A 55,660-nucleotide genomic window follows, 5' to 3' on the forward strand; every position below is an offset into this window, starting at 1 on the left:
GCTGCGCCGTGCTGAAGTGGTGGCCTCGGATAAGACCGGTGTGCGGATCGAGGGCTGCTCCGGCTACCATTGGGTGTTCCGCTGCCAGGACGCCGTGGTGCACCAGGCCGCGCCGACCCGCGCCGCCTCCGTCGTGCGCGCCATGGATGGACGGGCACCGCCCCGCGGTCTGGCTTTCGGATCGCTACGCGGCGCAGCAAGGCCATGGCTTGGCCCAGCAGACCTGCCTGGCACATCTGGCGCGCGACGTGGCGTACGCCCTCGAGGCCAGCGACGACCCAGTGCCGTTCCGGCTCAAGCTCTGGCTGAACTCAGCCTTCGACTTGGCCGACACCGCCGCCGGCCTGGCCGCCTCCACCCTGGCTGCCAAGCGGCGCGCCCTCGAACGCAGGCTGGACGTGATCCTGGCAACCCTCAGCGGCTGCGAGCTGACGCGGGCGCTGCAAGCGAAGCTGCGGCGAGCGCGTGACCAGCTCCTGACCTTTGTCGACTGGCCTGGCCAGGTCGGGGCGACGAACAACGCCTGCGAGCGCGACCTCCGCCCCGCCGTGGTCCAGCGCAAGGTCACCAACGGCTATCGCGCGATGTGGGCCGCTCAGGGCGAGGCGGACGTCCGCACCGTGGTCGCCACCGCCCGCCTCGCGCCGAACACCAGCGTCTTTGGCGCCATCCTGACGACCGTCACGGCCTGACCGCTCCGCCGCAGAAGTCAGAGGGGGTGGGTAATTACGGAGCCGTGGTCCTTGGCGTCCAAAGATTCTCAAAACTGCAGAGCCTGTTGCTGAATGGCTGGGCGCTGCCGTTTGAAGCGGTTGAGGGTCGCGGGTAGACGCCCTTGGCGTGGTTTCGGCGGCTTGCTGCTCGGTCCGCTAGCCGTTGGGATGCCGCGCGGCGGCCGATCTGGCGCGGCGGACAGACTCCCGGTGTAGCTTGCGCAAGTTGTGGGTGGCGGCCTGCAGGTGCCATTCGCCGTGACAGGCGGCAAGGCCGCGCATGCTGAAGCAGCCGGCATCCTGGCACTCCTTCATCTGGCCGAACACCGGCTCCACCGAGGCACCGCGCTGACGGTAGATGGCGCGGCCGCGCTTGGTGCGCAGCTTGCGCTGCATACGCTCGCGGGCCGACAGCCCCTTCGGCATGCGCCCGCGAGGTGGCGCCGCTTCGCGCAACTCGGCACGCTGCTGGCGGTCCTGGCGGGTGGCGATGAACAGTTCGCATTCCGCGGTCTGGCTGGCGGCGTTGTCCTCCGACCAGTAGCCCGCGTCGGCCGCCGCGGCGCCGAGCACGGCGTCCTCGCCCATCACCATCTCGACCACGGCCTGGACGCGATCGAACATCGGCTTGAGCTGCTGGACGTCGTTGGCCTCGGTGGTGACCTCGGCGGCGAGGATGATCTGCTGCGGCGTCGCGGCATCCGCGTCGATGTCTCTCGCCGCGCCATCCTGCCGACCGCATTCCTCCGGCAGATGCGGCCTGCCGAGATTCAGGTACTAGAGGCCGCGCTCAAAGCGTTCCAGGGCTGGATCGCCCGCTACTATGCCCGGATCGCGCTGCCCGACGAACTGGACCGCCGCCTGCACAAGCGGCAGTTCCACAAGAAGGTCGAGAAGGCATTCGGAAGGACGCTGCTTGACGGCACCGAGGATTACAAGGTGCACACCGACATCGAAAAGGTCTACATCGCCTGGAGCCCCGACAGGGTGAGATGGTCCCCGGATTTCGGACAGGCGGGTAAGCTCGGTTCGCCTGTGAGAAGGACGGACCCGGATGACGGGCAAGCGGACGCGGTATTCAGCGGATTTCAAGGCGAAGGTGGCGCTGGAGGCGCTGCGGGGTGAGCTGACGACAGCGCAGCTGGCGGCCAAGCACGGCATTCACCAGACGATGGTCGGCGAATGGAAGCGACAGGCCATGGAAGGGCTGACGGCAGTGTTCTCCGGTAAGGCAGCGGCGCCGGAAAGCGCCAAGGCGGCCGAGGCGGAGGTCGACAAGCTGCACGCGAAGATTGGGCAGCTGCTGGTGGAACGGGATTTTTTGGCGAAAGCGTCCGGTCGATGAGTCTGGACCGGCGACGCCAGATGATTGAGCCGGCGCATCCCCATCTGTCGGTGGTGCGACAGTGCGAGCTGGTCTCGATCAGCCGATCGGGGTTCTACCACCGGCCTGCGGGCGAGACGGCGCTGAACCTCGAGCTGATGCGGCTGATCGACGCGCAGTTCCTGGAGACGCCCTGGTACGGCTCGCGGCAGATGGCGCGGCACCTGCGGCGCGAGGGTTATGTGGTCGGCCGCAAGCGCATCCGGCGTCTGATGGCGAAGATGGGCCTGGCGCCAATCTACCAGCGGCCGCGGACGACGGTGCCGAACCCTGAGCACCGGGTCTTTCCCTACCTGCTGCGGGATCTGGTGATCGACCACCCCAACCGGGTCTGGTGCGCCGACATTACGTACCTGCCGATGCGGCGCGGCTTCCTCTACCTGGTCGCGGTGATGGACTGGGCGACGCGCAAGGTGCTGTCCTGGCGGGTGTCGAACACCATGGAGGTGGAGTTCTGCCTGGAGGTGCTGGAAGAGGCCTTGGCGCGGTTCGGGCGGCCGGAGATCTTCAATACCGACCAGGGCAGCCAGTTCACCTCGCCGCGGTTCACGGGCCTGCTGCAGCAGGCCGGGGTGCGGATCTCCATGGATGGCCGGGGTCGCTGGATGGACAACGTGTTCATCGAGCGGCTGTGGCGCAGCCTGAAGTACGAGTGCGTCTACCTGCATGCCTTCGAGACCGGCTCGGAACTGCGGGCTGGGCTGTCGAAGTGGATCGATTACTACAATACCAGACGCCCACATTCTGGCCTGGACGGCAGTACCCCGGACGAGGCGTATGGGGCCAATGCGGTGACGAAACTGGCGGCCTGACGGAAACCAGGACCGAGCTTATCCAGGCCGCCAAGCTGTCCGATGAATGGGGACCATCTCAGGGAGCTTCAAGGCGACGAGGTCTACGGGGTCAAGGTGCTGATCGTGTGCCGACGGCCTGCCACCAGGGATTACCTGCTGCAGGAGCTGTCGGGCTTGGCCAGTGGGGTGAAGAAGGCACCGCTCGTGAACGGGGTGCGCATGGACGACCCTGACGTGATGCTCGCCAGGGACGTTACCCTCGAGCACACGTCCAAGATGACGAGGTTCACCGCCTTCGACGAGTTCAGCGCGTTGGCGGAAATCGCCAGGGCCATGGGTGACGACTAGCCAAGCCTTCCGCATCGATTGCCTTGAAGCTCACAGTCAACTTGTTGCCTTCGGGCCGATCGAATTGGCATGCCGAGGACGAGGCTGGCGCGGAGGGCACCGTCTGCTTAGCAAGCTGACTTTGGTCGGGAGGGCGTCCGGAATGACCTCGCCAGCCGCCAAGCCCCCCCAATGCCGACCATCGATTTCCAGTAGAGGTCATCAGCTAGCTAGGCGGTTTGGCTCTACTTCCGCTTCCCGCTCGGCTTGCGCATGATCGAGGAGATGCTGGTAGCGAGCGGCATCCTGGTCAGCAACGAAACCGCACGGCAATTGGTATTTGAGTCTAGCCGTCATCGTGTGCCTTGTATCATTGATCAGCAAATCTCCGACACAAATTTATTAGAAATATATAATAAATATAGGTTATCTCCAGCTATTTTTTATGAAGAACATTATACATATAATTTATGCAAGCGGAATTTGCGACGAAAATCCGGATTGGGGAGCGATGCTTACTGTAGATCCTGTTTGTGATCACATGAAAGGCCGGAGTGTTGTGCCAGGAGCTGCTCGGCCCGGTGCAACACGGCCGCGGGCAAACCCGCCAGGGCCGCCACCTTCAGGCCATAGGACCGCCCCGCGCGTCCGGGGACAACGCGGTAGCTGAACACAGCGCCACGCCGCCCGGCGGAGGCTTCCATCGCCATGCAGACCGCGTGCGGCATCGCCTCGGCCGCATCCGCCAGTTCATGGTAGTGGGTCGAGAACAGGGTGCGGCATCCCAAGTCGTGCAGGTGCTCCATCGCGGCCTGCGCGATGGCCAGTCCATCGTGCGTCGAGGTGCCGCGCCCAACCTCGTCCAGAATGACCAGGGAGCGCGGCGTCGCCTGGTTCAGGATCGCCGCCGTCTCGAGCATCTCCACCATGAAGGTGCTGCGCCCCGCCGCGAGGTCGTCCGAGGCGCCGATCCGGCTGAAGAGCTTGTCGACAATGCCGATCCGGGCGCGCCGGGCCGGCACGAACGAGCCGATCTGGGCCATGAGCACGATCAGCGCCACCTGGCGCAGGAAGGTGCTCTTGCCCGCCATGTTCGGGCCGGTGAGCAGCCAGAGGCGGCTGCCCTCGCCGAGGTGGCAGCCGTTCGGCTCAAAGGTGCGGCCCTGCGCCTCCAGGAGCGGCTCCGCCACCGGGTGGCGGCCGTCCTCGATGTCGAGCCCGGTGCTCTCGTCGAGCTCGGGTTCAGACCACAGGTACTCCGCCGCCGCCTGGGCCAGCCCACAGACGAGATCGAGCGCGGCTGCGGCGTGGCAGACCCGCGCCATCTCGGCCCGCACGGCGAGTGTCCGGCGGCGCAGCTCCTCGAAGGCGGCACGCTCGAGGTGGAGCGCCCGCTCCCGGGCAGTCTCCAGCGCCGAGGCCTGACGGTCGAGCTCCGCGGTCGTGAAGCGCGTCGTCGAGGCCAGCCCCTGGCGCAGGACGAAGCCGCTGCCGAGCGCCGCCGCCTGCCCTGCCGGCACCTCGACGTGCCAGCCAATGGCGTTGTTGGCCCGGATCCGCAGGGCTTTGACGCCCGTCTCGGCGGCGTAGCGCGGCTGCAATGCCTCGATCTCGGCCATGAGCGAGGTGACCACACGGCGCACCTCGTCGAGGTCGCGGCTGTGCCCCTCGGCGACGTAGCCGCCCGCCTCAGCCGAGGCCGGCAGCACGGGGACAAGGGCACGCGTCAGCACGGCGGCGAGGTCGCCACAGGCCCCCTGCCCCGCCGCAGCGAGCTCGCGGGCGGTGGCTGCGAGCGGGGCCGGCGTGTCTGGCGTGCCCGTCAGGACCGCCGCGGCGGCCGTGGCCTGGCGCAGTGCGTCCCGGGCTGCGGCGAGGTCACGAGGCCCACCGCTGCCCATGGCGAGCCGGCCGCAGGCACGCAGCGCGTCCGGCATGCCGGACAGCTCGTCGCGGCAGGCGACACGCACCGGCGGCGTCCCGACCAGGAAGCGCACCATGGCCAAGCGGCGGCGGATCGTCTCGGGGCTGGTCAGTGGGGCCGCCAGCTGGCGCGTGAGCAGGCGGGCGCCAGCGGCGGTGACGGTGCGGTCAATGACGGCGAGCAGCGCCCCCTCTGGTCCAGAGGCGGACGAGAGCACCTCCAGGCCGCGCAGGGTCGGGGCATCGATCTCCATGGTGTCACCGAACGGCGCCCGGCGCGGCGGCAGCGGCGCCTCGGGTAGCCGGCCGGTCGTCGACCGGATGTGCAGCAGCAGGGCGGCGAGGGCGGCCAGCTCCGGAGGCGAGAAGCCCTGCAGCGTCTCCTGCCACCGCTCGCCGTAGGCCGCAGCAAGCGCCCCGGCTGTAGCCGCGGCATCCGGTGGGTCGGCCGGTAGATCGGCGAAGGGCGCGCCCTGGCTGCGCACTGCCATCGCGAGGGCCTCCGAGCCTTCCGGCCAGCGGGCAATCAGCACTTCGGCTGGACCGATGCGGGCGAGCGCCGGGCCGGAGCCGTCGAGCGAGGCCAGCAGGGTGCCGGTCTCGCCGGTCGAGAGGTCGATGAAGGCGAAACCCACCGCCTGTCCCGCCGCGAGTGCGACAGCGAGGGCGTTGGGGCGCCCTGCGGCGAGCACGGCGTCATCGACCGTGGTGCCTGGGGTGAGCAGGCGCAGGGGCCGCGCGCCGCCAGGCTCAGGCGGCTGCTCGGAGATGGCGACCTTGTGGCCGGCCGCGAGAAGCCGGGCGACCATGCCCTCGGCCGAGCCAGCCGGGATGCCGCACATCGGCACATCGGGCGCGTCCTTCTGCCGCCGACGCGTGAGCTGCAGGCCGAGCGCCCGCGAGACCAAGGGCGCATCCTCGCCGAGCACCTCATAGAACTCGCCCACCCGGTACAGGACGAGGTGACCTCGCGCAGTCGCACGGACGGCAGCGTGGGCCAGCATCATCGGGCTCGGTCCCGAGGCGACCGCGACGTTCATCTTGCGCAGGAGATCATATGGCTGCGTGAGACACGCCAGGAGCAGAGCAGACCGCAGGTGATTGCCAGACGCCAGACCGCCAAGTCCGGCACATTGGCCCTTGGCATAGGGTTGACTTCAGCCGCCATCGCCGGCCACCTCGCTCACTTGACTCCAGAAGCCGGTTTTCCGGCCGTGTCTGGCGCGCAGGCGGCCGACAAACGCCTCGTGCGTCTCAAATGCCCCAGAGTCCCGGATGCCAGCTGCAAGTGACCGGCATTCGCGGAGGTGCCGCGCGGCGTGCTTGTAGCGAGTGGACTTCACGCCATCGAGGGTATCGTCGATCATCGCGCGCCGGAGCAGGGTCGCCGCCAGCGGGTGCTTGCCCTCGATCAGCCGCGCTGCCGGCTCGAGCAACTCATACAGGTTACCGTTGATCTCGGAGGCCCGCGTGAGCACGAGCTGGGCAGCCCGGGCCTGATCCGGCCAGCTCATGAGGAAGCCAAGCGCGGCGGAGAAGCTCCTGAAGCCGAGGGCGTGTTGCATGGCCCGCTCCTCGGCCTCGACATCCTCGAAGTCTGGCAGCCGCTTCAGGTAGGCGCGCAGCTGGTCGGCCGAAAGCCGCTGCTCGAACGCTGCCCAGCGGAGCCGTTGCGCCTCGTCCTTCTTCGCCGTGACCTCTAGCGCCTCAATGTAGGTCTCCTCCCAGGCATTGTCGGCGGGAAATCCAATGAGGAACAGGTCGTCGTCGCGCCCGCCCCTGGTCGCGCTCCGCTTCGGTCTCGCCCCTTCCAGCATGGCAAGCGCTTCGCTCGCCCGGCCGGCGGCGAGCAGGCGGCGGCCAATCTCCGCGCCCTGGTGCGGCATACGCCGCTCCTCGGGCGGCACCAATGCAATGTAGGCGTCCACGTCCGCCTGGCCGTCCGCCAGTGTCTGGAGCGCAGAACGCAGCACAAGCGCGTGGTAGTCCCGCTCGCCCGGCTTCCTGGACCGATCAGCCAGCGCCCGCGTCAGCCGGTCCTTCAGATGGGCTGCACCCACATCACCGAGCGCCGGGAGCATGATCCTCACCAGGCCATCGAAAACGCCGTAGTCATTGTCGGTCACGGCAGCGAAGACGCGATCTGCGAGACTCACCGGGTCGGGCTTGGCCTTGGCTGCGATCGCACCGAGGTCCTCGCATGCGGTCCTGAACACATCCCCGACCGAGCCATTGCTATCATCGACGCGGTTCAGCACCGGCTCGGCCAGGTCCATGAACCGCCACATCAGGTCGAGCGCCAGGTCAGCGCGGCTCTGGGCCACCCGGTCGACAATCATCGCCCGCTGCAAGTCGAGATCCTTGACGAAGTCACGGCGCTTCTGCCAGTCGATAAAGGACCGCGCGGACCTCAGGGTAGTGATGCGCTTGCCGATCTCGGCAGCAATGGTATCGCCGCCGGACTGCGCGGCCAGTTCCAGGCGCAGGCGCCGCTTGACCTCGGCATCACCCTCCGCGAGTTCCATGAGGATTGCGGCGAGACGCTCCACGCCGAGCACCGTCAGGTTGTCCAAGGTGACGGTCTTCCTCGACGCCATGCTCTCAGTGTCCCCAGAGCCCTTCAATGCCAGTCTGCGAAGGGTGCAGAGGCCGAACGCAGCAACCAGGCGCGATGCGCGCCGTCGATATCGCTCCCGAGGTCAAAGGGAGAGGCCGCATCACTCTCGTGGCCCTCAGAAGTCGTCTGCCGCGAAGGCATACAGGTCGACCTGCTGGATGGAAAACCAGATCGGCTCGGAACTGCGCGCGGCGGAGCGGAGGATCGGCTTGGAGGCCGACAGCAATTCCTCGAGCGAGCGGAAGGGATGGGCGGTCTCCTCACCGTCGGAGGTCCGCATCAAGAGCGCGACCCCTGTCCCCTTCCCGCTCCTCGATCCAGGTCGCGAGGTGCTGGAGGTGGGCGGGGCTTCCCGGTCGACCCGACGGGACGGCGCTCTCGCCGGGGCGGGTGCCGGCGCCGTTACCATCTGTTCCTGCTTCCTGGTCTCCGATGGTGGCGCCGCAGCCACTGGGCCAGGCTCGGCGGCGGTGGTCGGCCCCCACGACGCCGGACCGTCTTTGGTTGCCGCGGGGCCTGTCTGTCTCGGTGCAGTCTGCTCAGGCAGATCGGCGAACAGATCGGCAGCAAGAGCCGGGGGTGAAGCTGGATCCGTGGTCGGTGACGATTCTGCCGGCGCTTCAGCCTCAGCAAGAACCGGTGTGCCGGGTGGCGTCGGGTCAGACTGCGGGCTTGCCTCAGCCGTCAGCCGACGGACCTTGCCGAGAATGGCGTAGATGTTCGCCGGCGTGCAGCCATAGCTGGCGGCCACCTCGGCCACCTTCTTGCCCTCGACGTCCACCAGGTGCTGGATCGTCGGGTACTCGTCGCGAGCGATTCGGGCCATGTCCCCTGCCTTGTGGGCTGATAGGGAACATTATAAGAACTCATCTTCAATTTTGAAGCCACTTTGGCGGGTTCAAATTTGAGGGCCGAACCGGAGCAGGACCATATGGAAAGCGCCCGTGGTGCGGCTCAGCAGAGCAGCCTCATGACCCGGCTTGCGCGTGGCCTGCTGCTTCAGGCGGAGCGCTGCGCCGGTGTCCCAAGGAGAATGGCCCCACTTTGAGGGACTAAAACGCCGAGCAGCGGGACGCTGTGACGGCAGAAGCCCCTCGCCTCGTCCTGGCTGGCGACTGGCGCAGGTTTCTTCACGGTCGGCAACGACGGGCAGGCGATCTATGGCTGGCCCGTTGCCGAGGCGCGCCATATCCGCCGCTTCCGGCAGGACTAACCCTCCCCCGAGCGGGTCAAGCTCGAGACGAACTACCGCTCGACGCCAACGATCCTCTTCGCGGCGAACCACGTGATCGCCAAGGACCCGGAGACGCTGGGCTCGGTGCGGCCGGCGGCGGAAGCCGGCACGCAGATCGTCCTCCGGGAGACGCTCACGCTAGAAGACGAAGGCGCCTAAGTGGTCGCCTGAGTCACCGGCCTGCGGCGCCGCGAGCCCGACACGGCCTGACGTGACTTCGCCCCACTCGTACGCGCGGGCTTCGTCGCGGCCTCGGTCCTTGCAGCGTCAAGGAGTGCCGGCGTGCCCGCACAACAGGTAGCCGACCGCGAGCCGGAAGCCCCGCGTGAGGTCCTCGCCACAAACGCCTGGCTGCGCATCGCCGGGAGCCGTTCGGTGGATCCGCGCAGTGGCGCCGAGAGTTGGGACTCTGCTGCCGACGATGCCTTCCGACGAGCTTGCGCCTTCCCGCCGCGGGACATCAGCAGGACCGCCTTCGGCAAGCTCCGGGCCCTGGCCGGCTACCCTGGAAGGCCATTAATGAAGAGCGCGCCGTGGTCTGCGCCTTGCCGCAGCCGAAGCCGCCCGTGCAGGTATTGGCCGTCAACGAATGGGCATGGCGCCGCGGTCGGCGCTCAAGATAGGCCGGCTGCTCAATATCAAGGTGCTCACCGGGATCGACTTCTCGTTCCAACGCTCGCTCGACCGCAACCGCATCCTTACCCTGGCCGGGCTCGACTTCATTAGCCGCCACGAGGTCGCCCACTTCCCCGGCGAGCCCGCCCGCGGCAAGACCGGCTCGGCCGATGCAGAAGCGATCTGCGAAGCGGTGACCCGGCCCACGATGCGTTTCGTGCCGGTGAAAACAGCAGAGCAGCAGGCAGTGCTGGTGTTGCATTGGACCCGGGATCTCCTGGTTCGGCAGCCCACTGCGCTTGTAAATGCGCTCCGCGGGCACTTGGCAGGCATCGTGGCGCCACCAGGCATGAGCCACGTCGCAGACCTGCTGGCGGTTCTGCTCGGCGAGGATGAGACCACCGTGCCGCCTTTGGCTCGGCAGGCGTTGCGCGGCTTGGCGGCGGAGCTGGAGGCGCTCGGGAAGCGAGTGGAGGAGATCGAGACGGCGATCCTTGTCGGGCACAAGGAGAGCGACGCCAGTCGGCGCCTCGCGGCGGTCCCCGGCATCGGTCCGATCACGGCGTCGGCAATCGTCGCCACCGTCGGCGACGTCTCGAACTTCGCCTCGGCGCGGCACTTCGAGGCTTGGATTGGCCTCATGCCGAAGCGGAACAGCACTGCCGGGAAGCCGCGGCAGAGCGGCATTTCCAAAACCGGCGACCGCTACCTGCGCAGCCTCCTGGTGCTCGGGGCGAGCGCGGTCATCCGCCATACCCGCATCAGGGCACGGAAGGGCTGGCTCGTGGAGCCCATCGAGCGCCGCTCGACGATGGTCGCAATAGTCGTGGAGGCCGAACCTCGTCTAATTCGGACGAGGAGAAGACTATCTGCTTTCGACATAGGGTCCCGTGGTAACGCCCCGAGTCTGGGGCGTCCGGCATTGAGGATGATCCTAGCAGAGGAGCGCCGGCGCCGAGATTTGGCTGCCCGAGCCGCTATGCGCAAGCTAAGGGGCCGTCCGAGGATAACCTCTCGACGCCGCTTCGGCAGGACGCTTGAATTTGCTAGCGGAAGTGGGTCCAGCCGATGCGGTTATCGGCGGACGACTCCTAAGAAAGGCAGAGCTGAGCTGGCCGACTTCCAGACGGAGTAGATCGCCCGGTGGCGTGGCGTAGTGCGGGCTGCAGAACTACGTCTCGGGTGCTATCCCTTTGCCGGCGCGGGCCGTTTCAAATCTTGTGCTGCCGCCCGGGAGCGTGGTCCTCTTTCACCGTGAAAGATCTGCCAGCTTCCGTTTGGCAGCTGTTTCCCACTTTCTAATCGTTCCATGGGTAGCTACTCTCCCGAGGCGTCGTACAGCTGGGGGAGCTCAGATGCAGAAGGGGAATGCACGTACCTGCAAGCGCGTGATGCTGTTTGCGAGTAAAGGGGGAATGGGTAAGACGACCGTCGCTTCGAACCTCCTCGTCTCTGCCGCACAGGACGGCTTCAAGGTGATTGGCGTCGACTTCGATGGGCAGAAGAGCCTGACAACTTGGTTCGAGGCGCGAGCGCAGCATCCATCCATGGCTGACATGGCGCAAGTCGATGTCGGCCCGGCACCCCTGGACGAATGGGAAGCGGTCCTCGACCAGACTGAGCGGGACTACGAGTTGGCGGTTTTCGATATGCCGCCTGGCATTGACCCGAACTTACAGGCAGTGCTGGCGTCACTGGTGCCTCGGATGGACCTAATCATCATCCCGACACCGCCCGAGCGACCAAGCTATGGCAAGGTTATCGACTTCATGGGGCAGTTCCGAAAGAGCGGCCTCAAGTCGATTTGGCTTCTTAACAAAGTTGTTAAGAATCGCACCAGCCTCCGGGAGGCTAGGGCGGAGCTCGCAGAGTACGGGCCACTCTGCCCAGTCGAAATTACGATGCGCGATGAGGTTTGGCGGGCCTTCGATGCCGGCTCGGCTGTCGCGGAACTCGGGGATGCTGCCGGTTTGGCCGAGATAAATGGCGTCTGGAAGTTCACGCGAGGGTGCTTGTCATGCTGAAAGCCCGCCAGACCATTGCCCTTGGCTCGCGTCGGCAGCCAGCGCCTTTCACCGTGAAAGATAATGTGCCCGCAGCGGTTGCCACTCCCGTCGCCGATGACAGGGTTGAGGGGTATGAGAGCGCTGCCCGAACCGCCACTGAGATCGAGGATGCAGTCCGATCCAGCCTGCGCAGTGCACAGATCGAACTTCCTGAGGAGGCCTTCACCCGCATAACGAGCGTTGTCCGTGACGTTAGCCGTCACTTTGGAAACATGCGCGACGAGGCCGTCAAGGTCGGCCGGAGGCTATTGCGCCTCCGCGAGGAGCATCCCCCGGTTTACGCGGCGCTTTTCCGGATCGTTGACGGACGTTGCGCAATGCCATTCTCGCCCGCGACTGCCAGCCGGATGTGTGCAGTCGCACGGTTCGTGGATGAAGGCAAAGTGCCCCAGGACCGCCTGCCACTTGCGTATTCAGCAGCTTACGAGATTGTTCGGCTAGACGAGGAGGGATTGCTGCCTGAGGCCGAAAAAGACGGACTGGTTTCACCGCGAACGAGCCGTAGTGCTGTTCTCACATGGAAGCGAGGCAGGCGGCCAGTTCTGGATGACCCTCGGCGTGTGCTACTCGATGAGAAAACCCGGCTGCTTGAGCGGCTCGCGCGTATCGACGAGGAGTTGCGCCAGTTGGGGACAGAGGCCTGAGCTGTAATAGCCGAACTGCAAAATTAGGCGCGGTGGACAATAGCTGGACTCTTGCGATTCGAGGCAGCGTCTCCGGTCTCAGACCCCGTTTTTGAAGGGGTGATGGTGTCGGCCTGACGGCCTGATCCTGACGCTTTGGAGGGCGTTGCGGGCGGTTTCCGACTGGGATGCCGCCATGTGGACGCCGGCTGATCGCGCTTTGGTTGGGGATTTCGGGTCCGGCCAGGCCCTGACCGATGAGCAGTTCCGGCTGCTCGAGCCGCTGATCCCACCCGCCAAGCCCGGCGGTCGGCCACGCTCGACGGATCCCCGCAACCTGCTGGACGGGTTGTTCTACCTGGTCCGCACCGGGTGCCAGTGGCGGCATCTGCCACCACCACCGGCGTTCCCACCATGGCAGACGGTCTATGGCTACCTGCGCGCGTTCCTGCGGGATGGCGTGTGGGAGACTATCCGCCACCACCTCATGGTCGTGCTGCGCCAAGGCGCTGGCCGGGAAGCCAGCCCCACGGCAGCGGTGGTCGACACCCAAAGCGTCAAGACCACGGAGGCTGGCGGCCCGCGCGGCTGGGATGGTGCCAAGCGCCTGAAGGGGCGCAAGCGTCATGTTGCAGTGGATGTGGACGGGCTGCTGCTCGGCGTCGTCGTGCATGCAGCCGACATCCAGGACGCCGACGGCCTCGGAGACCTGCTGAGGCGCGTGAAGCCGCTCTATGCCTGGCTGCGCGTCATCTTCGCCGACAGCATCTACAACCGGCTCGCCGCCCTGCTCGCCTGCTTCCTGGCCGGCCTGGCGCTGATCATCGTCCGGCGCCCCGCCGGTACCACCGGCTTCGTCGTGCAGCCCCGGCGCTGGGTCGTCGAAAGAACGCTCGGCTGGTTCGGCCGCTGGCGCAGGCTCTCCCGCGACTACGAGGGCCTGCCCGAGGTCTCGGAGACGATGGTCACCCTGGCCGCCATCCGCCTCATGCTCCACCGCCTCGCACATCCCAACCGCATGCGGCTGCCAGCGCCGTGACTTCGAAAACGGGCAGTCAAACCGTAGCCGGCTGGACTCTTGTGATCGGACTACCGGTGGCAGAGATGATTTTTGGCGCAATCGGTGGGCGCGAGGGCTTCAGTACGAGTCCCTTGCTCTCGAGTTCAACCTCAGCTTCTCGGTAAACAGCCGTGGCGACCTTTAGCGAATCAACGAACCGCATTTTGAAATGCGCTAACTTCTTGTACGAACTACCGAACTGAGCATAAAGCGCTGGCCAGCTGACAGTCCGCGCTTGAGGTAGAACATGGAGCCGGTATGCCAGCCAGCAATAAATGTCGAGTGCTTGGCTGTTGTTGCTGATAGCCCGGATCGCTGCTTCCTCGAGCGGGACGGGGTGCTTTCTTAGTTGCTCGAAAAAGGTCTCTGAAAGTCGTGCTGTCTCGACGAATAGGCTGCCCTGCGCGCTGTCGTCGTCTACGAACATGGCTGCATCAACGATATTTTGGTTCATCAGGCCGGCGCGACCTCCCTGCTGCACATGAAAAGTGAGCCGGCAACGTGAGAGGCGATCAGCCTGCTCACGGACGTCTTTGAAGCTCTTGCCTCCGATTGGGATGCCGAGACGCCCGAGCCAAGCGTGCAGAGAGCGGCCGAGTTCGATATCTCGGGAGTTGGTGCGCAGAGCTTCCGACTGTAGGTAGAGCAGGATCAGGCGCGCCCTCGATCCAAACGGGACTCCACAGAATGATGTGTCGTCGCCAGCAAGGTTTCGACGGCCTGGCTCGACGACAAGTGTGACGCGCTCGGTCTGCACCTTCCAAACTGCATCGTCGGCCAGCCGCTTGTGGGGAAGTGCAGCTTGGCACCAGCCGCTATAGAGGAAGCCGATCCCAGCTTCCTCGTCGCTCATATACGCGATTGCGGCTTCGACAGCGCGACGGTCGGCATCTGTCTCGGCTGCCTTCAGAGCCCCCTGTCGACCCAGCTCCTCAATGAGCTTGTGCACCGCGGCCACAATGCCACTCCTCCAGAGCCATCCGATTCCGCACTGACCAGCACGTTGCCGGGTAAGCCCATGTCACGTCCACTTGGACTCCTGTGATCGGAGAATACTAGGAAAGATATTTGTTATCTCTATTAGTATGCTCACAACAGTCCAGGGGATAACCTGCTAACCTATTGATGGTCGGCGATCTCCATCGCAGGAGTCCAAGGCTTCTATCACAAGAGTTCAGCTTAGCAGCGGTGGGCAACTCCGGGACGTCACGGTGCGCCTTAGCCTTACGCCCACCGCGACTCGGGACCGCGTGAGTCACAAGAGTCCAGCACGCTGTCGCACGGCGCCGGGGCGGATTGGCAGCGGGTCACCCAGGGCATGTGGTCGGCGGCGGCATTCGCAGGGATCACGATCTACAGCGCCGAGCGGGGGGGGGGCGCCTCTCGATGTGGCATGAAACGCCAAATAGCTTCTGGGTCCGGGCGGTCAGTAGAGCAAAAATCACAAGAGTCCAGTCTGCGCTCTCCTCGGAGCAGCGTCACAAGAGTCCAGCCGGGGCAGGGGCGGGCACCACTGGCAAGCTCCTGGGCTGCCAATCCATGAACAGTCCCGACCATCCCCTGGTATGCTGAGAACAACGCCGTCATGATGAGGTCAGGGAGATAGATACTGCACGAGGTCAGCGGCGGCGCGTGGAGGCGTGAGCCGCGCTCCTCTTGCCGATGCGCCCGAGTATGCCCTCGCGCTTCTTGTCGCCACGGTGGGAGCCAGCTAGCCGAGATGGCGAAACTTCGCTTGGCGCTCGACCTCGAACCGACAGGTGGTCAGGACGCGGTACCGTTGGTAAACTCCGTTCCGCGCCCGCCAGACCCGTGGTGACCTGCGACGGCCCAGCTGTTTGCCATCCAAGTCTACTGTGGGAGGGTGCTGGCCGTCGCCGTGGCGAGGCGGTAGGGTAGGGGCATGCGCGACCCCATCCGGCAGGCCGAGCGGCTGATGGCCATCCGCCTGCGCTACACGATTAACACCCACCTGGAGGACCAGGGCGTCACCACGCCGGCGGCGATCGGTGCCGCAGTCGGCCTGCCCACGACCGAGGCGGTGAGCCTGCTGGGCTGCCGGCAGTGGCGCGCCGGCGACGTAGCGGCCCTGCAGGCCGTGGCCAAGCGGCTTGGGCTGGAGGTTGTGCCGCTGGACATCAGCGGCCCGCGGCACAAGACGGAGGCCTGAAGAGCGCGCCTGTCGCGCCTGCCCTCGACGGCTCCAGAGGCGGCGCTGTCTGCCCCATGCTCCCGGCCTCCTCTCGGCGCAGACCGCCACGGCGGGTGGCGGGCGATCAGGCTCCCCGCGCGAGGTGCTTCCGGAGCAGCGCCATGTTGCGCAGGTTGGCCCGGAAGAAGACGTCACCGACCGAACCTGCCACCGGGACCGCGCTGATCACCGCGTCCAGCCCCAAATCGCCGACCGTGCGCAGCGCCGTCCTGGCCGAGACCCTCAGTCGGCGCGACGCCCAGATCAGGGTGGCCGAAGCGCGGTGGACACGACCGGTCTCAGGCCAGGCAGCAGGCTCAGGAGCGCGTCCGCCCCGAAGCGGATCCCGGTGCCGGGGATGCGCCAGCGGCTGTCGAGCAGGTCGGCGATGGCCTCCAGCCGGGCGTGCGAGCGCGCGTCCGTCGTTGCGTGTGGCGCTGCGAAGTGGGCGAGTGTTGCGTTTCCGGATTCGTGTCGTCGCGTAGTGAATCGGGGCATTCGCCCAATATTCGCCCAATATACGTGCCCTGATCGCTGTCGTCGGCTGACCTGGCGACGGTGCGGGGTGTCGTGGTCAGCGTGGCCGCTTGCTGCCGGCCACTCCAGCCCTGGGGCCCCTGGGCTTGCCCCGGACCGGTGCTGCGGAGCGCTGCTTGGTTGGGGCCGGGCTGACGGCGCCGCCTGCCATTCCGTCCTCGCCGGTGTCGACCGCGACGGCAAGGTCGAGCTCCGGGTAGCGCTGCCGGAGATTGCGCGGGGGGGGGGACCTCGCCGCCGAGCTTCAGGATCTCCCAGGGGACGCGGACCAGGTTGTGCAGGTCGAAGGGTATGGCGGGCAACTTCAGCCGCGCGCGGGGCCTTGCAGATCCCAGAGCAGGCCTAAGCCCTGCCCGTGCGATCCTGTGCGAGAAGGAGGTTCGGAGCCGAACCTCCAGGGGTCAGGAGCCCGCCTCGGGATGGTGCCTGAACGGCACCGCCGTTCCCCCTCATGCGCTAGGTGTTCCACGCGGCCGGCGTGCCTCCGGGGACGTCGTGCGCTGCCGCCTCTGGCCGTGGCCCTCCCCGAGTAGGCCGGCTCCGCGGGCGCGGTCGAGCAGGGCCTTGACTGAGGAGGCGGCCCAGGGGCCGCCACTCCGCGGCTGCACGCCCATGCGCGCCAGCTCCGCCCCGACCTCGGCCAGGGTTGCCTTCGGCCGCCCGCGCAGGAAGGAGGCGGCCAGTTCCATGGCGCGCCGCGCCCGCGGATCGCGGCGCGGGCGGCGGGCGGCCCCCTCCAGCAGCGCCGGCTCGGCCAGCTCCTCCTGGACGAAGAGCCGGACGGCGCGCACCAGCCGGTCCCGCGTGAAGCGCCGCCGATCCGGCGGCAGCGCCGCGTTGACGGCCTGGGTGACGTCCTCCCAGGACGTCGCGGGCCGCAGCCGCCGCACCGTGCCGAGCCATTCGTCGGCCCCGGGCAGCAGGTCGGCGAGGCGGGTCCGCTCGCGCGCGGTGGCGAGCTTGCCCAGCACCGCGGGATCGCGCGCCCGCAGGCCGGGATTGCCGCCCACCCGGCCGCTCGCCCGGGCGGCGGCGAGCCCTGCCTTGGTGCGCTCGACGATGAGGGCGCGCTCGAACTGGGCGATGGCGCCCATGATCTGCAGCACCAGCATCCCGCTCGGGCCGGCGGTGTCGATCGGGTCGCCGAGGGAGCGGAAGTGGGCGCCGGCCTCGCGGATGCGCTCGATCACCTGCAGTAGATGGGCGAGGGAGCGGGCGAGCCGGTCGATGCGGACCACCACCAGGGTATCGCCGCGGCGCAGGCGGTCGAGGAGCCGCGCCAGTTCGGGGCGGGCCCGGCTGGTGCCCGAGGCCTTCTCCTCGAAGATCGCGGTGCACCCCGCCGCGCGCAGCGCCCGCAGCTGCGGCTCGAGGTCCTGGCCCTGGGTTGAGACCCGCGCGTAACCCAGCAGCGCCATCGTGTGTCCGTGCCGTTCGGGCGGCTGTTATGCAGCGCAGGGAAGTGGCTGGCAAACGAACGTTTGTGCCGCGCGGAAAACCGGAATTTCAGGGAAAAGGTGCGCCGTCTACCTGCCCCAGGCGCCTTCGGCGGCCTTGTGCTGGCCGAGAAGGATGGGACAGCAGTCAAAAGGCCAGTTGGCACTCAGCACGTGGCGCCAAAGGGTCCTTTGATCGCGCATCAAGAGCCCGCGCCAGTGCCCGGCCACCCGCCCCACCCTGCTGCCGAAGCGCCCGGGGCGGGCGCCGGGGCGCCGTCGTGGGACCACGCTCAAACCCTTGTCGCACCAGCATTCTGCCGCGTCCGGGGCGTCGTGCCGGGGCGTTCGTGACGCGCTGCACAGCGCCTGTCCGGCCGCATTTCCAGCCCTGACAGCAGCCTCGCTGTGATGCCGCGGGTCTTGCCAGGAACCGTGACGCCCTGCGACGAGACACCCAGACGGGGGCTGATTTTGAAAAAAGGATTATTTGAAGTGAAAGCCTGTTCAAGGTAAATCAGCGTGGATTGGGGGAGGGGAGCCACCGGTGTCGCTGCTGTCGAGCAAACGGCCTGACACGCCCCCACACCTCGGAGACCCGGCCCTGCTGGCGGCGCTGTCCGCGGCCAGCGCCGCGCTCGCGCGGCTCGACGCGGCCACCGCCCTGCATCCATTGCGGCCGGCCCTGCTGCACCGGACCCGGCTCGACGCGGCCCGGCGCCAGGCCGCCGCGGACGGGCACCTGATCGATCCCTGGCATCTCGCCGCCACGCTGGAAGGCCTGCCGCTGCGGGCAATGCGGGACAGCGAGTGGGTGAGGGACGCGGGTGCGCTGCAGGACGCTGCGCGCCTTGCCCTCGACTATCACCGCTGGCTCGCCGCACCCGACGCCGACGCGGAGGAGCAGGTCCTGGCTGCCCTGGCCGCGCTCGACGGGCAGCGCCCCTACGGCGTCCCGCTGCTTGATGCCGCCTGGGGCGCCTGGCTCTGGCTCGAGCGCGGCGGGACGCGCCCGCCGCTGCGCGCGGCCCTGGTGCGGCGCTGGGGCAGGGTGGGCGTGCTCCGCGCCCCGCTGCCGATCACCGGGGCGGCCGCGCTCGGGCCTGACCAGTCCTGGGATCCGGCGCTCTGGGTCCGTAGCTTCCTGCGGGCGGTCGTCGCGGAGGCGGGGGCGGCGCTCGACCTGCTCGTCGAGATGGAGCGGCGATGGCTCGCCGCGCGGGCGGTGGTGGCCGCTGGGCGGCGCCGGACCTCGCGTGCGCCCGCGGCGGTGGACCTGCTTGCTGCCATCCCGCTCGTCTCGGCCACGACGCTGGCGGCTGCGCTGGAGATGTCGGTGAAGGCGGCCTGCGCCATTCTCGACGAGCTCGTCCGGCTAGAGGTCGCGGTGGAGGTGACGCACCGCCACAGCCGCCGCCTCTTCGGCCTCGCGGGCCTTGCGCCCCTGCGACAGGCGGCGGCGCCGCCGCGCCGGCCGCTGCCCGGGCGGGGGAGGGGCCGGCCACGCGAGGTGCCGGCCGTGATGGAGGAGCCTCCCGAGGTCCTGCCGTCGCTGCCGCGCGCCGGGCCGCTCGAGCGGCGGGCCTTCGACTACGGCGACCTGGAGGCGGCAATGCAGGCCATGGACGAGGCGATCCGGAGGGCGCGGGCCGGGCTCGCGCGGGTGGCCGGGACCGGGCGGGCCGACGACGACGCTGCGGGGTAAGGGGCCTCGCGTGGCGGTCCGAAGTGACTGAGGTGACGACTGGGATGATGAGGCCAGGCGGCCGCGGACCAGGAGTGGTCCGGCGTTTCCAGAGGAGGTGGCCGGTCGGCGAGAGGCTGAGCCATAGGCAACGCCCTCAGCGATGCGCCGGCCCGATCCTGCGACCAGCGACACAGAGGTGCGGCGACGACTGCGTGATCCGCCTTCGATCCGGACCGCCGGATGGATCCATCACCGCGAGAGTGGCCCAGGCGTGCAGAGTCGCATGAATGAGGACCCGGTCGCGCGATGCAGGCGCCAGTCTCACCATATCGGCGCCCGCAAGCACCTGACCCAACGCGCTTTCTCGTCGCATGAACTCGGAACCGCGAGACTGCGCGAGGGCAGGGGTGTCGTCGGGCGGGTTGTCATTGGACGGATCAGCGGCCTCCAGCGCGGCATACGCGGCGGTGGCTAGCGTACCTGGTGGCGGATCAAGCGGGGTCAGCCGCTGACAGGTGACTGCCAGCCTCTAGTGGACACTCACCCCCAGCCAATCCAATCCTGCTAGGCCTCAGTAACACAGAATGTGATCGGGTTTTCCATATTCCACGCATAAAGAGCGTTTTGTCGGATTGACTTAAAACTAACTCGGATCGCTATATATACCGGTGTTGACGGCGCATTCCGCGCCGAAGCCGCGGGATATGAAGGATGCAGCTTGCACCGCGTCATCAAGCGCTAAAGCGCCATCTTCCGGCCAAGAAGCGGCGTGCCGTTGCCTGTCCGGGGATGCGCTGTCGGCGCTGAGCCTCTCGGGCGCGCAGCGCCCCTCGCTTCATCACAGCCCTTGCTGACCGACGCGTCCGCGCGCCCGGGAGACAGACACATGCATAATTCCCGCCCCATCGAGGTGCAGGGACGCTTCGTCGGCGTCGCTGTTACCCATGCCGCCGGCGCATTTGGCCCCCTTTGGCGCTTCGTAGCCACGGACCCCGTGGTCGAAGACCTCGACGGCGCCACATTCCCGAGCCCGTCAGAAGCCCAGCGCGTGGCAGGACTCGTGCTGGCCCGCAGCAGCGGTCAACCTACCGGAGGAGCGCGGCGATGAACGCCCAGGCCACACCGCTTACGGCCCTGCCCGCGCTGCTGCCGGACATTGCAGCCGCCGCTGTGCGGCACGACCGCGAAGGCTCCTTCCCGCACGACAGCCTCGCTTTGTTGCGCAACGCAGGGCTTCCGGGGTTGACCGTGCCTGCCGCGCTGGGCGGCAGCGGTGCCGGTCTGCGGCTGGCGGCCGAGGCGGTGGCGCAGATCGGCGCCGCCTGCCCCGCGACGGCGCTGGTCCTGGCCATGCAGTATATCAAGCACGCCGCCCTCGCGCGCAGCCCGGCCTGGCCGGCGGCGCTGCGCCAGAGGGTGCAACGTGACGCGGTCACCAGGGGCGCGCTGATCAACGCGCTGAGGGTCGAGCCAGAGCTCGGCTCACCCACGCGCGGCGGCCTGCCCGCGACCGTCGCGCGCCGCACTGCCGAGGGTTGGCTCGTCTCCGGCCACAAGCGCTACAGCACCGGTATCCCCGGCCTCCACTGGCTCGAGGTGCATGGCCGCACCGACGAGGCCGAACCGCGCATCGGCACCTTTTTGGTGTCAGCCGAGGCGCCGGGCATCGAGATCGTCGAAACCTGGGACCATCTCGGCCTGCGTGCCTCCTGCAGCCACGACGTGCTGTTCCGCGACGTGCCGATCCCGGCGGAGCACGCCATCGGCTTGGCCGCGCCCGGCGTGGGCGCCGGGCCGGACGCGACGCAGATGGTCTGGAACACGGTGCTGGTGACCGCGGTCTATACCGGCGTCGCCCGCGCCGCGCGGGACTGGACCATCGGCTTTCTGCACGCCCGCAAGCCGAGCAACCTCGGTGCGTCGCTAGCCACACTGGGGCGCGTCCAGGAATCGATCGGCCAGGTCGAGGGGCTGATTGCCGCGAATGCGCGCATCGCTGAAGCGCTGGCCTTGGCGACCGATGCCGGCCAGCCGCCTTCCACCGCCGAATCCGGCGCGCTGAAGGTGGTGCTAGCGGACAATGCCGTGCGCGCGGTGGAGCTCTGCACGGTGCTGGCCGGCAATCACGCACATGACCGGGCCAACCCGCTGGAGCGGCACTGGCGGGACGTGCAATGCGCCCGCATGCACGCACCGGCCGCGGATGCAGCGCATCTGGCAGCCGGCCGCGCGGCGCTGGCGGAGCGCGCGCCATGATCGCCCGCCGCCTGCTGCTGGGCGCCAGCCTCGCCGCGCCCTTCGTCACCCGGGCGCAGGGCTTCCCTGACCGACCGATCCGCTACGTCTCGCCCTTCCCGCCGGGGGCGACGAACGACAACGTCTCCCGCGTCATGACCCGGGCGCTCGGGCCGCGGCTGGGCGTGCCGGTGGTGGTGGAGAACAAGGCGGGCGCCGGCGGCGCGGTGGGTGCCCGGCTGGTCGCGGAGGCGAAGCCGGATGGCCATACGCTGCTGAACGCCTCGGCCGGCAACCTGACCATCGCGCCGCATCTCTCGGCGGTCGGCTACGACCCACTGCGCGACCTGGCACCCATCGCCTCGGCCGGCGAGGCCTACAGCCTGGTCGCGGTGCATCCCTCGGTCCCGGTGCAGACGCTGCCGGAGCTGATCGCCCTTGGCCGCCGGCGGCCCGGATTCCTGAACTACAGCTCCGCCGGCATCGGCTCGGCCGGCCACCTGCGGGGGGCTCTGCTGGCTGACGAGGGCCGGTTCGAGGCGGTGCACGTGCCCTTTCCCGGCAGCGCGCCGGCGGCCAACAGCGTCGTCGCCGGCGATTGCCACCTCATCATCGACCCGATCGCCGCGCCGCATGTGCAGTCCGGCCGACTGCGGGCCTTGGCGACGCTCGGCCCGGACCGCTGGGACGCCTTCCCGGACCTGCCGACCGCGGGCGAGCTCGGCATCGGCCGCGAATGGCCGGGCAGCGGATGGTTCGGCCTTTTCGCGCCGGGAGGCACGCCGGAGCCGGTGATCGCCCGGCTGAACCGCGACTTCAACGACAGCCTGGAGGAGGCGGAGGTGGCTGCCGCGCTGCGCCGCTTCGGCCTGAAGCCGGAGCCGATCAGCCCCGCGGAGCTCGGCCGGCGCGTCGCCGCCGATCACGCCGCCATCGGTGCCGCGCTGCGCCGCCTCCGCATCGCCTGAACGAGGAGACCTGTCCCATGACCCATCCGCTGCAGTTCATCGGCATGATCGCGCATCGCGCGCAGTCCGAACTTCATCCACCCGCCGGCGCTGTGGTCGATCCCGATTACATCCAGCGCTTCGCCCAGGCGCATGAGGCGGCCGGCTTCGACCGCATCCTGGTCGCCTGGGGCAGCACCGCGCCTGATGCGTTGCTCGTCGCCTCGCACGCCGCTGCCGCGACAAGCCGGATCGGCTTCATGGTCGCGCACCGTCCCGGCTTCATCGCACCGACGCTCGCGGCCCGGCAATTCGCCACCTTCGACCAGCTTTCGGGCGGCCGTGCCGCGGTGCATATCATCTCCGGCGGCAGCTCCGCCGAGCAGCGCAAGGATGGCGACTGGCTCGACCACGCCGAGCGCTATGCCCGGTCGGAGGAATATGTCGCGCTGCTAAAGCGGCTCTGGACCAGCGACACGCCCTTCAGCCATGCCGGCACCTACTACCGCTTTGAGGAGGGTTTCGCCGAGGTGAAGCCGCTCCAGCAGCCGCATATCCCAGTCTTCTTCGGCGGGTCGTCGGATGTCGCCATCGACATCGCCGGCCGCATCGCCGATGTCTACGCCTTCTGGGGCGAGACCCTCGACCAGGCACGGGAGACGATCTCGCGCGTGCGGTCGAGCGTGGCCAAGGCCGGCCGCGACCCGGCGGCAATCCGCTTCAGCATGTCCTTCCGCCCCGTCCTGGCGGCGACCGAGGACGCCGCCTGGGCCCGCGCCGATCGCATCATCGCCCGCATCCGCGAATTGCGTGCGGACGCGGTTGGCTCTGGCGGGCGGAAGCCGGAGAGCATCGGCTCGAAGCGGCTGCTAGAGGCCGCAGCTGGCGGCCGAGTGCGTGATGCGCGGCTCTGGACAGAGGTGGCAGCCGCGGTCGGCGCCGGTGCCAATACCACGGCCCTGGTCGGCACGTCGGAACAGGTGGCGGATGCGCTGGCGGATTACCATGCGCTAGGCGTCGACACTTTCCTGATCCGCGGCTTCGACCCGCTGGAGGATGCGGTGCAGTACGGCGCCGAGCTGCTGCCGGCGACCCGCGCGGCGATCGCGGCCCGCGGCGCCATCGCGGTGGCCGCAGAATGATCACCTTCGACGACCCTCTCCGCAGGCGTCCGGCCTGCCGCGCCTGGCCGATGCCATATCCATTGCGCCGCCCGCAGGCTATCGCCGCGTGGGCCTCGCGCATCCTTCCGACCGGAGATGCCTGAGATGAGCGAGACTTCCTCCCGCCGCACCCTGCTGCGCGCCGCAGGCGTGGCGGCCATGGCTGTGCCGGCCGGTGCGATGGCACCGCTCGGCTTTGCGTCACCCGATCCCTTCGCCGATGCGCCGATCTGCCGTACCGGCGCAAGCAGCCTCGCCGCGGCCGCGGCACCCGGGCCACGCCGCAAATTGAAGCTGACCTGGAACGCCAATGCGATCTGCGTCGTCGGTGTTCCCGTGGCCGCAACGCAGGGCATCTTTGAGCGGCATAACCTGGACGTGGAGCTGATCAACTTCGGCGGCTCCACCGACCAGCTGCTGGAGGCGATCGCCACCGGCAAGGCGGATGCCGGCGTCGGGATGGCGCTTCGCTGGCTGAAGCCGTTGGAGCAGGGCTTCGACGTGAAGATCACCGCAGCCACCCATGGCGGCTGCATGCGGCTCTTCGCCTTACCGGGCAGCGGCATCACGAAGCTGTCGGATTTCAAGGGCAAGGCCCTTGGCGCTTCCGACATGGCAGCGCCGGATAAGAACTTCTTCTCTATCGTTGCCGCCAAGCAGGGGCTCGACCCGGAGCGCGACCTTACCTGGCGCCAATTCCCCGCCGACCTCCTGGGCGAGGCGTTGAAGCGTGGTGACATCCAGGGCTTTGCGCTGGGCGACCCGCTGGCTTCGCTCATCCGCGACCGTGACGGCCTGGTCGAGGTGACCAACAACCTGGAAGGCGAGTACGCGGCTCGGTCCTGCTGCATTCTTGGCGTCCGTGGCAGCCTGGTCCGGCAGGACCGCGCCGCCGCTCGTGCCGTCACCGCGGCGCTGCTCGAGGCGCAGGAATGGGTGCATGCGCAACCGGAGGCGGCGGCGGAGATCTTCGCGCCTTATGCCAGGGCACCTGTGCCGGCGCTGACGGCCATGCTGCGCAGCCACACCCATGGCCACCACCCGGTCGGCAGCGCGCTGCGCTTCGAGCTCGCCGCCTACATCGAAGAACTGAAACTGGTAAAGGTCATGCGGCCGAACACCGATCCTCTACGACTGTCGGACAAGATCTTTGCCGATGTGCTCACGGGGGTGCCGGCATGAGCGCGACGACACTCGGCGCGCGGATCGCCGCACCGGCCGCGCGGGCGCCCGTATGGCCTTCCGGCTGGGCTGCCGGTCTGGCCTGGATTGGCACGGCGGCGCTGATCTCGCTCTGGCCAGATGCCGACGACCTTGGCCGCACCTGGGAACTGGCGGCGCTGGCCGCGGGCTTCGGCGGGGCGATCCTGGTGGGCGCCGTCGCGGCGACCCTGCCGGCGCTTGCCCCCCGGCTCGCCCCGCTGCGCGCCGCCGGGCCCTGGCTGCTGGTGCTGGCTTTGGCACTGGCAGCCTGGGAGCTTGTCACCGCCAAGCTGGATTGGCTGCCGCGGCCCTTCTTCGCAGCGCCGCAATCAATCCTGGAAGTCTTCACCGATGACTATGCCCGGCTCGGCGAAAGCGTCGGCCGCAGCCTGCTGCTGGTAGCGCCGGGCTATGCGCTGGGTGCCGGGGCTGGTTTCCTGTTCGGTGTGGCCATGGGCTGGTCGCGCATCGTCGGCTATTGGGCACATCCAGTGGTGCGGCTGATCGGGCCGCTGCCAGCAACGGCTTGGCTGCCAATCGCCTTCTTCGCCTTCACCAGCAGCCGTGGCGCCAGCACCTTCCTGATCGCCCTGGCCAGCTTCTTCCCGGTGACCGTGCTGACCTGGTCGGGCGTCTCGGCGGTGTCCAAAGCCTATTACGACGTGGCGCGAACCATGGGCGCCTCACCCTGGTTCCTGGTGCGCAAGGTGGCGGTACCGGCGGCGATGCCCTCCGTCTTCGTCGGCCTCTTCATGGGGCTCGGCGCGTCCTTCAGTGTGCTGGTGGTGGCCGAGATGATGGGCGTGAAAGCCGGGCTCGGCTGGTACATGCAATGGGCTCAGGGCTGGGCGGCTTACGCCAACATGTACGCCGCGCTGCTGGTCCTGGCCCTGATGTGCTCCTCCGCCGTCACCCTGCTGTTCCGGCTGCGCGACCACTTGCTTTCCTGGCAGAAGGGGCTGGTCCGGTGGTGAATGGCGCCAGGCTGGACGTGCGCGGCGTCAGCCACGCCTTCGCGCTCGAGAAGCGGGCGCTGCGCGTGCTCGAGGATATCGACTTCACCGCCGAGCCGGGCGAGTTCGTCGCCCTTCTCGGTCCCTCCGGCTGCGGCAAGTCCACGTTGCTGCGGCTGGTGGCGGGGCTGGAGCCGCCAACTGAAGGTCGGCTGCTGGTGGATGGGAAGGAGATCACCGGCACCGATCCCAGCCGCACCGTCATGTTCCAGGACCCGACGCTGTTCCCCTGGCGCACGGTGCGCGGCAACGCCCAGCTGGGCCCCGAGGCCCGCGGCAGCTTGGCGGTGAATGCGCAACGCATCGAGGAAGCGTTGACACTGGTCGGCCTTGCCGGCTTCGCCGAAGCCTATCCGCACCAGCTCTCTGGTGGCATGGCGCAGCGTGCTTCGCTTGCCCGCGCCCTGGTGAACGAGCCGAAGGTCCTGATGCTCGATGAGCCGCTCGGCAAGCTCGATAGCCTGACGCGCTTGGCGATGCAGCGGGAGCTGGTCGCGCTGTGGGAACGCGAGCGCTTCACTGCCCTGCTCGTGACCCACGACGTGGAGGAGGCGCTGCTGCTGGCCGACCGCGTGCTGGTCCTCAGCGACCGCCCAGCTCGCATCCGCGCCGATATCCGTGTGGAACAACCGCGACCACGGCGACGGGATCAGCCAAGCCTTGTGGCACTGCGAGAGGAAATCCTGGGATTGCTCGGCCTGGCCGAGGCCGCATGACGGAGCAAGCAGCGGTGAGCATCCTGCTGACCACCTTAATCCTTCCCGCTGCCGTCCTGCTGCTCACGACGCAAGTAGCGCCGGCTATTACTCTCTCCTTCCTCGTCGCTGGGCTCGGCATCACGCTGCACGCCATGCTGCCGCCCCCGGTGGAAGAAGCCAGGTAAGCCATCCTCCTTGCTGCATTGGCAACCATGTGAGCGGCCAACGCACATCTTTCGGCGCCTCCCAATGCATGGCGATCCCAGGCAGTTGGTTTCGCGTCGCAAGCCCGGTCTGCACGCTTAGCGCAGCCAGGGCGGTGAGCTGGATGCGCGGGAGCCGGCCCTTGGCCACGATCCCGGCGATTCGCGACACCCTGGCCGGCATGGCCCACCAGCATGGCGCTCCGGCCCGCCGCGCCGCCGCGCTCGGCACCGCGGAGATCCGCCGGCGGGTTGCCGCCGGCCGCAACGGGCTCGTCTGGACACGGGACAAGGCGCTGCTGCTGGGCTTCGCCGCGGCGCTGCCAACACTACCGCCGGGATAGCTGAGCGGTGATGTCGGCGTGCTGATGGCGTCACGCCAACGGGTGGACCTGTCCGCGTCTGGCCGTCATCCTCAGGTTCAGGAGGAGAGCCAATGCCCGAAACAAAGAACGATCTCGAAACTCGGATTCGCGAACGCGCTTACGCGCTCTGGGAAGAGGATGGCCGTCCTGAGGGACGGGCGGACGAATACTGGGAGCAGGCTCGCCGGTTCGTTGAGGCGGAGGACGATCCTAGGAGCCCAGACATGGTGGCCGACCCACCGCTCTGAGCGCCCTACGCTGGGAATGGCTCGATTGGGTGCGGTTCAGGTAGCCTTCTATCGGACGCAGGAAGTCCTAACCCTCGCGGACACGGCGCTCTGAAAGAGGAGAACGGCCGGCTCGAGATCCGCTGGATGGCCGGTGCGAGCGGCACCTTACTTCTCGTGCTGCAGTGGAGAGAGAGCGGTGTCGTCATGCCGCCGGATGTCTCTCAACAGCACTACGGGCGACAGCTGATCGAGCGGGTGCCAACTTACACGGCGCGAGTGGAGACACAATTCACCTTCGCCCCGAATGGCGTGACCGCCGGATCGAGATGCCGATTGCGGCACAACTGTCGGCATCAATTTGGCCGTAGGTAGCAGCGCAGCCGCACCGTGCCGTCAGGGCCGACAGGGTCGCTCCGCCTCGGTTATTCCGCTTCTCGTGCTTCAATCGAGGCTTGCTGAAATCGCGGTCGGCCGTTCGTGGTGAGCACCAATCCAGCCGCCCTCGGCCCGGAGCGGCAACAGCTTGCTTCTTGCGCAAGATCTTCCCAAGGCCGGCCAGCGCGTCACCTCAGGGTGTCGCTATGTGGGCCGGCAGGGCTGGCCACCGTGTCCCGCCTCGCCGCGTTGTCCCAAGTCGAAGGAGACAGCCCAGGACAGGAGCTTGGGGTGTAACAGCCCGTTGACAAAGTCCCGCAGCACCTCGCAGGCCACATCTATAGGGCGCAGCGGTAATGCTGGACCACTACATGATGTGCCGAATGTCTGGGCGGCCGACTTTGTCAACGGGCTAGTAAAAGGGGGAAACGGATGGACGACGCCACACGAAACGAAACGAATGCAGCTGCCATCCGCCAAGCGCAGCCGCATGACATGACCGAGCGGCACCGTGACGTGGCGGCCACCAGCTTGAAGGAGACGCGCGAGGCCTGGCCGGGCATGACCGCCTACGAGCGGTTCGAGCAGGTGGCCGCGCTCGTCATTACCGCGCTCGTCTCCGTGCTGATCGCTGCCGCCTTGCTGCACCTGACTTGGGACGTCCTGCTGCTGATTCTAGCCGGCCTTGCCGACCCGGCAGAAAAGGGGGTGTTCCAGGCAGTCTTCGGCATGATCATGACCGTGCTGATCGCCCTCGAGTTCAACCACTCGATCCGAGGCGTGCTGGAGCGGCGGCACGGTATCGTCCAGGTGCGCACGGTGGTGCTGATTGCTCTCCTCGCACTGGTGCGCAAATTCATCATCATCGATGCCACCCATATCGCCCCTGTCACCCTCATCGGGATGGCGGCCGCGGTCCTGGCGCTCGGCGCGGTCTACTGGATGATGCGCGATCAGGATCGGCGTGACGCCGCCGAGGAGGAGACATTGGCCAGAGGCAGCGAGGCGCCATAACCCGTCGAGGAGGCTAGCCGGAGTTTTTCCTGTACGGTGAGCTGACCGCCTGGACCTGAGTTACTGTCAGATGAGTTGTGTAAATGGAACCCGGTCAGCGGCGTCGCGCTCTGCCCCGCTCGGAGGCTGGCAGCCTCACGTCCACACGGGAAACCACGCATGATTGCACACCTCGCCCTCGTGGCCGTTTCAGTCGCTGTGCTTGGAGGCACTGCGCTTGCCCAGCCGGCGCCGTTCGGCCTGACGCAGACCCTCCCCGGCTGGGGCGGCACTGCGGTGCCGCAGCCCGGGCAAGCCGCCCTGCCCGGCGGGCTTGTGACCGTCGCGCCGGGGTCGGTGGTGGTCACCTACTACGAGGTCCGGCCTGTCGACATGACGGCTTCCAACCTCCTGCGGACCGAAGTACGCAATCTGCAGGACGAGCGGATCGGCCGTATCGAGGACCTGGTCATCGGCGGTGGCCGGGAGATCTCGGCGGTGGTGATCGGGGTTGGTGGCTTCCTCGGCATCGGCGAGCGCTACGCCGCCCTGCCGCCCAGCGCGGTGGTGCTCACGCGCCAGCCAGACGGCAGTCTCCGGGCGGTCGTGGATGCGACGCGGGACCAGCTGCGTAACTCGCCCGAGTTCAAGTTCGAGGGCAGTGTCCGCCGCTGATACGGCGGCCTTCCTTGGCTATAGCTGGCGAGCCGGCGCGGTCTCGCCTGCAACATCGGCCCCCCCCGGCCGCCTCTGGGGAGTGGACATCACGGCGGCAGGTCGCGCAGTTCGGGGTTTAGCTCGGCTCGCGCTGCAGCGATGCGCGCCTCAACTTCATGCGGCGCAAGGCCGAGAGTGGCGAGAGCCTGCGCCGCCAGCGCCAGGCCCGCTGCGAGATTCTCGGGCAGGATGCAGGTCGCGCCGGCCTCGACCAGCGGCCCAAGTGCCGCGTCCTCGTCTGTGCTCACCAGCACCGGCAGCTCAGGCCTGTCGTGCCGGATCCGGCGCAGGAGCCGCTCCACCGCCCTGGCATCGGAGATCGTCACAACCACGGCCCGCGCCCGCCCCAGCCCCGCTGCCCGCAGAATGCCGTGGCGGGTGGCATCCCCGAACACGACGCGGTGGCCTTGGCGCTGGGCGCGGCGCAGCCGGCTGAGGTCTACCTCAAGCGCGAGGTAGGGCATGCCGCTGCTCTCCAGAGCCGCAGCGACCGGCCGGCCGACGCGGCCACAGCCGCACAGGATAACGTGGTCGGACAGGGCTTCGCCCGCGCGTGCGACCTCCGGCTCCGCTCGGGCCAGGCGCCCACTTTCGACCGAGCTATCCACGAGCAAGGCCGCCAGACGCGCGTTCCATTGGATCAGGGCAGGGGCGAGTGCCAAGCTGAGCGCGATCGCTGAGAAGGCCAACTGCGCCGCGGCCGGCTCAAGCAAGCCGGCCGCAAGCCCCTGGCCGACGATGAGCAGCGCGAACTCGCCGCCGTGCGCCAGCACCAGCCCGGCACGCAGCGCGGACGCCGCGCCCAAACCGGCGGCGAGCCCGAGACCGAACATAACGAGCGTCTTCAGCGCCACGAGCAGCAGCGTGGCAATCAAGGTAAGGAACGGTCGCGCGGCCGTGGCCCCGAGGTCGATTCCCATGCCCACGGTCAAGAAAAACAGGCCGAGCAGCGCGTCCCGGAAGGGGCGGATCTCCTCCTCGACCTGGTGGCGGAAGTCGCTCTCACCAATGAGCATACCAATAAAGAAAGCGCCGACCGGCAGCGAAAGCCCGATCTCCCCGGCCACGTACGCGGCGCTCAGGACCACGGAGAGGGTGGCCAGGAGAAAGAGCTCGGCCGAGTGTGGGGTGCGGCACGGTTCGATGAGACAGCCGACTGCGGTAGGGATCACCGCAACCGGAGGTCAGACCGATGGACCAGAACCGCAGCGACCAGCCCGAGGGGGCGCCGGCGGGCGCCCAGCACGTTGATACCGGCACCCCCACGGGCGGTGCCGGGCCGGAGCGTTGCAACTCCGCCCGGCGCAAGCTGGCCGCCGTCACCCGCCTGCTGCGCGGCGAGCCGCTGGAGACCGTGGCCCGCGAGCTCAACGTCACCGTCGCCCGCCTGAGCGAGTGGCGAGGCCGCGCCCTGGTCGCGGCAGAGGCGGCGATAAAGGAGCGCGAGCGCGATAGCCGCGACGAGGAGATGCTCCGCCTCAAAGCCAAGCTCGGCGAAGTCACCATGGCCAACGAGCTGCTCGAGCAGAAGATCGCCGCCCTCGAGGGTGGGCGCCCTTTGGCCCGCAGGAGGTCGAGGCGGTGGGCCGGGCCATCTCTCCGGCCACGAGCCACGCCTACGGCCTCGCCAGGGTCGCCCGGGTCTGGCACCTCTCCCGCGCCACGGTCTACCGCCATCGCGCGGCGCCCGACCCCGCGGCACCGGCCGGTCCGACACGCCGGGGCCCGGTCGGGGTCTGCTCTGATGCCGCGTTGCTCGAGCACATTCGCGCCCAGATCCTCGGCTCGCGCCTGCACGGCGAGGGCTACCGCAAGATCTGGGCCCGGCTGCGCCATGCCGGCATCCGCACCTCGGCCCGGCGGGTCCGGCGCCTGATGGGCCAGCACGGCCTGCTCGCGCCGCACCGCGTCGGCCGTCCCGAGCAGCGCGCTCATGACGGCACCATCACCACAACGGCGGTGGACGCGATGTGGGGGACCGACATGACCGAAACCGTGACCGTTAGGGAGGGCCGCGCACGGGTCTTCGTTGCCGTCGACCACTGCTCGGGCGAGTGCGTCGGCAACCATGCCGCCCGCTCCGGCAACCGCTTCGAGGCACTCGAGCCGGTGCGCCAGGGCGTGCTGCGCCACTTCGGCCGCATCGAGAAGAACGCGGCCAAGGGTCTCTCCCTCCGGCACGACCACGGCTCCAACTATATGTCTGGCGACTTCCAGGACGAGATCGCCTTCTTCGGCATCGAGAGCTCGCCCTCCTTCGTCCGCCAGCCCGAAGGCAACGGCGTCGCCGAGCGCTTTATCCGAACCCTGAAAGAGAACTTCCTTTGGGTGCACACCTTCGACACCATCGAGGAGCTGCGCCGCGGGCTGCAGGATTTCGTTGCCCACTACAACGCCACTTGGCTCGTCGCCCGGCACGGCTACCGCACCCCGAACCAGATCCGCGCCGAGCAATGCGGCCTTGCTCAGTGCCTACCCGCCCACCTACCCTTCGCTGCCTGAACAGCGCAGTCGGCTGTCTCAACAACCGGTCGCACTACAGAGCTCGGCCGAGTGCCTCCGGGCCACCCACTCGATGAGCCAGGCGAGCGCGCGGCGTGCGAGCAGGGCAACGGCAAGGAAGACTCCCAACGCGACGGTCGCCCGGACTTCCGCGTCGGGCGGTTCCACTCCGCCCCCCTCCCGCGGCGCGGCACCAACGAGAACTAGGAAGGGCAGCGTCGCGAGATCTTGGAACAGCAAGACTCCCAGCGCGAGCCGCCCGTGCCGGCTGCCCAGCTCCCCTCGAGCAGCGAGTTGTCGCAGGGTGAGGGCGGTGTAGGACATGGCAACCGCACCACCCAGGACAATGGCCCCGAGCCATTCGGTGCTCCCGAACCAGGCGAGCGACGCGGCGAGCGTGGCGGTCACCCCGACCTGTAAACTACCCATCCCGAGTACCAGCCCGCGCGCGGCGATGAGGCGCGGCAGCGAGAACTCGAGTCCGACGATGAACATGAGCAGGACGATGCCGAGTTCGCCGAGGAACGAATGCCGTCGCTGGTGAGCAGCAGGTTCAGGCCGTGCGGGCCGACCGCGAGGCCGGCGGTGACGTAGCCTATGATGGGAGAGAAGCGCAGACGCACCAGGACCGCGACTGCGACGGTGGAGGCGAGCACCAGGACGAGGGTTTCGGCGAGAAGGCGGTCGGTCAAGGCTAGGCATCCGGTTCGGCGAGCGATGGCAAAAGTCACAGAGCTGCAGGGACATCCTCGCCACCAAGGGTCAGCGCCAGAGCGTGATCGGCCGCCAACGTGGTTCCTGGAGCTGCGGGACAAATTGTATCGGCGAGGAGGCCATCTAACCCACCTTCCGGCCGATCGCGCCGTGCGGCTTGCTCAGAAGCGGGCTACTCGCCTTGTGGTTCAAGAACCAAAAGAGGCAGTCAAAGCTACCGTTTCCGGCCGCGTGCTTTCACGTCTCTGGTCTTGAAACAGACGTTGCACGCACCACAAAGATCCTTGCCGGGCGCCCGGTGGGGCCTGGTGGACGGCGCCAGTAAGAGGCGCCGCTCAGATCCATGTTGCTTCGAGAGGAGGATGTGGAGGAGAGCAAACCATGAGCGTTCGTCAGCATCGAATCCGCGACACCGTTGTGGAGGGCCAGTTCGCCCGACTGGTTGGCGGCGAGCGGGCCGAACCTATGGAGAGCGCGCCCGGCGTGACGCTGCCGAGCTTCCCGCCGGATGCCCGAGCCGTCATCCACCGCCCGAGCAGATCGGTCATGACCTCCGGCCGCGCGAACACCTGCAATTGGGTGCTCGAGTTCGAACCACGCTCGGCCGAGTTCATCGAGCCGCTCATGGGCTGGACCGGCGGCACCGAGCCGCTGCGCCATGTTCGGCTCAGCTTTCCGACGCTGGATGCGGCTGTCGCGTATGCACGGCGGGAAGGTCTGCCCTTCACCCTGTATGAGCCGCAGGAGCCTTCGCCGGTCCAGTGCGCTGCCGGAAACCCGCCAGAAGTTTCGCCATGTGCTGTGCTGTACGGCGATCCTCTGTTCTGCTTCGCCTGGGACCGCCCGTACATCGTGATGCCTGATCTCAGCGCGGCGCTGCTCAATCCGGCGAGGGTCTTCACCAGCCCCCACGAGGTTGCCACGCATCCGCTGCTGACCGCAGAAGAGAAGCGCGACGTTCTCACGCGCTGGCTCTGGGACGCGCAGCGGATCGAGGCCACGGCGGACGAGGCGCCGCTGGACGGTGGCGAGCCCTCGCGCCTCGACGAGGTGCTGCAAGCACTTGCCCTGCTGGACCGGATATACATGCCTCCCATGCGGAAGCCTGCGCACTAAAACGATGTAGCCGGCCGCCCCCGCTGGGGGGCGGAGATGGAGGGTCGGGGATCATGGCGCAGCGGCCATCACCTTGGCTCTCCTTGGCCACGAGAAGGCTGCGCTGACAGGGTGGTTGGCGCAGGACTTCGGGGAGCCGTGCCGTGAGGCCTTGAACCGGGTGGACGGAAACCTATCAACAACTCTGCCAGGTGCTCGGTCGAGGCCTGGCGAGTGGCACCGGCCTTGGGTGCCACCATGGGCCATGTAGCTTCGCAAGGAGGACGTGGAGATGTGGGCCGAAAACTCCTCTAACCTTCTGTCCCGGCCGCCACTGCGCTTTGGCCGGATGCTGGACCAGACCCAGCGCTCGTTCTGGGATGCATCCAGCAACAGCTGCTCGTCGCCCTATAGCACAGCGCTGCCTTCTGCAGAGAGCGGCGCCAACACCGGGGGGCACGCTCCGGCATGCCGCAGGTCTGCTCGTTGGCGCCGTGATCTCCTGATCGAGGATATGGCCGACCTTTTGGGCCGGGCGGTGATCTACGCACTGGCCATACTTGGGCTCCTGAATGTCCTCGGCCTGGTCACTACGGCATGACGGCAGCAATGGTGACATCATGCTCAAGGATGAGAGCGGAGCCGTGGTGACAACGCGACAGGTACTGCCGGTGCCGTTGGAACGGCGTCGAGGTGACCCCGGCCCGCTATACCGGGCCTCAGCGGCTGCCATGGCATGTGCTGTGGCGGCTCCAATCCCGTTCTTCTGGGCACCGTCCCTGTGGGTCGCTGGCTTGCTTGCGCCGCCGCCAGTGCCAGTCCTAGCGGCGCTAGGGACGGTGCTGCGGAGCCTCGGACCGGAGGAGGGGAGAGAACAAGCCGTGCTCCGACCGGATGCCTGGAACGGGCTCGGCGGACGGCACCGAGCACACGTACTGCGCAAGTCCATGTTGCTTCGCAAGGAGGGGGTGGAGATGAAGCCCGAGATCGACTTCGACCCGCTGCGTGAGACTGGCAGCGGCCAGCTCCCGGCTCGATGAGCCCGTGGTGACGTCTTCGCTCAAAGAGATTGCGGACCAGTGTCAAACGCCCGTCGATGAGGGTCACGAACATGCCCGAGCCAGTTCAGGTCGTCTGCCCGCACTGCGATACGATCAACCGCGTTCCTGCCGACCGGCTGGGCAATATGCCGAGATGCGGCAAATGCCGTACTGCGCTGTTCGAGGGCCGCCCCGCCTCTTTGTCGGAGGTGCGGTTCCGGCGGCACCTCAGCCACAGCGGCATTCCGCTGCTCGTCGATTTCTGGGCCTCCTGGTGTGGCCCTTGCCGCACGATGGCGCCCGAGTTCGAGGCGGCGGCGCGCGCGCTCGAGCCACGGATGCGACTGGCGAAGGTGTCCACCGAGGAAGCACCCGGGCTGGCCGCCGAACTGCGGATCTCCGGCATCCCAATGCTCGCGCTGTTCGCGGGCGGGCAGGAGGTCGCTCGCCAGGCGGGCGCCATGCCAGCGCGCCAGATCATCGAATGGGCATCCCGCGCAACGGTTGGGGCCTAACAAGCAACGCAGACGACCATGACCGAAACTCCCTATGACATCCTGGGCGTGAAGCGCGACGCCACGCAGGAGCAGATCCGCAGCGCCTACCGCCGCCTGGCCAGGAAGCTGCACCCGGACCTCAACCCGGGCGACCGCACGGCCGAGGAGCGGTTCAAGCAGGTGTCGGCGGCCCATGACCTGCTCGGTGACCCCGACAAGCGCGTGCGCTTCGACCGTGGCGAGATCGACGCCTCCGGTGCCGAGCAGCCGCAGCAGACGCATTTCTACCGCGACTTCGCCGGCGGTACCGGTCATGGGCAGCACCCCTATACGAGCGACGCCGGTTTCGCCGACATGATGGACGCAGACGACCTGCTCGCCGAACTCTTCGGCCGTAGCGGTGCGCGCGGCCGGCGGACGCGGATGCGGGGCGGTGACCTGCGCGGCCAGCTCGTGCTGGACTTCCTGGAAGCGGTCAACGGCACGACAAAGCGCCTGACCTTGCCGGACGGAGCGACCCTGGACGTCACGGTGCCGCCCGGAACACGGGATGGCCAGGTGCTTCGCCTGCGGGGCAAAGGCGGTACCGGCCTAGGTGGCGGTACACCGGGCGACCTGCTCGTCGAGGTCGAGGTCGGGTCGCACCGACATTTCACCCGCAAGGGTGACGACATCCATTTCGAGTTGCCGGTGAGCCTGCCCGAGGCAGTGCTCGGCGGCCGCGTGGAGGCGCCGACGCCGACCGGGCCGGTCGCGGTCACCATCCCCAAGGGCGCTAATACCGGCACGGTGCTGCGGCTGAGGGGGCGCGGCGTGAGGCGACCCGACGGGTCCCGCGGCGATGCCTTTGCAACGCTGCGGATCGTGCTGCCGGACCGGTCGGACCCGGAGCTCGAGGCATTTGCTGCGCGCTGGGCGGGCGGCAAGGCTCACAACCCGCGGGTCGGGATGGAGGGGTGAATGTTCGAGAGCCGCGAGTTCCTGCTGCTGGCCAGGCTCGACGCCGCCGCGCTGGAGGCCTGGACCGAGGCTGGCTGGCTGGCGCCCCGGCAGGCGGGTCCCGAGCATACCTTCTCCGAACTTGACCTCGCCCGCGTCTGCCTGATCCGCGACTTGCGGGAAGGTATGGGAGTGAATGACGAGGGGATCGCCATCGTGCTTGACCTGCTCGACCAGGTGCATGGGCTTCGGCAGGCGCTGCGCCGGATGAGCTCGGCTCTGCAGGTATTGCCAGCGCCGCTCCGGCAGAAGATCCTGACGCGACTGCAGGACAGCCGGGAGGAGGTCGCGAGGCGTATGGGCGGGGAGCCGCTGTCCGGTGTGGGCTGAGCGGGCCCGGGGCGCTGCAACGCTGCGGCTCGACCCGGTCGCCCTGGCGCAGCAACGGCTGCTCAACCGGCTCCATTCGGCGCTGATCCTGCTGACCCTGGTTGGACTGGCGGGGTGGACCGGGCTGCTGGTCGGCGGGGCGGAGGGGCTGGCCTTCGGTGCTGGCATAGCGCTGGCCTTCCTGCTGCTCGACCCGATGCCGGGCGACCTTCTGTTCCGGCATGCCTTCGGCGCGGTCCGCCTCTCGTCCGCCCAAGCCCCGGATCTCGTCGCCCTGACGGCGGCGCTGGCGCGGCGCGCCGGCCTACCACATCCGCCGCGTCTCTACCTCATCCCGTCACCGATACTGCAGGCCATGGCGGCCGGCAGCCGGGAGGCACCCGTCATCGCGGTGACGTCCGGACTTCTGCAGGCCCTGCCGCGCCGCGAACTGGCGGCGGTGCTGGCGCATGAGACTGCCCACATCCGCCATGGCGACCTGTTGGTTCTGCGTCTGGCGACCACGGCGGCCAGCCTGACCCGCGGCATGGCCGGCATCGGAGCACTGGTCCTGCTGGCGTTCCTGCCAGTGTTGTGGGCGACCGAGGCGATGCCGGCACCCCTGGCCGTGGTGCTGCTGCTGGCGGCGCCGCTGCTCAGCGATGTGCTGGCCCTATCGCTCTCGCGCCGGCGGGAGCTTCTCGCCGACGCGGGTGCGGTCGAGCTGACCGGCGATGTCGCGGCCCTGGCCGAAGCCCTGGCGCGGATCTGGCGCCTGCAGGGCGACGACTGGGAACGCCTGGCCGCCCGCGGCCCGCGCTGGCTGAGTTGGCTCCGGACCCATCCCACGGTCGAGGACCGCATCGCGGCCCTGCGCGGGATGGCGAGGCCGGTGCGCGCGGCGTTGCCAGATCCGGACCGGGTCATGATTGCGCCCCGGGAGCTTTGGGCGCTAGGCAGCCACCACCCGGCCCAGCGGCTGGCACGCCGGTGGCTTCTGTAGCACGCCGCACCTCGCCGAACGGCGCAGTTCACACGAGCGACACCGCCGGCGGGGGTCTTGAACCGCCGCAGCGTTTTCCTAACTCGCCTGCTGCCGAATGCCGCAATGCGGGTTCGGTGGGCGCCGGGCCAGGCGCTTTGGTGCCCATACCCATGTCGCTCAGAGGAGGATGTGGCTATGAGGATGATCGACTTTGCACCGCTCTCGCGGTCTACCATCGGCTTCGACCGGCTGTTCGACCTGCTCGACCAGACGACGGACCTCGCGCCGAATGAGAGCTTCCCGACCTACGACATCGAGAAGGCCGGCGAGGACGCCTATCGCATCACGCTGGCGGTCCCCGGCTTCAAGTCGGACGAGATTTCGATCGAAGGTCAGCCGAATCTGCTGGTGGTCTCCGGCCAGCGGTCGACGGATCGGGGTGGCCAGTATCTGCACCGGGGCCTCCCGACGCGCGGCTTTGAGCGGCGCTTCAACCTCGCCGACTTCGTCGAGGTGAAGGGCGCCAGCCTCGCCGACGGTCTGCTCACCATCGAGTTGAAGCGCGAGGTGCCCGAGGCGATGCGGCCGCGGCGGATCGAGATCGCCAGCGGCGCGGCCCAGGGCCCGCGGCAGATCGAGGGGCAGCAGGCCGCCTGAGCCCGGAAGACCACCTCGATAGGACGTCAACGTGATACCGGGCCGACAGGTGCGGGTGCCGCAGGGCGCCGTGCGCCTGCCGCCCCGAGAGAATGGAGGCAACCATGATGATGAGCGATCTCATCCCGTGGGGCCGCAACCGGACTGCTCCGGCTCCGCGCGGGAATGATGAAGAGACCAGCCCGTATCTCGCCCTGCAGCGCGAGATGAACCGGGTGTTCGACAGCTTCTTCCGCGGCTCTGGTACCGCTGCCCCTACCCTTGCCCCGCTCGGTTGGACGGCAGCCTGGCCGCATGTGGAGGTCAGTGAAACCGAGCAGGAGGTGAAGGTCGTCGCCGAGTTGGCGGGCCTCGAAGAGAAGGACCTCGAGGTCACGCTGCACGATGGCATCCTGACCCTCAAGGGCGAGAAGAAAGCCGAGAGCAGCGGCGCGGTGTACAGCGAGCGCTGGCATGGCCAGTTCCAGCGGTCGCTGCAGCTTGGCCCGGATGTCGATCCGGATAAGGTGGCGGCCTCCTTCCGCAATGGGGTGCTCACCGTCACCCTGGCCAAACGCCCGGAGGCGCAGCGCCAGGTGAAGCGCGTCCCGATCAGCGGATGAGATCCCGGTCCCCGGGCCGGAGCCGGCCCGGGGTGCCGACCACCAGCAGAACCGCACTGATGGACGAGTTCAGCTAGCAACACGAGCCGAACAGTAACTCGCAGCGCCGGAGGCAGACATGGCAGCCAAAGTCATCGGCATTGATCTTGGGACCACGAACTCCTGCGTCGCCATCATGGAGGGTGGCACGCCAAAGGTCATCGAGAACGCTGAAGGGGCACGTACAACGCCCTCGATGGTAGCATTCGCCAAGAGCGGTGAGACCCTCGTCGGCATGCCGGCGAAGCGCCAGGCCGTCACCAACCCGACGAACACGATCTTCGCCGTCAAGCGCCTGATCGGCCGCCGCTTCGACGATCCCACGACCGAGAAGGACCGCGACCTGGTTCCCTACAAGATCGTTCGCGGCGACAATGGCGACGCCTGGGTCGAGGTGGAGGGCAAGCGCCACAGCCCGAGCCAGATCAGTGCTTTCGTGCTCACCAAGATGAAGGAGACGGCCGAGGCCTATCTCAGCGAAAAGGTGACGCAGGCCGTCATCACCGTCCCCGCCTACTTCGACGACGCCCAGCGCCAGGCCACCAAGGACGCCGGTCGCATTGCCGGGCTCGAGGTGTTGCGCATCATCAACGAGCCCACCGCGGCCGCCCTGGCCTATGGTCTCGAGAAGAAAGGGTCCGGCAGGATCGCGGTCTATGACCTCGGCGGCGGGACCTTCGACATTTCGGTCCTTGAGATCGGCGGCGGCGTGTTCGAGGTGAAGTCCACCAATGGTGACACCTTCCTGGGTGGTGAGGACTTCGACGCCAGGATCGTGGATCACCTGGCTACCGAGTTCCAACGCGACCAGGGCATCGACCTGCGCAAGGATCGGCTGGCGCTGCAGCGGCTGAAGGAAGCCGCCGAGAAGGCGAAGATCGAACTGTCTTCGGCCAAGGAGACCGATATCAACCTGCCTTTCATCACCGCCGATGCCTCCGGGCCGAAGCACCTGGTGATGACGCTGACGCGGGCAAAGCTCGAGGGACTGGTGGATGACCTGATCCAGCGCACCATCGAGCCCTGCCGTGCCGCCCTCAAGGACGCCGGGATCACCACCAAGGATGTCGAAGAGGTGGTCCTGGTCGGTGGCATGACCCGCATGCCCAAGGTCATCGAGGCGGTGAAGCAGTTCTTCGGCAAGGAGCCGGCCCGTAACGTCAACCCGGACGAGGTCGTCGCCATCGGCGCCGCGATCCAGGGCGGCGTGCTGAAGGGCGAGGTGAAGGACGTCCTGCTGCTCGACGTGACCCCGCTCTCGCTCGGCATCGAAACACTGGGCGGCGTCTTTACCCGGCTGATCGACCGCAACACCACCATCCCGACTAAGAAGAGCCAGGTTTTCTCGACGGCCGAGGACAACCAGCAGGCCGTGACCGTCCGCGTCTTCCAGGGGGAGCGCGAGATGGCGGCGGACAACAAGCTGCTGGGCGAGTTCAACCTCGTCGGCATCCCGCCCGCACCCCGGGGCATGCCGCAGATCGAGGTGACCTTCGACATCGACGCGAACGGCATCGTCTCGGTCTCGGCCAAGGATAAGGCAACCGGCAAGGAGCAGCAGATCAAGATCCAGGCCAGCGGCGGCCTCTCGGAGCGGGAGATCGAGCGCTTGGTCCGCGAGGCCGAGCAGCATGCAGCCGAGGACAAGCGCCGTCGGGCGGTGGTCGAGGCGCGCAACCACGGCGACGCCCTCATCCACGCCGCCGAAAAGCAGCTGCAGGAACATGGCGCCAAGGTCGGCAGCGCCGATCGGCAGGCCTTGGAGGACGCCATCAAGCATCTGCGGGACGTGCTGCCGGCGGATGACGCCGACCGCATCCAGCGGCAGATCGAGGCTCTGTCCCAGGCCTTCGGGCGTTTCGGTGAGGCGGTGCATCGCAGCGCCGACGCCCAGCAGGCAGGGACGAGCGCCGCGGATGGCACGGCCTCGACGGAGCCCGGCAACGACAACATCGTCGACGCCGATTTCGAGGAAGTGGATGAGCAAAAGCGCAAGCGCGGGTAACGGTGCGCACGCTGGTGGAGAGGTGCGCGGTCTTGCCGACCAGCAGGGAGCCCCACTGTTCGCGTCCAAGTCGGCTGTGCGCAGTTACTGGCCGCCGGGCGGCTCGGGCTGCTGGCCGATCCACCTGGCTTCCTACGCTGGCAGAGCCGTAATAGCGTCGCCGCATGGACCGGCTGACCACATTCCGGCTTTTCCTGCGCACCCTTGATCGCGGCGGCATCGCGGCGGCGGGACGTTCGCTCGGGTTATCGGCGACAGCGGCGTCGCGGGCCCTGCGCGAGTTGGAGGACGACCTCGCCCTGCGGCTGTTCGACCGCACAACGCGCCATGTTGCGCCGACTGAGGTGGGGCGCCGCCTGGCTGCCCGAATTGCACCGCTGCTCGAGGGCCTCGACGCCGCCATGGTCGAGGCGCGGGAAATGCACGAGGAAGCGACCGGCACACTGCGCATCGTCGCGCGGCGGTCCTACGCGCTGCGTCATGTGGTACCGCATCTCGCCAGGTTCCAAACCGCGCATCCGCGGGTGGAGATCGATCTCGCATTGACGGAGCTGACCGGGCTGGTGCCGGCGCATGGGGTGGACATGGTCATCCGCCTCGGCTTGCCGGCAGGCAAGTCCTTCATTGGGCACCGGCTCGCCTCAGGCCGACGCATTCTCTGTGCCAGCCCCGGCTACATCGCGCGCCACGGCGCCCCGGCCACGGCCGATGCAGTCCTCCAGCACCCCTGCCTGACCTATCGCGAGGAGGAAGAAGCCCCGGTCTGGGTCTTCGCCACCGGCTCGGGCGGGCGGCAGGAGATCCCAGTCACCGGGCCGTTCCGCTCCAACAGCGGGGAGGCGCTGCGCCGAGCCGCGCTGGACGGCATGGGCTTGATATTGCTGCCCGAATGGATGGTTGGCGAGGATGTCGCTGCCGGCCACCTGACACCCTTGCTGGCGGGGTTGCCGAGCTGGCCGGAACGCTACCAGGCCGAGATCCACGCCGTGCATGCGCGTGCCGAGCGCCTTCCCGCCAAGATCGCCGCCTTCGTCGCGCATCTGCTCGCATCCGTCGATCCTGCCGGCTGACCGCATCGTACATTCTGCCGCTTTTCGGCTGAGTGTTTCACAAAAATGCCGTCTGGCGGCTGAATGGACCGCCGCGCCATGGTGAGGGCAGGAGGAAATACCCCATGGTCGAGACGACACCACTCACTCCCATCCTCGGCGCCCGCATCACGGGCCTCGACATCGCCCGTGGCGTGGACGCGACGATAATGGCCGCAGTGCGCGATGCGCTCGACCGCTTCTCGGTGCTGGTCTTCCCGGACCAACGTATCGACGACGCAGCGCAGATCGCCTTCAGCGAAGGGTTCGGGCCGCTGGAACGAACCCGCCCCGGCGCGCCCGGGGCGGGCAGCGCGGTAATTGTCCTGTCGAATATCGGCGCCGCCGGCGAGATCGCGCCACCAACCGACAAGCAGGTGCTGAACAACAAGGCAAACCGCTTCTGGCACCATGATTCGTCGTTCAAGCCTGTACCGGCCCGGGCTTCGCTGCTCTCGGCACGGGAGATCCCCTCGGCCGGCGGTGACACTGAATTCGCCTCCATGCGCGTGGCTTTCGCCGCACTCGATCCGGCCGAGCAGGACGACCTGCGTGGCCGCGTCGCCATCCATGACTTTGGCTGGTCGCGCACTCGGGTCGATGCCGCGCTGGTGACCGAGGCCGAACGCAGCCAGCACCCGCCGGTGCGCCAGGCCCTGGTCCTGGAGGAGAATCCGCATGGCCCGGCCCTGTATCTCGGCGCTCATGCGCGCAGTATCGAGGGTATGGGCGAGGCGGAGTCCCGCGTGCTGATCGACCGGCTGATAGCGTTGGCGACGCAGCCCGCCTTCACCTATGCGCATCGCTGGCGGCCGCATGACCTGGTGGTGTGGGACAATCGCGCCGTGCTGCACCGCGCCACGCCGTTCGCAACGACGACGGAACGCCGTCACATGGTGCGCACCTGCGTCGCTGGCGCCGCGCCGACCCTCGCCGCCGCCGCGTGACGGCCGCCCCCTTCGAGGGCGATTGGGACCACATCATCGTCGGCGCTGGCAGCGCCGGCTGCGTGCTGGCCAACCGCCTCTCCGCCGATCCGCACCGCCGCGTGCTGTTTCCGGAAGCTGGCGGGCAGGCGCGGCACCCCTACCTTCAGGTCCCTGCCGGCTTCACCCTTCCCGCGTGTTATAGAGCTGGCTTGGGCCATCTTGAGCCGCAAGCTACGTTGAATGGCGATGCTGCCAGAGAGATCAACCCGTTTTCCCAAGTGCACCCAAGCCGGCTCTGTAGGAGGGGGGTGCCACAATCGCGGTCAGCCGCGGGTTTCCGGCACTGCTTCGGCTCCGGGGCCGACAGTCCCGGCACCTACTCCGCGGCGAACCCAGTAGCTTCGACTAGGTCGGCCCATCGCCCCAGGTCGGAGCGGCCGAGGCGGTCCAGCTTCTCGGGCGTGGACGCCTCGGGGTCGATCGTCGACGTGGTACGGGGCAGCGGCGGAAAAGTGAGGGCGATCGCCAGCGAGCTGAGATGATGCCCGCATAGATGCCAAAGCGGATCTAAGATTCAGCCGCCAACCGCCGCCATACCCAGGCGGGATACCATGGTCGTCGCGCGAACACCGTACCCATGACCCGGGGCTGGAAATAGTTGCGCGCAAGCACGGCATAGAGCGGGGTCATTTCACCATGAGCCAAGCCGCAATCTTGTAACACAACCGCCTGCAGCTCCGCGCACATTTCCGTCGCGCCCGCTGACCGAACCGGCCAAGATCGCCGACAAGCCGGGCAGGGAGGAGAGAAAGCAATGGAGCTGGTATTTGAGTTCGTGCTGCGGGCGCGTCTGGAGCCACCGCTTCCCTTTGGGGGCGGGTTGCTCGGCGAGCGAATGTTTTTCAATGCATTTGATGGTGAAGTTGAGGGCGAGCGACTGAATGGCAAACTGCTGCCCGGTGGCGGCGACTGGCTGATTGCTCATCCGTCGGGTTGGGGCGTTCTCGACGTGCGGACTCAGATCAGGACGGACGACGGTGCACTCATCTTCGCTCACTATCCCGGTCTGATCGAGATGAGGCCCGCGACACTGGATGCGCTGAAGAACGGGACGGCGACGCGGATCGAGGACCAGTATTTCCGCACCACGCCCCGCTTCGAGACCGGCAATGCACGATACGCGTGGCTGAACCAGTCGCTGTTCGTCGGCGCGGGGCGGATCATCGAGGGTATCGGCGTTGAGTACCGGGTCCATCGTGTGACCTGACGCACGCGCAACACGGCGAATAAAACAATGGTAGAGCGCAGCATAGTCACTCTCGACGCGACACCCGGACCGCTGAAGGTCGACCTCTCGACGGCTGCTGTCCTCGTTGTTGACATGTAGAATGACTTCGGCGCGGCAGGCGGCATGTTCGATCGGGCCGGGATCGACATCTCCGTCATCCGACGGGCAATTGCTCCGACCGCGAAGGTCATCTCGGCCGCCCGCGCCGCCGGCTTGCCGGTCATCTACGTCAAGGAGGAGCATCGCCCTGACCTCTCTGACATCGGCGCGCAACCCTGTTCGACCTGCCGCACGTAGCCGACGTCGCCCGCGCCCGCATCGCGGAGGCCGGGCTCTCCGACCGGTACGAGGCCGTGGGCGGCGACACGTTTGCCGCGGTGCCGGCGGGCGCGGACGCCTACGTGCTCAAGGGCGTGATCCACGACTGGGAGGACGCCGAGGCGCTCGCCATCTTGCACAACGTCCGCGCCGCGATGCGCGATGACGGGCGGCTGCTGGTAATCGAGCGTGTCCTGCCGGAGCGCATCGACCCCGGCGACGTGCTGACGCCGGGGCGGTTCATCCACGACATCAACATGATGCTTAACCCGGGTGGGCGAGAGAGGACCGAGGCGGAGTTCCGCGACCTCCTGACCCGGGCGGGGCTGCGGCTCGCCCGCGTCGTCCCGACGCCCTGCGCGCTGGCGGTGATCGAGGCCGACCCCGCGTGAGTGCGGCGCGCCGGCGCCTGACATCATCGTGGTGCCCATTTCGTCCTTGAGCGCGCGAGGGAGCGGGGATGCACTGGAGCAGGGAGGATCACCCATGCTCACGCTCTACTATGCACCCGGCTCGTCCTCGATGGCCTCGCACATCGCGCTCGAAGAGGCCGGCGCCCGCTACGAGACTCACTTCGTCAACGAGGACGCGGGCGAGCACCGCACCGAAGCCTACCTGCGGGTCAATCCGCGCGGCAAGGTGCCCGCGCTGCGGCTCGTCAACGGCTCGGTCCTGGTCGAGAACGTCGCTATCCAGACCTACGTCGCCCGCACACACCCAGAGGCAGGCCTGCTGCCGGCCGATGCGGAGGGAGAAGCGCGCGCCCTGTCACTGATGGCCTTTTTCGCCACTGCCGCGCACCCGGCCTTCTCCCACTTCTGGGCGCCTCGGCGCTTCACAGACGAGCCCTCCGGCGAAGATGGGATCAGGGCAAAGGGATTGGCGACTTTCCATGGCCACTGCCGCGAGATCGAGGCCCTGCTGGCAGAAAGAGAGTGGTTCGTTGGCCAGTTCTCGACGGTGGACTGCTATGGCTTCGTCTTTTACGGCTGGGCCTACGCGCCGGCCTGCCAATGCGCGACCTCCCTAACTACACTGCCCACAAGGACCGCATGCTCGCCCGCCCCGCCGTGCAACGGGTGCTGGGCCGAGAGGGTGTGAGTCTCGGCTGAGAGGCGACTTTCAAAATAGGAGATTATCGGGGCGGGCAGCCACGCCGACGCCCGCTGGCTAAGAGCGCTGCGCCCGACAGGGCGACCGGCTGACCACACTCCGCCTACGAATGCTGATCGGCCGGAAGCTGGAAGAGCGCGGCATCACCATGCCCGCCGCGATCCGCGCGGCGCTCGATATGCCGGCAGCTGAAGCGGTCAGACTGCTGGCCCGGTGCCAGTGGCGCGAAAGCGATGTGGCGCCGCAGCAGGGCACGCGCACACCCGCCTCTGGTCTACTCTTCCCAGTTAGGCAGTGGGGAGGATGTTTTGGTTCAGGCGGAAGAGGTTTACGGGGTCGTACTTGGCCTTGATCTGCTGCAGCCGCCCGAAGTTTGGTCCGTAGGCGGCCGCGACCGCGTCGGGGCGCTCGTCGGCGTCGAGGTAGTTCACGTAGCGGCCCGCGCCCGTGTAGGGGCGCAGCGCGGCGAAGGCCTCCCGTGCCCAGGCGGTGCAGGCTTCAGTCTGCCGCGGGTCTGTCCACTCCGAGAGCACGAGCATGTTGTAGCCCTCAGCACGGTGAGGGAAGGCCGTGTCGCCGACTTCCACGCGCGCCACGGCGCCGTGCACGTGCTCCATTAGTAGCTGCCCCATCGGCGTCGGGCAGGCCGCGAAGCTCTCGATCATCGCCCGGATCGCGTCATCGGTCAGGGCGGAAAGGAAGCTCGATTTCCAGTAGTTGAGCGCTCCGCGCGGGTACTTCGCATCCAACATCGCATTCAGCTGCGCATAGGGCATCGGCCCGATCGCATCGAGTGCTGGCGTGCCGAACTGCCGGATCGGCCGCAATGCCTCCTCGGCCGCGGCGGGCGTCCCGCAATGGCACAGCACGATCGCCGCCATCTTCTCTCCTGACCCGTCCGGCGCGTGCACCAACCCTGCGACAAGGGTCAGCTCGTCGGGGAGCGAGGCGGTGATATCGCGGAAGTGCCGCAGCACGTCCCAGGCCGAGGCAAAGGGCCAAGCAACGAGGCCACCCGTGACAATTGGCCCAACCGGATGCAGGCGGTACTCGAGGGAGGCCACCACGCCGAAGTTGCCGCCGCCGCCGCGGAGCGCCCAGAAGAGGTCGGGATGGTCGCGCTCGCTCGCGGTGACCACCCTGCCATCGGCCAGCACCACCTCCGCTGACAGCAGCTTGTCGAGGGCGAGCCCGTGCTTGGCCATAAGCCAGCCGAGCCCACCTCCGAGAGTCAGCCCCGCGACGCCCGTCGAGGAGACCACGCCTCCGGTGGTGGCCAGGCCGTGCAGCTGGGTTTCGCGGTTGAACTCGCCCCAGGTGACGCCCCCCTGCGCACGGGCGGTGCGCGCCGTCGGATCGACATGTATGCCCTTCATGAGGGACAGGTCGATCATCAGGCTGCCCTCGGTGGTCGCGCGCCCCGCCACGTTGTGGCCGCCACCGCGGATGGCGATCTCGAGCCCCTGGTCGCGCCCCAGCCTCACCGCGTCAGTGATATCGGCCAGGCCGCGACAGCGGGCGATGAGCGCCGGGCGGCGGTCGATGAGTCCATTATGCACCCTCCGGGCCTCCTCGTACCCAGGATCGGTGGGCCGCAGGACCTGTCCCGCGAAGGAGTTGGCGAGTTCGGCAACCGGGTCGGCCTGAGATGTCGTGGAGTCCATCGTTACCTCCCGTGTGGGGGCATCTGCCAAAGCGACGACGGACGCCATCTGTTTCCGGGCCCGTTCTTACCGCAGCGGGTTAGCCGATAGGCCACCGTCGCGGGGTACATTGCCGCCGCTCGCCGTTCGATGGTCGACGCACCTCGCTCCCGAGGTCAAACCTAATTTCGTCCCAGCCTGGTGGCGGCAAGTCTGCTCGCGGCATCCACGGTGCGACTGACAGGATGGCCGAGTTGGGCCGCTGTGCCACTGATCAGCCTCCGGCCGGTCTGAACCAAGGCGGGCGAAAGATGTCCTGCTATCCGCCGTGGTTTCCGCTCACAGTGTCTCGCTGGCAAGCCAGTTCGCGACCTCCTCTTCGGGCACCAGGCGCACCGTGTTGAGGTCAAATTCGTCGAAGACAATCTCGCTCAGGCCATAAGGTGGCCCAATGAGCGACGACGGCTCCTCGCGGAGATCGACCATGCGCGGGCTCTCCACCCCATTGCGCATCTCCACGATCTCGGCCTGTCAATCGGGATGGCTGCTCTACAAAATCCTGCCGTATGCAGCGGTATGACTGGCTCGACTGCTTTGAGGTGAGATCAACCTCGCTCGACGATCAGGTAAATGAGCGCCTCGGTAGACGGGTCGGGGTTCTCGATCGTATGCGGAGCGTCGGTGCGGCAGCTGCAGCTATCACCTTCGGAGAGTTCGGCTGTTTCGTCGCCCACGGTGACGCGGACGGCGCCAACAGCCACGTGCATATGCTCGACCGTGCCGGCAGTGTGAGCCGCGGTCGGTCCTAAAATAGTCGACGGAGGGATCTGATAGCGCACGAAGTCGATGCGGCTACCGGGGGCCGAAGGTCCAAGTCTTTCCCAACGTGCGGGGTATTCACCGCCTGCGCCCTCGCCGCTGCGCAGCACGCGAATGCGGGGCGATAGACCCGCACCCCCGTCAATGAGCGCAGCGGCACCAACCCCGAGTGCCTGAGCGAGCCGCACTACCGTGCTGACGGTCGGCGACTTCGCTCCACGCTCAATGTCCGAGATCATCGAGGCAGAGATGCCGCTGCCCGCGGCCAGCGTTCGCAAACTGAAGCCGGCTGCCTCGCGCTGCTGTTTGACGGCGCGCCCCACACGGAGGCTGACCTCGTCCTCTAAAGTTGACACCATGTACTCCATAGTGCACGAATACGCCACCCAAGCAAGGAGGGGAGGCAATGGACAAAGCTGAATTCGAAACGGAATTGCGTCGCGACGGCTACCGGGTCGTGAACAGCAGCGTGAAGCCGAACTTGGTCGCGCCGAACCATTGTCACGACTTCGACGCCAAGGCATGGGTTCTAGGCGGCGAAATCACCATCACTCGTGACAACACCCCGGTCACCTTCCGCGCGGGGCAATGCTTCGAGGTGCCCGCAGGCTGTATGCATGCTGAGCACGTCGGCCCGGAGGGTGTTGCTCTGCTGTCAGGGCGCCGCCGCAACGGCGGTCCACTCACCCGTGAGGCCTTCGAGAGCGACCTACGTCGTGAAGGCTTTGATGTCGTGAATGGCGGACAAAAGCCCGGTTTTGCCGAGGACATGCACGCGCATGATTTCGATGCGAGGATCATGGTGCTTGCTGGTGAGATCACCGTAACGCGTGATGGCAAGTCAGATGTTTTCCATGCCGGTGATCACTGCGAAATTCCGGCTGGCTGCCAACACACAACGAAGGCGGGTCCGGAAGGCGTTGCCTACATCGTTGGGAAAGCCTGTCGCCGGCCAGCGATGAACTAGCTGCCTGGTTTCTTGGCACGGTAAGGATCCTGCACGCTGTGTGGAGCGTGCAGGTGGAAAGGTGGATACACCGGCCTGATGCCCTGTAGCGAAGCCGAAACTACTGCAGCCGTCGAGACAACGAGACGGCATAGGCAGCCGCACGCGCCTGCAGCGTCGGATCGTAGCTCAGCTCGACGCCAGGCGCCTGCTCCAGCGTCATGAAGCTGATGGGGTCACATGCGCCGCCCGGGCCAGGTGCGACATCAGTGACCGTCAGCCGCCCCACCACCGCGCGCGGCCGGTCGTCGGGCCAGGCCACCGTCGGGTTGGTCACGTCGTCGCCGGTGCCAGGAAACTGCAGCACCATGTCAAACTCCACCGGCGCTTCTGTGATGCGACGGCGTAGCTCTTCGGCGAGGAAGTCGTTCGGCAGCGTGCGCATCTGCTCCTCGGTCAGGCGCAGTGTTCCGGCCCGCGGTTCAAACACCCAGCGAGCATGGCGCACCTCTCCGTCGGCTCCTCGGAAGCGGAATGCATTGACGCCCCAATAGGGGGTCGTGGCCCAGCTCGCCGACGGCAGGGTCGCGGCCAGCCAGCGGGCCTGCAAGGTGGCTGCCGGGTTCGCTGCCACGAAGGCCGTGACAGCTTGCGGGTTGGGCTGGCCGGTCGCCGGATCCGGGCGGCGGGCGAGCAGCCCGTCTACCAGTGCCTGCGGCGTGGGCGATCCGAAGATGGGCGCCGAGATGTTGGCCATGTCCCAGATCTCGCCACCCTGGGTTTCGAAGCGGATGGAGAGGCTGCGCGTGGTACGCCCGGTGTCGGGCCCGCGGGGGTTCCCCACGCCGACGCCAAAGCGGATGATGGTCGGCACGCGCTGCCCGTTGAAGATTGGCGACACCGAAAGCCGTGCACCTTCGGGTGTTGCAGCGAAATAGCCGGCGGCGCAGGTGCCCTTGGCGTGGCTTGGGCGGTGAGTACGGATCGGGCCCAGCACCGCTTCGAATGCATCGACAATCGCTTCAGGTGAGGGCGTCTCGGTCCGGGCCGGGGTCACTGTGCCGAGCAGCCCTGCAAACATACCGACGGCGAGGGCCGTGGCGAACGGACGGGTGGGCATGTGCATGGATCTCCGTGGCTCGGTCGTGCCAATTGGGAGATAAAGGTGATAGCGGAAGTGGTGCCCGTTTCAGCAACCTTCTCACGCTGGGCCATGGCATGTGGCAGGGCGAGCCCGGGTTTGGGCTCTCGGCAGGTCCTGGCACGCCTTATCGGATGAAGAGAGGCTCCGGCATAGGCGGTCCTCAAGCGCGCCCGCAATCGCCTGCATGCGCGCTGCTGCCGTTTTCACGGTCCTCCTCCCGCCGCGCCAGCCGCCGGTACGTCCGCGCAGATCGCCAGCGCTCGTCCACCCATCGCGTTCTCCCCCAACTGGGTTGGACGCAACTAGAATCACTTCGGCTCGCGTCGCTTCAAATGACCTCCGAGTCAGCAATATTGCGGATCGGTATTATTCATCATGTGTGGATCACGACAGCGCTCTTTCAGCGCTGAGTTCAGTCTCATTCGGCCGGCACAGCGCCGGATCGCAGGGGAACGCTGATCGCGGCTTGAAGACCGGCAGGGTCGAACCGGAGCTCGACTTCACCACCGAGTTGGCGAGGCAAATTACGCTCCAGCAGGCGCGAACCGAAGCCTCGCTGCGCTGGCGGTCCCGCCAGTGGCGGCCCACCTCGTTCGAGCCACTCGATCCGAAGGCGAGCACCCTCCGCACTGCGGTATTCAGACTGGAACTGAGCAATCTGCCAGCGCACCTCAACCCGTCCAGCCGGAGTTGAGAGCGCGCCATGGCGAACCGCGTTCGTGACCATTTCGTGCAGCGCCAATGCGAGGGCCACGGCGGAGCCGGGCTCCAGCTGGACTGGCGGCCCGTCAAGCATGGCACGGGGCCCCGCAGCCGGCCCAGCGGCGCTCAGATATGGCGCCAGCTCAGTCTCCAGCAGGAGACGTAGCTCCGCCCCTGCAGCCCAGCCACCTTCTGACAGTCGGTCATGCGCGCGGGCGAGCGCGAGCAGCCGTCCACCGAAGGCGGACCAAGAGGCGCTGGGGCTCGGTGCAGCACGCGCAGTTTGGGCCGCCAGCGAGTGCACGGCGGCGAGTGTGTTCCGTACACGATGGTTCAACTCGGCTAGCAGCAATCGGCGCAGACCTTCCTCACCACGGCGCTCATCCGCGTCGGCAACGAAGCCAGCCACATAGCGGACTTGACCGGCGGTGCGGATCGGAAAGCCAAAGTCGCGCACCCAGCGTGGCCGACGCGAGCCACCTCCGTCTTGGGTTGATGGCAGCACCCGGTACTCGATCTCAGCGGTTTCACCTCGCCGCACCGCCTCGAAACGCGCCGTCACGGCGGCTCGATCGTCCGCGTACACAAGGCCGAGCCAACGCCCAGCCTCCGGCAGCACGACCTCAGCCGGTGTTCCGAGTAGGGCTTCCAGGCCGGGTGAGACGTACCTGCCTTGCCCGGTGCGGGCATCGGCTACCCAGAGTGCGCCCGGCGCTGCCTCGGCGAAGCTCTGCAGAAGCGCTCCTTGATCCGCCTTTCGCTCGAGGTCGACGACGCGCTGTTCCAGCTCCGCCTTTGCCTCGCGCAAGCCATTCAGGGCAAGTTCTAGCCGGTCTGCCCGGGCTCGCTCCGCATCGAGCGCCTCTCGCAGGCCATGCTGATCATAGGATGTGCCGGGGAGGCCGAGTTGGGCCTCCGCCATGTTGTTGTCGCCGTCACGCCGTCGCTTTGGCGACACGCCGGGTCTCCTACTGCCGTGTGACAGGCAGAAAGGCTTACTTGGCGTCCGGTTTGCCCCACTGGGGATGCCAATCCGGTGTTGCCCGCTCGAAACCGTTTGTGGAATGAGCAGGTAGCGACCGCAACGTTCTCCTGTTCACCAAGGCGCCAGTAATTACGTTCCAACGTGGATGTTGACGGTGGTGCCCTTGTCGACCGCATTCGAATACTGCGCCCGCCCTACCTGTCGTTCAGACCGCTCCTCACCGGTCAGCCAAATCTGCACCTGGCGGCGGGCGCGAAAGACACGGCTTTTGGCCGTGCCGACGGCGCAGCCGGTTACCTGCGCCACCTCCTCGTAAGACAGTCCCTGCAGAACCACCATAAGGAGCGCTTCGCGCTGGTCGCTCGGCAGTTGCCCGAGTGCCCGGCTGAGTTCCTTCAGCACCATCCGGTCCTCATGCGCGCCGCTTACTGCGAAGGCGGACATCGGCAGGTCCTCGATGTCGGTCGTCTCGCGCTGCTTGCGCATTGTCGAGATGAAGCGGTTGCGCAGGATGCGGTGCATCCAGGCGGTGAAGTTGGTTCCCGGGGTGAAGGTCTCCTGCGCGGCCAGGGCATTTGCCACCGCATCCTGCACCAGGTCCTCGGCTGCAGCGCGATTGCGGGTCAGCGCCATGGCCTGTACGCGCAGCTTGGGGAGGAGGGTGACCAGCAGTTTGTGGAACTCGCCACTGTCATGCCGCTGGCGGGTCTGCTGTTGCAGTGCGTTGGTCATGCTGTCCATGAACGTTCCTCCCTGCGCCAATCTGGCAATAAGTGATCGGCGCTCGTTGGGGGTTGCATCCCAGCAACGTTACCAAATCACGCCATAGCGATCTGAGCCGGAGAGGGCAACGTGTGGAAGGCTCGCGCTGTCTAATCGCGCTTCGGCATCGAATGATACCGCGAGAGGTGGAGGTTGGGTACCACCGCTCGCAACTCGTGGCTTTGCTGAAGTAACCAGCGAAGTGACATTTGGTCCGGCCTGCCAACGTATTTACAGGCGTTGTGCAACCATCTAGCTTTGCATGTGCAGGCATATTGTTCTGGGACAGCTGATGCGTAAGCCGATCACCATGCGGTTCGATCCCGATCTCCTCGTGCAAGCACGGCATTTGGCCGCCCGGGAAAATCGCACCCTGACCAACCTCATCGAGACAGCAGTGCGTCAACGGGTCATCGCCTCTTCTTCGGAAGTGCCTCGGCGTGCATCAATCACGAAGAACTTGCCGAAGGCGCGATCCGCTGCCGCCCAGAGCCGCTGATGGATCGAAATGTCACAACGGCGCCTGACCTTGGTGCCGCGAAACCACTTCCCAAGGCACCGACCGGGATCGCCGGTTTCGACGACCTCACCCTTGGCGGCCTGCCGCGGGGCCGGCCGACGCTGGTCTGCGGTGGTGCCGGCTGCGGCAAGACGCTCTTTGCCATGACCTTCTTGCTCAATGGCATCCAGCGGTTCGACGAGGCCGGCGTGCTGATGAGCTTCGAGGAAGCGGCGGAGGATCTCGCCGCCAATGTCGCCTCCCTGAGCTACGATGTCGCCGGCTTGATTGCCGAGAAGCGTCTGGTGATCGATCACGTAAGGATCGAGCGCAGCGAGATCGAGGAAGCCGGCGAGTACGACCTCGAAGGCCTGTTCGTCCGCCTCGGCCACGCTATTGATTCGATCGGCGCGCGCCGCGTCGTGCTCGACACGCCAGAGGCGCTGTTCGCCGGCTTCTCCGACGAAGGCGTGCTGCGCGCCGAGTTGCGACGGCTATTCGGCTGGCTCAAGGATCGTGGGGTCACGGCCGTGATCACCGGCGAGCGCGGCGCGGGGCAGCTGACCCGGCATGGGCTGGAAGAGTACGTCTCGGATTGCGTCATCCTGCTCGACAACCGGGTGCACGACCAGGTCACCACCCGGCGGCTGCGCGTGATCAAGTACCGCGGTTCGGCGCACGGCACCAACGAGTACCCTTTCCTTATCGATGAGGGAGGGATCAGCGTCCTGCCGATTACCTCGGCCGGTCTAAACCACAAAACTTATAATGAGGCCGTGTCGACCGGGGTTACCGGGCTTGACACCATGTTCGGAGCGGGCGGCTATTATCGCGGCTCGAGCGTCCTGATTTCCGGCGGCTCCGGCAATGGCAAGACAATCTTGGCCGCGCACTTCGCCGAGGCCATGTGCCAACGCGGCAGCCGCTGCCTCTACTTCGGTTTCGAGGAAGGGCCCGACCAGCTCATACGAAACGTCCGCTCTGTTGGCATCGACCTCTCGCCGCATCTCAGCGCGGGGCTACTGCGATTTGAGACCGCACGCCCGAGCTTCTACGGTTTGGAGATGCATCTGGCGCGCATGCATCGTGATATCGAGCAGTTCGCGCCCGGCGCGGTGGTCGTCGATCCTATCTCAGCCTTCCGGGGCCCCGAGGTTGAGGTGCATGCGACCTTGCTGCGCATGATCGACATCCTGAAGACGCGTGGGATCACGGCGGTCTTTACAAACCTGTGCGGGGAGGAGCATCAGCCCAGCCACGGCGAGCATGGCCTTTCCTCGCTGATGGATACCTGGATCTCGCTGCGCACTATCGAGGCGGATGGCGAACGCAACCGTGCCCTGTACGTGTTGAAATCCCGCGGCATGGCTCATTCCAACCAGATCCGAGAGTTCGTACTGACCGCCGAGGGCATGTGCCTACGAGAGATCTACACCGGGCCAGGCGGCGTGTTGACCGGCTCGGCCCGCGTGGCGCAGGCGACGCGGGAGCAGGCAGAGGCAGCGGCCCGTGTGAGGGACGCCGCTCGGCGGCGCCGCCAGTTCGAGACGCAAAAGAACGCGCTGGAGCGGCAAATAGCAGATCTCCAGGCGGCTCTGGAGAAAGAGGCAGAGGAACTTGCCGCGTTTTCCGCCGAGGCGGAAGAGCATGAGGCAGGGCTTGCGCGCGATCAGGTGACGATGAGCGCGAGCCGGAGATCGGCCGAATGACCGATAACAAGCGCCAGCACAGCAAGCCGTACCTCGTGATCACGCACGAGGATGCAGCGCAGAACCAGCAGCAAGAGGCTGACGCAGCTGCCAGTGAGCACTACAACCTGCGGCTTTACGTTGCAGGGCAGACCGCAAAATCCGCCGCTGCCATCGTCAACTTGCGCCGTATTTGCGAGGAGCATCTTGCGGGGCGCTTTACCATCGAGGTTGTCGATCTGCTGGTACACCCACAACTCGCGGCAGGCGATCAGATCCTAGCGGTACCGACCTTGGTGCGTCGCCTACCGCCCCCGCTCAAGCGGGTCATTGGTAGCTTGGCTGACACGGAGCGTGTGCTAGTAGGTCTCGATTTGCGAAGCGGACATCACAAGTGACGTCGCGCGCGGGGGCCGGTCACCTGTCATCCAGACCTGTCCCCGCAAGTTATGTGCTGCGTCTTTATGTCTCTGGTTCCACAGCTCGCTCGGCCCGGGCCATTGAGAACCTGCACCAAATCTGCGAAGAGTATTTGGCTGGGCGCTACGACCTGGAAGTGGTCGATATTTATCAGAGACCTGAGGTGGCCAGGGAGTTTCAAATCATCGCCGTGCCTACTCTGGTGAAGATGCTACCTTCACCTTTACGCAGGATCGTTGGCGATCTGTCCAATCGTGATAGAGTTCTACGTGGCCTCGATCTGCTGTCGCTCGACGGCGACGCCACTCAGGAGGATTGATGGCGTTGCCCTTTCCTGCCGCCAGTGTCTCGAGCCTCGCCGCCTGCCGGCGCCGTATCGCAGAGCTCGAGGAGCAGCTACGCGAGGCGGAGGAGACGCTCGACGCGATCCGAGCCGGTGAGGTGGATGCCGTCGTCATCGGCGGCACTGACGGGTCGCAGCGCGTCTACACGCTGCAGACCGCCGACCAGCCATACCGCGTGC

General features: G+C 67.3%; 56 protein-coding genes and 5 pseudogenes (1 of these 61 cut by a window edge). 46 read left to right on the top strand and 15 right to left on the bottom strand.

Going from position 1 to position 55,660, the window contains the following annotated elements:
• Window positions 1-692 (top strand): annotated as a pseudogene (locus E2C06_RS21650) (IS66 family transposase); the annotation flags it as partial.
• A 177-nt stretch (window positions 693-869) separates the two neighbouring features.
• Here the strand turns inward: E2C06_RS21650 and E2C06_RS40820 are convergent.
• Window positions 870-1,337, bottom strand: coding sequence for a transposase (locus E2C06_RS40820; protein WP_369126541.1), 468 nt, complete (start codon window positions 1,335-1,337; stop codon window positions 870-872).
• A 129-nt stretch (window positions 1,338-1,466) separates the two neighbouring features.
• Here E2C06_RS40820 and E2C06_RS40825 point away from each other — a divergent pair, with 129 nt between their 5' ends.
• The 4 genes and pseudogenes from E2C06_RS40825 to E2C06_RS21670 all read left to right on the top strand — a co-directional run.
• Window positions 1,467-1,838 (top strand): hypothetical protein, encoded by a 372-nt coding sequence (locus tag E2C06_RS40825; RefSeq protein WP_369126542.1) that lies wholly within the window; start codon window positions 1,467-1,469, stop codon window positions 1,836-1,838.
• A protein-coding gene (locus E2C06_RS21660; RefSeq protein ID WP_133290699.1) for an IS3 family transposase occupies window positions 1,768-2,909 on the top strand; the annotation gives its coding sequence in 2 pieces (ribosomal slippage) (window positions 1,768-2,044 and window positions 2,044-2,909; 1,143 coding nt in all). The genes E2C06_RS40825 and E2C06_RS21660 overlap by 71 nt, the downstream gene beginning before the upstream one ends.
• A 42-nt stretch (window positions 2,910-2,951) precedes the next feature.
• Window positions 2,952-3,239: a hypothetical protein gene (locus E2C06_RS21665; RefSeq protein ID WP_133290700.1), complete on the top strand. Its 288-nt coding sequence runs from the start codon at window positions 2,952-2,954 to the stop codon at window positions 3,237-3,239.
• A gap of 213 nt (window positions 3,240-3,452) precedes the next feature.
• Window positions 3,453-3,551, top strand: a pseudogene (locus E2C06_RS21670) (IS6 family transposase); the annotation flags it as partial.
• Window positions 3,552-3,733: 182 nt separating this feature from the next.
• Here E2C06_RS21670 and mutS read toward each other — a convergent pair.
• The 3 genes from mutS to E2C06_RS21685 form a co-directional block, all read right to left on the bottom strand.
• Window positions 3,734-6,181 carry a DNA mismatch repair protein MutS gene (mutS, locus tag E2C06_RS21675; RefSeq protein ID WP_133290701.1) on the bottom strand — a complete coding sequence of 816 codons (2,448 nt, stop codon included), beginning with the start codon at window positions 6,179-6,181 and terminating at the stop codon, window positions 3,734-3,736.
• 117 nt (window positions 6,182-6,298) lie between these two features.
• Window positions 6,299-7,738 (bottom strand): DUF6880 family protein, encoded by a 1,440-nt coding sequence (locus E2C06_RS21680; RefSeq protein WP_133290702.1) that lies wholly within the window; start codon window positions 7,736-7,738, stop codon window positions 6,299-6,301.
• Between the two features lie 135 nt (window positions 7,739-7,873).
• Window positions 7,874-8,584, bottom strand: coding sequence for a hypothetical protein (locus E2C06_RS21685; protein WP_133290703.1), 711 nt, complete (start codon window positions 8,582-8,584; stop codon window positions 7,874-7,876).
• A 414-nt stretch (window positions 8,585-8,998) separates the two neighbouring features.
• Here E2C06_RS21685 and E2C06_RS39580 point away from each other — a divergent pair.
• From E2C06_RS39580 to E2C06_RS21705, 5 genes and pseudogenes are all read left to right on the top strand, one after another.
• Window positions 8,999-9,151 (top strand): annotated as a pseudogene (locus E2C06_RS39580) (hypothetical protein); the annotation flags it as partial.
• 436 nt (window positions 9,152-9,587) lie between these two features.
• The gene (locus E2C06_RS21690) at window positions 9,588-10,742 is read left to right on the top strand and encodes an IS110 family RNA-guided transposase (protein ID WP_133290704.1); all 1,155 of its coding nucleotides are present in this window, start codon (window positions 9,588-9,590) and stop codon (window positions 10,740-10,742) included.
• 220 nt (window positions 10,743-10,962) lie between these two features.
• Window positions 10,963-11,631 (top strand): ParA family protein, encoded by a 669-nt coding sequence (locus tag E2C06_RS21695; RefSeq protein ID WP_133290705.1) that lies wholly within the window; start codon window positions 10,963-10,965, stop codon window positions 11,629-11,631.
• Entirely contained in the window at window positions 11,625-12,317 is a 693-nt protein-coding gene (locus tag E2C06_RS21700) for a hypothetical protein (protein ID WP_133290706.1), read from the top strand. Before E2C06_RS21695 ends, E2C06_RS21700 begins: the two co-directional genes overlap by 7 nt.
• 175 nt (window positions 12,318-12,492) lie before the next feature.
• The gene (locus E2C06_RS21705) at window positions 12,493-13,335 is read left to right on the top strand and encodes an IS5 family transposase (RefSeq protein WP_133290707.1); all 843 of its coding nucleotides are present in this window, start codon (window positions 12,493-12,495) and stop codon (window positions 13,333-13,335) included.
• Window positions 13,336-13,351: 16 nt separating this feature from the next.
• Here E2C06_RS21705 and E2C06_RS21710 read toward each other — a convergent pair whose 3' ends face one another.
• On the bottom strand, window positions 13,352-14,314 hold the full coding sequence (locus E2C06_RS21710) for a replication protein RepA (protein ID WP_193560488.1): 963 nt from the start codon (window positions 14,312-14,314) through the stop codon (window positions 13,352-13,354).
• A 945-nt stretch (window positions 14,315-15,259) separates the two neighbouring features.
• Here E2C06_RS21710 and E2C06_RS21715 point away from each other — a divergent pair.
• A complete protein-coding gene (locus E2C06_RS21715) occupies window positions 15,260-15,526 on the top strand; it encodes a hypothetical protein (RefSeq protein WP_133290709.1) in 267 nt (88 codons plus the stop codon).
• 106 nt (window positions 15,527-15,632) lie between these two features.
• Here E2C06_RS21715 and E2C06_RS40830 read toward each other — a convergent pair.
• Both E2C06_RS40830 and E2C06_RS21725 read right to left on the bottom strand, forming a co-directional pair.
• A pseudogene (locus tag E2C06_RS40830) lies at window positions 15,633-16,045 on the bottom strand (DUF4112 domain-containing protein).
• A gap of 488 nt (window positions 16,046-16,533) precedes the next feature.
• Window positions 16,534-17,502 (bottom strand): recombinase family protein, encoded by a 969-nt coding sequence (locus tag E2C06_RS21725; protein ID WP_133290710.1) that lies wholly within the window; start codon window positions 17,500-17,502, stop codon window positions 16,534-16,536.
• Window positions 17,503-18,067: 565 nt separating this feature from the next.
• On the opposite strand from E2C06_RS21725, the gene E2C06_RS21730 reads away from it, so the two are divergent.
• The 12 genes from E2C06_RS21730 to E2C06_RS21785 all read left to right on the top strand — a co-directional run bounded on the left by E2C06_RS21730 (window position 18,068) and on the right by E2C06_RS21785 (window position 29,307).
• Window positions 18,068-19,225: a hypothetical protein gene (locus tag E2C06_RS21730; protein ID WP_193560489.1), complete on the top strand. Its 1,158-nt coding sequence runs from the start codon at window positions 18,068-18,070 to the stop codon at window positions 19,223-19,225.
• Window positions 19,226-20,311: 1,086 nt separating this feature from the next.
• Complete coding sequence (locus tag E2C06_RS21740) at window positions 20,312-21,463, top strand: acyl-CoA dehydrogenase family protein (RefSeq protein ID WP_133290712.1); 1,152 nt, start codon at window positions 20,312-20,314, stop codon at window positions 21,461-21,463.
• Complete coding sequence (locus tag E2C06_RS21745; protein WP_165982548.1) at window positions 21,460-22,410, top strand: Bug family tripartite tricarboxylate transporter substrate binding protein; 951 nt, start codon at window positions 21,460-21,462, stop codon at window positions 22,408-22,410. The genes E2C06_RS21740 and E2C06_RS21745 overlap by 4 nt, the downstream gene beginning before the upstream one ends.
• Before the next feature lie 17 nt (window positions 22,411-22,427).
• Window positions 22,428-23,531 carry an LLM class flavin-dependent oxidoreductase gene (locus E2C06_RS21750; RefSeq protein WP_133290714.1) on the top strand — a complete coding sequence of 368 codons (1,104 nt, stop codon included), beginning with the start codon at window positions 22,428-22,430 and terminating at the stop codon, window positions 23,529-23,531.
• 126 nt (window positions 23,532-23,657) lie between these two features.
• Complete coding sequence (locus E2C06_RS21755) at window positions 23,658-24,734, top strand: ABC transporter substrate-binding protein (protein ID WP_241671407.1); 1,077 nt, start codon at window positions 23,658-23,660, stop codon at window positions 24,732-24,734.
• Window positions 24,731-25,729, top strand: a complete 999-nt coding sequence (locus tag E2C06_RS39585; protein ID WP_133290715.1) for an ABC transporter permease — start codon at window positions 24,731-24,733, stop codon at window positions 25,727-25,729. The genes E2C06_RS21755 and E2C06_RS39585 overlap by 4 nt, the downstream gene beginning before the upstream one ends.
• Window positions 25,726-26,484, top strand: coding sequence for an ABC transporter ATP-binding protein (locus tag E2C06_RS21765; protein WP_241671408.1), 759 nt, complete (start codon window positions 25,726-25,728; stop codon window positions 26,482-26,484). Before E2C06_RS39585 ends, E2C06_RS21765 begins: the two co-directional genes overlap by 4 nt.
• 14 nt (window positions 26,485-26,498) lie before the next feature.
• Complete coding sequence (locus E2C06_RS37770) at window positions 26,499-26,651, top strand: hypothetical protein (protein WP_165982549.1); 153 nt, start codon at window positions 26,499-26,501, stop codon at window positions 26,649-26,651.
• A gap of 161 nt (window positions 26,652-26,812) precedes the next feature.
• Entirely contained in the window at window positions 26,813-27,013 is a 201-nt protein-coding gene (locus E2C06_RS21770) for a hypothetical protein (RefSeq protein WP_133290717.1), read from the top strand.
• Between the two features lie 92 nt (window positions 27,014-27,105).
• Window positions 27,106-27,282 (top strand): DUF2934 domain-containing protein, encoded by a 177-nt coding sequence (locus E2C06_RS21775; protein WP_133290718.1) that lies wholly within the window; start codon window positions 27,106-27,108, stop codon window positions 27,280-27,282.
• 789 nt (window positions 27,283-28,071) lie between these two features.
• On the top strand, window positions 28,072-28,653 hold the full coding sequence (locus E2C06_RS21780; RefSeq protein ID WP_277751859.1) for a phosphate-starvation-inducible PsiE family protein: 582 nt from the start codon (window positions 28,072-28,074) through the stop codon (window positions 28,651-28,653).
• Between the two features lie 159 nt (window positions 28,654-28,812).
• Entirely contained in the window at window positions 28,813-29,307 is a 495-nt protein-coding gene (locus E2C06_RS21785; protein WP_133290719.1) for a PRC-barrel domain-containing protein, read from the top strand.
• A gap of 89 nt (window positions 29,308-29,396) precedes the next feature.
• On the opposite strand, the gene E2C06_RS21790 is transcribed toward E2C06_RS21785, so the two are convergent.
• Window positions 29,397-30,521: a cation:proton antiporter domain-containing protein gene (locus E2C06_RS21790; RefSeq protein WP_133290720.1), complete on the bottom strand. Its 1,125-nt coding sequence runs from the start codon at window positions 30,519-30,521 to the stop codon at window positions 29,397-29,399.
• 83 nt (window positions 30,522-30,604) lie between these two features.
• Between E2C06_RS21790 and E2C06_RS21795 the strand changes: the two are divergent.
• Window positions 30,605-31,851: pseudogene (locus tag E2C06_RS21795) on the top strand (IS3 family transposase); the annotation flags it as partial.
• Window positions 31,852-31,869: 18 nt separating this feature from the next.
• Here E2C06_RS21795 and E2C06_RS21800 read toward each other — a convergent pair.
• Window positions 31,870-32,598: a cation:proton antiporter gene (locus tag E2C06_RS21800; RefSeq protein ID WP_133290721.1), complete on the bottom strand. Its 729-nt coding sequence runs from the start codon at window positions 32,596-32,598 to the stop codon at window positions 31,870-31,872.
• Between the two features lie 348 nt (window positions 32,599-32,946).
• Here E2C06_RS21800 and E2C06_RS21805 point away from each other — a divergent pair, with 348 nt between their 5' ends.
• The 16 genes from E2C06_RS21805 (at window position 32,947) to E2C06_RS21880 (ending at window position 45,517) form a co-directional block, all read left to right on the top strand.
• On the top strand, window positions 32,947-33,681 hold the full coding sequence (locus E2C06_RS21805) for an ETC complex I subunit (RefSeq protein ID WP_133290722.1): 735 nt from the start codon (window positions 32,947-32,949) through the stop codon (window positions 33,679-33,681).
• 271 nt (window positions 33,682-33,952) lie between these two features.
• Window positions 33,953-34,261, top strand: coding sequence for a hypothetical protein (locus E2C06_RS21810; RefSeq protein WP_133290723.1), 309 nt, complete (start codon window positions 33,953-33,955; stop codon window positions 34,259-34,261).
• 280 nt (window positions 34,262-34,541) lie between these two features.
• Window positions 34,542-34,700, top strand: coding sequence for a hypothetical protein (locus tag E2C06_RS37775; RefSeq protein WP_165982552.1), 159 nt, complete (start codon window positions 34,542-34,544; stop codon window positions 34,698-34,700).
• Between the two features lie 71 nt (window positions 34,701-34,771).
• Window positions 34,772-35,215, top strand: coding sequence for a thioredoxin TrxC (gene trxC / locus E2C06_RS21815; protein WP_133290724.1), 444 nt, complete (start codon window positions 34,772-34,774; stop codon window positions 35,213-35,215).
• Window positions 35,216-35,233: 18 nt separating this feature from the next.
• The gene (locus tag E2C06_RS21820; protein WP_133290725.1) at window positions 35,234-36,157 is read left to right on the top strand and encodes a DnaJ C-terminal domain-containing protein; all 924 of its coding nucleotides are present in this window, start codon (window positions 35,234-35,236) and stop codon (window positions 36,155-36,157) included.
• Window positions 36,158-36,526: a chaperone modulator CbpM gene (locus E2C06_RS21825; RefSeq protein ID WP_133290726.1), complete on the top strand. Its 369-nt coding sequence runs from the start codon at window positions 36,158-36,160 to the stop codon at window positions 36,524-36,526. It abuts the gene before it with no gap.
• On the top strand, window positions 36,516-37,508 hold the full coding sequence (locus E2C06_RS21830; protein ID WP_133290727.1) for a M48 family metalloprotease: 993 nt from the start codon (window positions 36,516-36,518) through the stop codon (window positions 37,506-37,508). Before E2C06_RS21825 ends, E2C06_RS21830 begins: the two co-directional genes overlap by 11 nt.
• 177 nt (window positions 37,509-37,685) lie before the next feature.
• Window positions 37,686-38,147 (top strand): Hsp20 family protein, encoded by a 462-nt coding sequence (locus E2C06_RS21835; protein ID WP_133290728.1) that lies wholly within the window; start codon window positions 37,686-37,688, stop codon window positions 38,145-38,147.
• 104 nt (window positions 38,148-38,251) lie between these two features.
• Window positions 38,252-38,749 carry an Hsp20/alpha crystallin family protein gene (locus tag E2C06_RS21840; protein WP_133290729.1) on the top strand — a complete coding sequence of 166 codons (498 nt, stop codon included), beginning with the start codon at window positions 38,252-38,254 and terminating at the stop codon, window positions 38,747-38,749.
• 118 nt (window positions 38,750-38,867) lie between these two features.
• On the top strand, window positions 38,868-40,793 hold the full coding sequence (dnaK, locus tag E2C06_RS21845; protein WP_133290730.1) for a molecular chaperone DnaK: 1,926 nt from the start codon (window positions 38,868-38,870) through the stop codon (window positions 40,791-40,793).
• Between the two features lie 164 nt (window positions 40,794-40,957).
• Window positions 40,958-41,863, top strand: a complete 906-nt coding sequence (locus E2C06_RS21850; RefSeq protein ID WP_133290731.1) for a LysR family transcriptional regulator — start codon at window positions 40,958-40,960, stop codon at window positions 41,861-41,863.
• Window positions 41,864-41,967: 104 nt separating this feature from the next.
• Entirely contained in the window at window positions 41,968-42,828 is an 861-nt protein-coding gene (locus tag E2C06_RS21855) for a TauD/TfdA dioxygenase family protein (RefSeq protein ID WP_133290732.1), read from the top strand.
• 796 nt (window positions 42,829-43,624) lie between these two features.
• Window positions 43,625-44,077, top strand: a complete 453-nt coding sequence (locus E2C06_RS21870; protein WP_133290734.1) for a DUF3237 domain-containing protein — start codon at window positions 43,625-43,627, stop codon at window positions 44,075-44,077.
• Between the two features lie 144 nt (window positions 44,078-44,221).
• Window positions 44,222-44,395, top strand: a complete 174-nt coding sequence (locus E2C06_RS37780) for a cysteine hydrolase family protein (protein WP_165982554.1) — start codon at window positions 44,222-44,224, stop codon at window positions 44,393-44,395.
• Between the two features lie 20 nt (window positions 44,396-44,415).
• Window positions 44,416-44,808, top strand: a complete 393-nt coding sequence (locus tag E2C06_RS21875) for a methyltransferase (RefSeq protein WP_241671411.1) — start codon at window positions 44,416-44,418, stop codon at window positions 44,806-44,808.
• 94 nt (window positions 44,809-44,902) lie between these two features.
• Window positions 44,903-45,517: a glutathione S-transferase family protein gene (locus E2C06_RS21880; RefSeq protein WP_133290736.1), complete on the top strand. Its 615-nt coding sequence runs from the start codon at window positions 44,903-44,905 to the stop codon at window positions 45,515-45,517.
• Between the two features lie 299 nt (window positions 45,518-45,816).
• Here the strand turns inward: E2C06_RS21880 and E2C06_RS21885 are convergent, their stop codons facing one another.
• The 3 genes from E2C06_RS21885 to E2C06_RS21890 form a co-directional block, all read right to left on the bottom strand.
• Window positions 45,817-47,088, bottom strand: coding sequence for an FAD-binding oxidoreductase (locus E2C06_RS21885; protein WP_206664629.1), 1,272 nt, complete (start codon window positions 47,086-47,088; stop codon window positions 45,817-45,819).
• Between the two features lie 423 nt (window positions 47,089-47,511).
• Complete coding sequence (locus tag E2C06_RS37785) at window positions 47,512-47,658, bottom strand: hypothetical protein (RefSeq protein WP_165982555.1); 147 nt, start codon at window positions 47,656-47,658, stop codon at window positions 47,512-47,514.
• 119 nt (window positions 47,659-47,777) lie between these two features.
• Window positions 47,778-48,359: a helix-turn-helix domain-containing protein gene (locus tag E2C06_RS21890; protein WP_165982556.1), complete on the bottom strand. Its 582-nt coding sequence runs from the start codon at window positions 48,357-48,359 to the stop codon at window positions 47,778-47,780.
• Between the two features lie 38 nt (window positions 48,360-48,397).
• On the opposite strand from E2C06_RS21890, the gene E2C06_RS21895 reads away from it, so the two are divergent.
• Window positions 48,398-48,958: a cupin domain-containing protein gene (locus E2C06_RS21895; RefSeq protein ID WP_133290739.1), complete on the top strand. Its 561-nt coding sequence runs from the start codon at window positions 48,398-48,400 to the stop codon at window positions 48,956-48,958.
• A 100-nt stretch (window positions 48,959-49,058) separates the two neighbouring features.
• Here E2C06_RS21895 and E2C06_RS21900 read toward each other — a convergent pair whose 3' ends face one another.
• The 3 genes from E2C06_RS21900 to E2C06_RS21910 all read right to left on the bottom strand — a co-directional run bounded on the left by E2C06_RS21900 (window position 49,059) and on the right by E2C06_RS21910 (window position 52,509).
• Window positions 49,059-50,057, bottom strand: a complete 999-nt coding sequence (locus E2C06_RS21900; RefSeq protein WP_165982557.1) for a catalase family peroxidase — start codon at window positions 50,055-50,057, stop codon at window positions 49,059-49,061.
• 442 nt (window positions 50,058-50,499) lie between these two features.
• Window positions 50,500-51,741, bottom strand: coding sequence for a sensor histidine kinase (locus E2C06_RS21905; protein WP_133290741.1), 1,242 nt, complete (start codon window positions 51,739-51,741; stop codon window positions 50,500-50,502).
• 156 nt (window positions 51,742-51,897) lie between these two features.
• The gene (locus E2C06_RS21910) at window positions 51,898-52,509 is read right to left on the bottom strand and encodes a sigma-70 family RNA polymerase sigma factor (RefSeq protein ID WP_277751860.1); all 612 of its coding nucleotides are present in this window, start codon (window positions 52,507-52,509) and stop codon (window positions 51,898-51,900) included.
• Between the two features lie 313 nt (window positions 52,510-52,822).
• Here E2C06_RS21910 and E2C06_RS38515 point away from each other — a divergent pair, with 313 nt between their 5' ends.
• The 5 genes in view from E2C06_RS38515 to E2C06_RS21935 are tightly spaced (at most 53 nt apart) and all read left to right on the top strand, a layout consistent with a single transcriptional unit that may run on beyond the window.
• Window positions 52,823-53,029: a hypothetical protein gene (locus E2C06_RS38515; RefSeq protein WP_193560490.1), complete on the top strand. Its 207-nt coding sequence runs from the start codon at window positions 52,823-52,825 to the stop codon at window positions 53,027-53,029.
• A complete protein-coding gene (kaiC, locus tag E2C06_RS21920) occupies window positions 53,029-54,738 on the top strand; it encodes a circadian clock protein KaiC (protein ID WP_133290742.1) in 1,710 nt (569 codons plus the stop codon). The genes E2C06_RS38515 and kaiC overlap by 1 nt, the downstream gene beginning before the upstream one ends.
• On the top strand, window positions 54,735-55,115 hold the full coding sequence (locus tag E2C06_RS21925) for a circadian clock KaiB family protein (RefSeq protein WP_133290743.1): 381 nt from the start codon (window positions 54,735-54,737) through the stop codon (window positions 55,113-55,115). Before kaiC ends, E2C06_RS21925 begins: the two co-directional genes overlap by 4 nt.
• A 53-nt stretch (window positions 55,116-55,168) precedes the next feature.
• Window positions 55,169-55,456 (top strand): circadian clock KaiB family protein, encoded by a 288-nt coding sequence (locus E2C06_RS21930; protein ID WP_241671410.1) that lies wholly within the window; start codon window positions 55,169-55,171, stop codon window positions 55,454-55,456.
• Window positions 55,456-55,660: the 5' end (the start) of a PAS domain-containing hybrid sensor histidine kinase/response regulator gene (locus E2C06_RS21935; protein WP_133290745.1), read on the top strand. Its footprint extends 1,544 nt past the window's final position; 205 of the gene's 1,749 nt are visible here — the first part of the coding sequence; the start codon lies at window positions 55,456-55,458; the stop codon falls past the right edge of the window. Before E2C06_RS21930 ends, E2C06_RS21935 begins: the two co-directional genes overlap by 1 nt.

Origin of the sequence: Dankookia rubra, from assembly GCF_004355005.1 — a bacterium.
Classification (GTDB): domain Bacteria; phylum Pseudomonadota; class Alphaproteobacteria; order Acetobacterales; family Acetobacteraceae; genus Paracraurococcus; species Paracraurococcus ruber_A.

Bases quoted from the DNA above. Each gene is read 5' to 3' on its own strand.
- E2C06_RS40820 (WP_369126541.1), bottom strand. From the start codon at position 1,337: ATGTTCGATCGCGTCCAGGCCGTGGTCGAGATGGTGATGGGCGAGGAC.
- E2C06_RS40825 (WP_369126542.1), top strand. From the start codon at position 1,467: ATGCGGCCTGCCGAGATTCAGGTACTAGAGGCCGCGCTCAAAGCGTTC.
- E2C06_RS21665 (WP_133290700.1), top strand. From the start codon at position 2,952: ATGAATGGGGACCATCTCAGGGAGCTTCAAGGCGACGAGGTCTACGGG.
- mutS (WP_133290701.1), bottom strand. From the start codon at position 6,181: ATGAACGTCGCGGTCGCCTCGGGACCGAGCCCGATGATGCTGGCCCAC.
- E2C06_RS21680 (WP_133290702.1), bottom strand. From the start codon at position 7,738: ATGGCGTCGAGGAAGACCGTCACCTTGGACAACCTGACGGTGCTCGGC.
- E2C06_RS21685 (WP_133290703.1), bottom strand. From the start codon at position 8,584: ATGGCCCGAATCGCTCGCGACGAGTACCCGACGATCCAGCACCTGGTG.
- E2C06_RS21690 (WP_133290704.1), top strand. From the start codon at position 9,588: ATGGCGCCGCGGTCGGCGCTCAAGATAGGCCGGCTGCTCAATATCAAG.
- E2C06_RS21695 (WP_133290705.1), top strand. From the start codon at position 10,963: ATGCAGAAGGGGAATGCACGTACCTGCAAGCGCGTGATGCTGTTTGCG.
- E2C06_RS21700 (WP_133290706.1), top strand. From the start codon at position 11,625: ATGCTGAAAGCCCGCCAGACCATTGCCCTTGGCTCGCGTCGGCAGCCA.
- E2C06_RS21705 (WP_133290707.1), top strand. From the start codon at position 12,493: ATGTGGACGCCGGCTGATCGCGCTTTGGTTGGGGATTTCGGGTCCGGC.
- E2C06_RS21715 (WP_133290709.1), top strand. From the start codon at position 15,260: ATGCGCGACCCCATCCGGCAGGCCGAGCGGCTGATGGCCATCCGCCTG.
- E2C06_RS21725 (WP_133290710.1), bottom strand. From the start codon at position 17,502: ATGGCGCTGCTGGGTTACGCGCGGGTCTCAACCCAGGGCCAGGACCTC.
- E2C06_RS21740 (WP_133290712.1), top strand. From the start codon at position 20,312: ATGAACGCCCAGGCCACACCGCTTACGGCCCTGCCCGCGCTGCTGCCG.
- E2C06_RS21745 (WP_165982548.1), top strand. From the start codon at position 21,460: ATGATCGCCCGCCGCCTGCTGCTGGGCGCCAGCCTCGCCGCGCCCTTC.
- E2C06_RS21750 (WP_133290714.1), top strand. From the start codon at position 22,428: ATGACCCATCCGCTGCAGTTCATCGGCATGATCGCGCATCGCGCGCAG.
- E2C06_RS21755 (WP_241671407.1), top strand. From the start codon at position 23,658: ATGAGCGAGACTTCCTCCCGCCGCACCCTGCTGCGCGCCGCAGGCGTG.
- E2C06_RS39585 (WP_133290715.1), top strand. From the start codon at position 24,731: ATGAGCGCGACGACACTCGGCGCGCGGATCGCCGCACCGGCCGCGCGG.
- E2C06_RS21775 (WP_133290718.1), top strand. From the start codon at position 27,106: ATGCCCGAAACAAAGAACGATCTCGAAACTCGGATTCGCGAACGCGCT.
- E2C06_RS21780 (WP_277751859.1), top strand. From the start codon at position 28,072: ATGGACGACGCCACACGAAACGAAACGAATGCAGCTGCCATCCGCCAA.
- E2C06_RS21785 (WP_133290719.1), top strand. From the start codon at position 28,813: ATGATTGCACACCTCGCCCTCGTGGCCGTTTCAGTCGCTGTGCTTGGA.
- E2C06_RS21800 (WP_133290721.1), bottom strand. From the start codon at position 32,598: ATGTCCCTGCAGCTCTGTGACTTTTGCCATCGCTCGCCGAACCGGATG.
- E2C06_RS21805 (WP_133290722.1), top strand. From the start codon at position 32,947: ATGAGCGTTCGTCAGCATCGAATCCGCGACACCGTTGTGGAGGGCCAG.
- E2C06_RS21810 (WP_133290723.1), top strand. From the start codon at position 33,953: ATGTGGGCCGAAAACTCCTCTAACCTTCTGTCCCGGCCGCCACTGCGC.
- trxC (WP_133290724.1), top strand. From the start codon at position 34,772: ATGCCCGAGCCAGTTCAGGTCGTCTGCCCGCACTGCGATACGATCAAC.
- E2C06_RS21820 (WP_133290725.1), top strand. From the start codon at position 35,234: ATGACCGAAACTCCCTATGACATCCTGGGCGTGAAGCGCGACGCCACG.
- E2C06_RS21825 (WP_133290726.1), top strand. From the start codon at position 36,158: ATGTTCGAGAGCCGCGAGTTCCTGCTGCTGGCCAGGCTCGACGCCGCC.
- E2C06_RS21835 (WP_133290728.1), top strand. From the start codon at position 37,686: ATGAGGATGATCGACTTTGCACCGCTCTCGCGGTCTACCATCGGCTTC.
- E2C06_RS21840 (WP_133290729.1), top strand. From the start codon at position 38,252: ATGATGATGAGCGATCTCATCCCGTGGGGCCGCAACCGGACTGCTCCG.
- dnaK (WP_133290730.1), top strand. From the start codon at position 38,868: ATGGCAGCCAAAGTCATCGGCATTGATCTTGGGACCACGAACTCCTGC.
- E2C06_RS21850 (WP_133290731.1), top strand. From the start codon at position 40,958: ATGGACCGGCTGACCACATTCCGGCTTTTCCTGCGCACCCTTGATCGC.
- E2C06_RS21855 (WP_133290732.1), top strand. From the start codon at position 41,968: ATGGTCGAGACGACACCACTCACTCCCATCCTCGGCGCCCGCATCACG.
- E2C06_RS21870 (WP_133290734.1), top strand. From the start codon at position 43,625: ATGGAGCTGGTATTTGAGTTCGTGCTGCGGGCGCGTCTGGAGCCACCG.
- E2C06_RS37780 (WP_165982554.1), top strand. From the start codon at position 44,222: ATGTTCGATCGGGCCGGGATCGACATCTCCGTCATCCGACGGGCAATT.
- E2C06_RS21880 (WP_133290736.1), top strand. From the start codon at position 44,903: ATGCTCACGCTCTACTATGCACCCGGCTCGTCCTCGATGGCCTCGCAC.
- E2C06_RS37785 (WP_165982555.1), bottom strand. From the start codon at position 47,658: ATGGTCGATCTCCGCGAGGAGCCGTCGTCGCTCATTGGGCCACCTTAT.
- E2C06_RS21890 (WP_165982556.1), bottom strand. From the start codon at position 48,359: ATGGAGTACATGGTGTCAACTTTAGAGGACGAGGTCAGCCTCCGTGTG.
- E2C06_RS21895 (WP_133290739.1), top strand. From the start codon at position 48,398: ATGGACAAAGCTGAATTCGAAACGGAATTGCGTCGCGACGGCTACCGG.
- E2C06_RS21900 (WP_165982557.1), bottom strand. From the start codon at position 50,057: ATGCCCACCCGTCCGTTCGCCACGGCCCTCGCCGTCGGTATGTTTGCA.
- E2C06_RS21910 (WP_277751860.1), bottom strand. From the start codon at position 52,509: ATGGACAGCATGACCAACGCACTGCAACAGCAGACCCGCCAGCGGCAT.
- E2C06_RS38515 (WP_193560490.1), top strand. From the start codon at position 52,823: ATGCGTAAGCCGATCACCATGCGGTTCGATCCCGATCTCCTCGTGCAA.
- kaiC (WP_133290742.1), top strand. From the start codon at position 53,029: ATGGATCGAAATGTCACAACGGCGCCTGACCTTGGTGCCGCGAAACCA.
- E2C06_RS21925 (WP_133290743.1), top strand. From the start codon at position 54,735: ATGACCGATAACAAGCGCCAGCACAGCAAGCCGTACCTCGTGATCACG.